This is a genomic window from Pseudomonas sp. SMN5, from assembly GCF_052041925.1.
Taxonomy (GTDB): domain Bacteria; phylum Pseudomonadota; class Gammaproteobacteria; order Pseudomonadales; family Pseudomonadaceae; genus Aquipseudomonas.
Map to the genome: position 1 here is coordinate 1 of NZ_JBKGGX010000036.1, position 49,333 is coordinate 49,333.

General features: G+C 60.9%; 50 protein-coding genes. 25 read left to right on the forward strand and 25 right to left on the reverse strand.

What is annotated here, in order from left to right; all coding sequences use genetic code 11:
• Positions 1–275: 275 nt before the first annotated feature.
• A complete protein-coding gene (locus tag ACLEJR_RS24975) occupies positions 276–1,496 on the reverse strand; it encodes a CaiB/BaiF CoA transferase family protein (protein ID WP_440817267.1) in 1,221 nt (406 codons plus the stop codon).
• 13 nt (positions 1,497–1,509) lie between these two features.
• On the reverse strand, positions 1,510–2,691 hold the full coding sequence (locus ACLEJR_RS24980) for an acyl-CoA dehydrogenase (RefSeq protein WP_440817269.1): 1,182 nt from the start codon (positions 2,689–2,691) through the stop codon (positions 1,510–1,512).
• Positions 2,692–2,848: 157 nt separating this feature from the next.
• On the opposite strand from ACLEJR_RS24980, the gene ACLEJR_RS24985 reads away from it, so the two are divergent.
• From ACLEJR_RS24985 to ACLEJR_RS25030, 10 genes are all read left to right on the forward strand, one after another.
• Positions 2,849–3,748 carry a LysR family transcriptional regulator gene (locus ACLEJR_RS24985; RefSeq protein ID WP_440817272.1) on the forward strand — a complete coding sequence of 300 codons (900 nt, stop codon included), beginning with the start codon at positions 2,849–2,851 and terminating at the stop codon, positions 3,746–3,748.
• A gap of 432 nt (positions 3,749–4,180) precedes the next feature.
• Complete coding sequence (locus ACLEJR_RS24990; RefSeq protein ID WP_440817273.1) at positions 4,181–5,302, forward strand: Re/Si-specific NAD(P)(+) transhydrogenase subunit alpha; 1,122 nt, start codon at positions 4,181–4,183, stop codon at positions 5,300–5,302.
• 15 nt (positions 5,303–5,317) lie between these two features.
• Positions 5,318–5,641, forward strand: coding sequence for an NAD(P) transhydrogenase subunit alpha (locus ACLEJR_RS24995; protein ID WP_003187010.1), 324 nt, complete (start codon positions 5,318–5,320; stop codon positions 5,639–5,641).
• The gene (locus ACLEJR_RS25000) at positions 5,641–7,077 is read left to right on the forward strand and encodes an NAD(P)(+) transhydrogenase (Re/Si-specific) subunit beta (RefSeq protein ID WP_440817276.1); all 1,437 of its coding nucleotides are present in this window, start codon (positions 5,641–5,643) and stop codon (positions 7,075–7,077) included. Before ACLEJR_RS24995 ends, ACLEJR_RS25000 begins: the two co-directional genes overlap by 1 nt.
• A gap of 196 nt (positions 7,078–7,273) precedes the next feature.
• The gene (locus tag ACLEJR_RS25005) at positions 7,274–8,767 is read left to right on the forward strand and encodes an acetyl-CoA hydrolase/transferase family protein (RefSeq protein WP_440817279.1); all 1,494 of its coding nucleotides are present in this window, start codon (positions 7,274–7,276) and stop codon (positions 8,765–8,767) included.
• Between the two features lie 317 nt (positions 8,768–9,084).
• Positions 9,085–9,300, forward strand: a complete 216-nt coding sequence (locus tag ACLEJR_RS25010) for a DUF1127 domain-containing protein (RefSeq protein ID WP_003187014.1) — start codon at positions 9,085–9,087, stop codon at positions 9,298–9,300.
• Positions 9,301–9,621: 321 nt separating this feature from the next.
• Positions 9,622–9,939 (forward strand): DUF2388 domain-containing protein, encoded by a 318-nt coding sequence (locus tag ACLEJR_RS25015; protein ID WP_440817281.1) that lies wholly within the window; start codon positions 9,622–9,624, stop codon positions 9,937–9,939.
• Between the two features lie 105 nt (positions 9,940–10,044).
• A complete protein-coding gene (locus ACLEJR_RS25020) occupies positions 10,045–10,347 on the forward strand; it encodes a DUF2388 domain-containing protein (RefSeq protein ID WP_440817283.1) in 303 nt (100 codons plus the stop codon).
• 26 nt (positions 10,348–10,373) lie between these two features.
• A complete protein-coding gene (locus ACLEJR_RS25025; protein ID WP_003187020.1) occupies positions 10,374–10,694 on the forward strand; it encodes a DUF2388 domain-containing protein in 321 nt (106 codons plus the stop codon).
• The gene (locus ACLEJR_RS25030) at positions 10,691–12,652 is read left to right on the forward strand and encodes a DUF7844 domain-containing protein (protein WP_440817285.1); all 1,962 of its coding nucleotides are present in this window, start codon (positions 10,691–10,693) and stop codon (positions 12,650–12,652) included. Before ACLEJR_RS25025 ends, ACLEJR_RS25030 begins: the two co-directional genes overlap by 4 nt.
• Before the next feature lie 243 nt (positions 12,653–12,895).
• Here ACLEJR_RS25030 and trpA read toward each other — a convergent pair whose 3' ends face one another.
• Together trpA and trpB are read right to left on the reverse strand one after the other, a co-directional pair.
• Entirely contained in the window at positions 12,896–13,705 is an 810-nt protein-coding gene (gene trpA / locus ACLEJR_RS25035) for a tryptophan synthase subunit alpha (protein WP_440817287.1), read from the reverse strand.
• On the reverse strand, positions 13,705–14,937 hold the full coding sequence (gene trpB, locus ACLEJR_RS25040) for a tryptophan synthase subunit beta (RefSeq protein WP_440817289.1): 1,233 nt from the start codon (positions 14,935–14,937) through the stop codon (positions 13,705–13,707). The genes trpA and trpB overlap by 1 nt, the downstream gene beginning before the upstream one ends.
• Before the next feature lie 113 nt (positions 14,938–15,050).
• On the opposite strand from trpB, the gene ACLEJR_RS25045 reads away from it, so the two are divergent.
• On the forward strand, positions 15,051–15,968 hold the full coding sequence (locus ACLEJR_RS25045; protein ID WP_440817291.1) for a LysR family transcriptional regulator: 918 nt from the start codon (positions 15,051–15,053) through the stop codon (positions 15,966–15,968).
• Here the strand turns inward: ACLEJR_RS25045 and ACLEJR_RS25050 are convergent.
• The gene (locus ACLEJR_RS25050) at positions 15,941–16,267 is read right to left on the reverse strand and encodes a DUF883 family protein (protein ID WP_440798868.1); all 327 of its coding nucleotides are present in this window, start codon (positions 16,265–16,267) and stop codon (positions 15,941–15,943) included. The genes ACLEJR_RS25045 and ACLEJR_RS25050 overlap by 28 nt on opposite strands.
• 155 nt (positions 16,268–16,422) lie before the next feature.
• Here ACLEJR_RS25050 and ACLEJR_RS25055 point away from each other — a divergent pair, with 155 nt between their 5' ends.
• Both ACLEJR_RS25055 and ACLEJR_RS25060 read left to right on the forward strand, forming a co-directional pair.
• The gene (locus tag ACLEJR_RS25055; RefSeq protein WP_003177209.1) at positions 16,423–16,638 is read left to right on the forward strand and encodes a dodecin; all 216 of its coding nucleotides are present in this window, start codon (positions 16,423–16,425) and stop codon (positions 16,636–16,638) included.
• Positions 16,639–16,751: 113 nt separating this feature from the next.
• Positions 16,752–16,973: a DUF1161 domain-containing protein gene (locus tag ACLEJR_RS25060; protein WP_440798870.1), complete on the forward strand. Its 222-nt coding sequence runs from the start codon at positions 16,752–16,754 to the stop codon at positions 16,971–16,973.
• Between the two features lie 52 nt (positions 16,974–17,025).
• Here the strand turns inward: ACLEJR_RS25060 and ACLEJR_RS25065 are convergent, their stop codons facing one another.
• Positions 17,026–18,027, reverse strand: a complete 1,002-nt coding sequence (locus tag ACLEJR_RS25065; RefSeq protein WP_440798872.1) for an LLM class flavin-dependent oxidoreductase — start codon at positions 18,025–18,027, stop codon at positions 17,026–17,028.
• A 239-nt stretch (positions 18,028–18,266) separates the two neighbouring features.
• Here ACLEJR_RS25065 and ACLEJR_RS25070 point away from each other — a divergent pair, with 239 nt between their 5' ends.
• Together ACLEJR_RS25070 and ACLEJR_RS25075 are read left to right on the forward strand one after the other, a co-directional pair.
• Positions 18,267–18,698 carry an OsmC family protein gene (locus ACLEJR_RS25070; RefSeq protein WP_440798874.1) on the forward strand — a complete coding sequence of 144 codons (432 nt, stop codon included), beginning with the start codon at positions 18,267–18,269 and terminating at the stop codon, positions 18,696–18,698.
• Between the two features lie 131 nt (positions 18,699–18,829).
• Positions 18,830–19,063: a DUF1161 domain-containing protein gene (locus ACLEJR_RS25075; protein WP_440798876.1), complete on the forward strand. Its 234-nt coding sequence runs from the start codon at positions 18,830–18,832 to the stop codon at positions 19,061–19,063.
• Positions 19,064–19,069: 6 nt separating this feature from the next.
• On the opposite strand, the gene ACLEJR_RS25080 is transcribed toward ACLEJR_RS25075, so the two are convergent.
• Complete coding sequence (locus ACLEJR_RS25080) at positions 19,070–19,495, reverse strand: PA0061/PA0062 family lipoprotein (protein ID WP_440817294.1); 426 nt, start codon at positions 19,493–19,495, stop codon at positions 19,070–19,072.
• 42 nt (positions 19,496–19,537) lie between these two features.
• The gene (locus ACLEJR_RS25085) at positions 19,538–19,951 is read right to left on the reverse strand and encodes a PA0061/PA0062 family lipoprotein (protein WP_440817296.1); all 414 of its coding nucleotides are present in this window, start codon (positions 19,949–19,951) and stop codon (positions 19,538–19,540) included.
• Positions 19,952–20,011: 60 nt separating this feature from the next.
• Here ACLEJR_RS25085 and ACLEJR_RS25090 point away from each other — a divergent pair, with 60 nt between their 5' ends.
• On the forward strand, positions 20,012–21,103 hold the full coding sequence (locus ACLEJR_RS25090; RefSeq protein WP_440817298.1) for an aminopeptidase: 1,092 nt from the start codon (positions 20,012–20,014) through the stop codon (positions 21,101–21,103).
• A 339-nt stretch (positions 21,104–21,442) separates the two neighbouring features.
• On the opposite strand, the gene ACLEJR_RS25095 is transcribed toward ACLEJR_RS25090, so the two are convergent.
• The 3 genes from ACLEJR_RS25095 to ACLEJR_RS25105 all read right to left on the reverse strand — a co-directional run bounded on the left by ACLEJR_RS25095 (position 21,443) and on the right by ACLEJR_RS25105 (position 23,250).
• Positions 21,443–21,718, reverse strand: a complete 276-nt coding sequence (locus tag ACLEJR_RS25095) for an HU family DNA-binding protein (RefSeq protein WP_440798884.1) — start codon at positions 21,716–21,718, stop codon at positions 21,443–21,445.
• Between the two features lie 192 nt (positions 21,719–21,910).
• Entirely contained in the window at positions 21,911–23,059 is a 1,149-nt protein-coding gene (locus tag ACLEJR_RS25100; RefSeq protein WP_440817300.1) for an NAD(P)/FAD-dependent oxidoreductase, read from the reverse strand.
• Between the two features lie 23 nt (positions 23,060–23,082).
• Positions 23,083–23,250: a rubredoxin gene (locus tag ACLEJR_RS25105; RefSeq protein WP_440798888.1), complete on the reverse strand. Its 168-nt coding sequence runs from the start codon at positions 23,248–23,250 to the stop codon at positions 23,083–23,085.
• Positions 23,251–23,446: 196 nt separating this feature from the next.
• Here ACLEJR_RS25105 and ACLEJR_RS25110 point away from each other — a divergent pair, with 196 nt between their 5' ends.
• Positions 23,447–24,010 (forward strand): chorismate--pyruvate lyase family protein, encoded by a 564-nt coding sequence (locus ACLEJR_RS25110; protein WP_440798890.1) that lies wholly within the window; start codon positions 23,447–23,449, stop codon positions 24,008–24,010.
• Positions 24,010–24,900, forward strand: a complete 891-nt coding sequence (gene ubiA / locus ACLEJR_RS25115) for a 4-hydroxybenzoate octaprenyltransferase (protein ID WP_440817303.1) — start codon at positions 24,010–24,012, stop codon at positions 24,898–24,900. The genes ACLEJR_RS25110 and ubiA overlap by 1 nt, the downstream gene beginning before the upstream one ends.
• A gap of 120 nt (positions 24,901–25,020) precedes the next feature.
• Here ubiA and ACLEJR_RS25120 read toward each other — a convergent pair whose 3' ends face one another.
• Positions 25,021–25,404: a COG4315 family predicted lipoprotein gene (locus ACLEJR_RS25120; RefSeq protein WP_440798894.1), complete on the reverse strand. Its 384-nt coding sequence runs from the start codon at positions 25,402–25,404 to the stop codon at positions 25,021–25,023.
• Positions 25,405–25,555: 151 nt separating this feature from the next.
• On the opposite strand from ACLEJR_RS25120, the gene phoB reads away from it, so the two are divergent.
• From phoB to ACLEJR_RS25135, 3 genes are all read left to right on the forward strand, one after another.
• Positions 25,556–26,245, forward strand: coding sequence for a phosphate regulon transcriptional regulator PhoB (gene phoB, locus ACLEJR_RS25125; protein WP_440817304.1), 690 nt, complete (start codon positions 25,556–25,558; stop codon positions 26,243–26,245).
• Positions 26,246–26,399: 154 nt separating this feature from the next.
• On the forward strand, positions 26,400–27,686 hold the full coding sequence (gene phoR, locus ACLEJR_RS25130; RefSeq protein WP_440798950.1) for a phosphate regulon sensor histidine kinase PhoR: 1,287 nt from the start codon (positions 26,400–26,402) through the stop codon (positions 27,684–27,686).
• Between the two features lie 123 nt (positions 27,687–27,809).
• On the forward strand, positions 27,810–29,150 hold the full coding sequence (locus ACLEJR_RS25135) for a hemolysin family protein (protein ID WP_440798896.1): 1,341 nt from the start codon (positions 27,810–27,812) through the stop codon (positions 29,148–29,150).
• A gap of 211 nt (positions 29,151–29,361) precedes the next feature.
• On the opposite strand, the gene ACLEJR_RS25140 is transcribed toward ACLEJR_RS25135, so the two are convergent.
• From ACLEJR_RS25140 to ACLEJR_RS25175, 8 genes are all read right to left on the reverse strand, one after another.
• On the reverse strand, positions 29,362–30,258 hold the full coding sequence (locus tag ACLEJR_RS25140; RefSeq protein ID WP_440817306.1) for a peptidoglycan DD-metalloendopeptidase family protein: 897 nt from the start codon (positions 30,256–30,258) through the stop codon (positions 29,362–29,364).
• 217 nt (positions 30,259–30,475) lie between these two features.
• The gene (locus tag ACLEJR_RS25145; RefSeq protein WP_440817309.1) at positions 30,476–31,408 is read right to left on the reverse strand and encodes a response regulator; all 933 of its coding nucleotides are present in this window, start codon (positions 31,406–31,408) and stop codon (positions 30,476–30,478) included.
• 167 nt (positions 31,409–31,575) lie between these two features.
• Positions 31,576–32,337 (reverse strand): phosphate signaling complex protein PhoU, encoded by a 762-nt coding sequence (phoU, locus tag ACLEJR_RS25150; RefSeq protein WP_440798903.1) that lies wholly within the window; start codon positions 32,335–32,337, stop codon positions 31,576–31,578.
• A gap of 112 nt (positions 32,338–32,449) precedes the next feature.
• Positions 32,450–33,283 (reverse strand): phosphate ABC transporter ATP-binding protein PstB, encoded by an 834-nt coding sequence (gene pstB / locus ACLEJR_RS25155; protein WP_440798905.1) that lies wholly within the window; start codon positions 33,281–33,283, stop codon positions 32,450–32,452.
• A gap of 93 nt (positions 33,284–33,376) precedes the next feature.
• Complete coding sequence (gene pstA / locus ACLEJR_RS25160; protein ID WP_440798907.1) at positions 33,377–35,047, reverse strand: phosphate ABC transporter permease PstA; 1,671 nt, start codon at positions 35,045–35,047, stop codon at positions 33,377–33,379.
• Positions 35,048–35,062: 15 nt separating this feature from the next.
• Positions 35,063–37,096 carry an ABC transporter permease subunit gene (locus ACLEJR_RS25165; RefSeq protein ID WP_440817324.1) on the reverse strand — a complete coding sequence of 678 codons (2,034 nt, stop codon included), beginning with the start codon at positions 37,094–37,096 and terminating at the stop codon, positions 35,063–35,065.
• 407 nt (positions 37,097–37,503) lie between these two features.
• Positions 37,504–38,502: a phosphate ABC transporter substrate-binding protein PstS gene (locus ACLEJR_RS25170; RefSeq protein ID WP_440817311.1), complete on the reverse strand. Its 999-nt coding sequence runs from the start codon at positions 38,500–38,502 to the stop codon at positions 37,504–37,506.
• A 240-nt stretch (positions 38,503–38,742) separates the two neighbouring features.
• Positions 38,743–40,041, reverse strand: coding sequence for an MFS transporter (locus ACLEJR_RS25175; protein ID WP_440798911.1), 1,299 nt, complete (start codon positions 40,039–40,041; stop codon positions 38,743–38,745).
• A 373-nt stretch (positions 40,042–40,414) separates the two neighbouring features.
• On the opposite strand from ACLEJR_RS25175, the gene ACLEJR_RS25180 reads away from it, so the two are divergent.
• Positions 40,415–40,819: an acyl-CoA thioesterase gene (locus ACLEJR_RS25180; RefSeq protein WP_003177184.1), complete on the forward strand. Its 405-nt coding sequence runs from the start codon at positions 40,415–40,417 to the stop codon at positions 40,817–40,819.
• 56 nt (positions 40,820–40,875) lie between these two features.
• Positions 40,876–41,775 (forward strand): D-hexose-6-phosphate mutarotase, encoded by a 900-nt coding sequence (locus ACLEJR_RS25185; RefSeq protein WP_440817314.1) that lies wholly within the window; start codon positions 40,876–40,878, stop codon positions 41,773–41,775.
• Between the two features lie 132 nt (positions 41,776–41,907).
• Here the strand turns inward: ACLEJR_RS25185 and ACLEJR_RS25190 are convergent, their stop codons facing one another.
• The 5 genes from ACLEJR_RS25190 to ACLEJR_RS25210 all read right to left on the reverse strand — a co-directional run bounded on the left by ACLEJR_RS25190 (position 41,908) and on the right by ACLEJR_RS25210 (position 45,728).
• Positions 41,908–42,444 carry a DUF3299 domain-containing protein gene (locus ACLEJR_RS25190; RefSeq protein ID WP_440817319.1) on the reverse strand — a complete coding sequence of 179 codons (537 nt, stop codon included), beginning with the start codon at positions 42,442–42,444 and terminating at the stop codon, positions 41,908–41,910.
• An 89-nt stretch (positions 42,445–42,533) separates the two neighbouring features.
• On the reverse strand, positions 42,534–42,779 hold the full coding sequence (locus ACLEJR_RS25195) for a GlsB/YeaQ/YmgE family stress response membrane protein (RefSeq protein WP_003187057.1): 246 nt from the start codon (positions 42,777–42,779) through the stop codon (positions 42,534–42,536).
• Between the two features lie 105 nt (positions 42,780–42,884).
• Entirely contained in the window at positions 42,885–43,970 is a 1,086-nt protein-coding gene (locus tag ACLEJR_RS25200; protein ID WP_440798916.1) for a 5-(carboxyamino)imidazole ribonucleotide synthase, read from the reverse strand.
• 12 nt (positions 43,971–43,982) lie between these two features.
• A complete protein-coding gene (gene purE / locus ACLEJR_RS25205; protein WP_003196369.1) occupies positions 43,983–44,474 on the reverse strand; it encodes a 5-(carboxyamino)imidazole ribonucleotide mutase in 492 nt (163 codons plus the stop codon).
• 336 nt (positions 44,475–44,810) lie between these two features.
• Positions 44,811–45,728 carry a LysR substrate-binding domain-containing protein gene (locus ACLEJR_RS25210; protein WP_440817322.1) on the reverse strand — a complete coding sequence of 306 codons (918 nt, stop codon included), beginning with the start codon at positions 45,726–45,728 and terminating at the stop codon, positions 44,811–44,813.
• 176 nt (positions 45,729–45,904) lie between these two features.
• Here ACLEJR_RS25210 and aspA point away from each other — a divergent pair, with 176 nt between their 5' ends.
• Positions 45,905–47,329 (forward strand): aspartate ammonia-lyase, encoded by a 1,425-nt coding sequence (gene aspA / locus ACLEJR_RS25215; RefSeq protein WP_440798920.1) that lies wholly within the window; start codon positions 45,905–45,907, stop codon positions 47,327–47,329.
• Positions 47,330–47,822: 493 nt separating this feature from the next.
• Entirely contained in the window at positions 47,823–49,271 is a 1,449-nt protein-coding gene (locus ACLEJR_RS25220) for an alanine/glycine:cation symporter family protein (protein ID WP_053150391.1), read from the forward strand.
• Positions 49,272–49,333: the final 62 nt, after the last annotated feature.

Here is a 49,333-nt window from a genome sequence, read left to right on the forward strand (position 1 = left end):
TCACCGCTTTCGACCGAGAAGATCGAACCGTCAACGAGCACTACAACACTACCCTGTTGACTCCTTCCAGGCTTCGATGAACTGAAGCAGGCTGCCATCGAAACCAAGTAACTCATTGAATCTCAAGGAGTTTTCCGTTTCGACTGCGCCGGAAGTGGGGCGAATTATAGACACCTGAAATCTGCCGTCAACCCTTAATTTCGTTTTTTATCAATACGTTGCGCAAACCCAGTCAAATCGCTGTTCACTCACTTCAACTCACCTACAGCAGCGGACTACAAAACCCCCGCCTCTCTAAGGCTGGTCACTGCAACTTCATCCATATTCAACACTCGCTGAAGCACCTCCAGCGTATGCTCGCCTAATAAGGGAGGCGCGTTGCGATATTCCACCGGTGTCTCCGACAGGCGAATCGGACTCGCCACTTGCGGGACTTTTCCGGCGAGCGCGTGAGGCAGCTCTATCGCCAGTCCGCGTGATTGAACTTGAGGATCGGCGAACATCTGGGCCAAGTCATTGATCGGCCCACACGGGACACCTGCCTGCTCCAACTGAGCCACCCATTCGGCGGTGGTCTTGAATACAGTCACTTGGCGAATCAACGGGATCAACACTCCCCGGTTCGCCACTCGCGCCTTGTTCGTGGCAAAACGAGGATCGTCAGCCCACTGAGGCTGACCGGCGACCTCAGCGAATTTTCGAAATTGGCCGTCATTCCCAACTGTCAGAATGAAATCACCGTCCGCCGTAGGAAAATCCTGATAAGGCACGATATTCGGATGAGCATTGCCCAACCGCTTCGGCGCATTGCCGGTGGTCAGGTAATTCATTGCCTGGTTGGCCAGGCATGCCACTTGGACGTCCAGCAATGCCATATCAATGTGCTGCCCACCGCCGGCGTGATCGCGATGGGCCAGCGCGGCCAAAATGGCAACGGTCGAGTACAAACCGGTAAGAATATCCGTCAGCGCGACCCCAACTTTGACCGGCCCCGCGCCTTCATCGCCTTCGGGCCGGCCGGTGAGGCTCATCAAGCCCCCAAGCCCCTGAATCATGAAGTCATACCCGGCGCGCTTGGCATACGGGCCGGTCTGCCCAAAGCCGGTGATCGAACAATAAATCAGTCGAGGATTGATCGCCTTCAGGGATGGATAGTCCAGGCCATAGGCAGCCAGACCGCCCACCTTGAAGTTTTCGATCAGGATGTCGGATTTCGCCGCAAGCTCCCGCACCAGCCGCTGCCCCTCCGGACGCGTGAAATCGATGGTCACCGACTGCTTGTTGCGATTGGCCGACAGGTAATAAGCCGCCTCGGTCGTATTCTCGCCGCGACCGTCCTTGAGGAAGGGAGGACCCCAGGCACGCGTATCGTCACCATTGCCGGGCCGCTCGACCTTAATGACCTCGGCTCCCAGGTCCGCCAGGATCTGCCCGGCCCACGGCCCTGCCAATACTCTCGATAAGTCCAATACCCGCAAATGCGAAAGCGCGCCCATGAGCGTTCTCCTATTAATAGAACGCCTGGATACCGGTTTGCGCACGCCCCAGGATCAATGCATGAACATCATGCGTGCCTTCGTAGGTGTTCACGACTTCCAGGTTCACCAAGTGGCGAGCAATGCCAAACTCATCGGAGATACCATTGCCGCCCAGCATGTCCCGCGCCATACGCGCGATATCCAATGACTTGCCGCAGGAATTGCGCTTCATGATCGAGGTGATCTCAACCGCGGCCGAGCCCTCATCCTTCATGCGACCCAGGCGCAAGCATCCCTGCAAGGCGAGAGTGATTTCAGTCTGCATGTCGGCCAGCTTCTTCTGGATCAATTGATTAGCCGCCAGAGGACGACCGAACTGCTGACGATCCAAGGTGTATTGCCGAGCGGTATGCCAACAGAATTCGGCGGCCCCCAAGGCACCCCAGGAGATGCCATAACGCGCCGAGTTCAGACACGTAAACGGCCCTTTCAGCCCGCGCACGTCCGGGAAGATGTTTTCTTCCGGCACGAACACATTGTCCATGACAATCTCGCCAGTGACGGACGCCCGCAGCCCGACCTTGCCATGGATGGCCGGCGCGCTCAGCCCTTTCCAGCCTTTCTCGAGAACGAAGCCACGGATATCACCGGCATCGTCCTTACCCCAGACAACAAAGACGTCGGCAATCGGACTGTTGGTGATCCACATCTTGCTACCCGTCAGGCTGTAGCCGCCTTCCACTTTGCGCGCACGGGTAATCATCGCGCCTGGGTCAGACCCATGGTTAGGCTCGGTCAGACCAAAGCAGCCGATCCATTCACCAGACGCCAACTTCGGTAGATATTTCTGCTTTTGCGCCTCGGTACCGAACTCGTTGATCGGCACCATGACCAGGGACGACTGCACACTCATCATCGAACGGTAGCCGGAATCGACGCGCTCCACCTCACGGGCGATCAGGCCGTAGCTGACGTAGTTGAGTCCACTGCCGCCGTACTGCTCGGGAATGGTTGCGCCCAAAAGACCAACCTCGCCCATTTCGCGGAAAATCGCCGGGTCGGTTTTTTCATGACGGAACGCTTCCAGTACCCTTGGCGCAAGCTTCTGTTGGGCGAATTGCTCAGCACTATCGCGAATCATGCGTTCTTCTTCGGTGAGCTGCTGATCCAGCAACAATGGATCGATCCAGTTGAAGCTTGCTTTACCGGCCATGAAAGAGTCCTCGCCAAATCAAATGAAATTCGTGAATTGATCCTAGGCGCCGTTTCCTACAAGGGCAAACGAGGATTCCGCATACTCTTGTGCTAATTTCTCACTCCGTAGCCGTTATGGCCCGCTCTCACGCCGCCAATGAGTGAGGTAGATGTACATGCGTCGTAAAATTCCCAGTACCGCCGCGCTGATCAGTTTCGAGGCCGCGGCCCGGCATGAAAGTTTCACCAAGGCCGCCCAAGAGCTTTCCCTGACCCAAGGCGCCATCTGCCGACAGATCGCCAGCCTGGAGGACTTTTTGAGCGTCGAGCTTTTCCGACGCTCAAGACGTGGCGTCAAGTTGACCGAAGCAGGCCTTTCCTACAGCCGTCGCGTCGCGGCCCAACTAGACGCCGTAGAACGCGACACGCTTTCAGTCATGGGTCATACCGGCGCGAATGTGATCGAACTGGCCGTGGTCCCGACGTTCGGCACTCAATGGCTGCTGCCCCGTCTCAAGGATTTCCAACTTCAACATCCAGAAGTCACGGTCAACCTGACCAACCGCACACGCCCCTTTCTTTTCGCGGACACAGAGTTTGATGCCGCTATCTATTTTGGCGATGCAGATTGGTCCGGGACCGAATCCCACAAACTGATGGGCGAAAATCCGATGCCGGTTTGCAGCCCTTCCTTATTGGGTGAACACGAAAGCCTGACGGCGCAGGCCATTGCCGAGATGCCGCTGCTTCAACAAACCACCCGCCCTTATGCCTGGCGCCAATGGTTCAACTCGCAGAACCTGAACATCGCGCACGACCTGACAGGCCCACGTTATGAACTATTCTCCATGCTCGCCCAAGCAGCGATGCATGACATGGGGGTTGCTCTGATACCGCCCTTCTTGATCCAACGTGAACTGGCGGAAAAAAGACTGGTCATCGCTAACCGCAAGGCGCTGTCGAGCATCAAGGCTTACTACCTGATGATTCCCGAGCGCAAAGTCGAATCTGCGTCGCTTCGCGCTTTTCGCGACTGGTTGATTCAGCAAGCCAGCACCTATGATCTTGATTCATAAGGAAATTTCTATAACCGACTCTGGTAGTAAGCTAATCAAAAGCGCTACAGATATAAGTTTTTGTCGCTTACAGTCAATCTGTAAAAAAATTAGTACCGTAGTCTCACAAGCGTTCAAATACGTGGCTTTGCGCCATATCACCCGATTCATAGCGGCTTATTCATTACGCCGATGGGAAGCTTTATCGAATTGCATTCGAAACCCTTGGAAGGCAAGGCCTGCAAGGGCTCATAGGCTAGTGTTGCGACATTCGGTCACAGGGTGACTTGTAGTTAATTTTTCGTCACCAGTCATAATCCCTTGAAGGGCTGGATTTTCGCCTGCAAAATGCCGCGCCCCGTCTGATTCGGCGGGATCGTGCTGATCGGCCGCCCCAGCCGCACCATCCGAAGTGCCTGGGTTTACTCAATAAGATCACGCAGGAGATTTGACGTGCACATTGGTGTTCCTCTCGAAACCCAGATGGGTGAAACAAGGGTTGCTGCTACCCCGGAAACCATCAAGAAGCTGATCGGCCAAGGCCATAAAGTCACTGTTCAAAGCGGCGCCGGTCTCAAGGCGAGCGTCACCGACAGTGCTTATGAAGCAGCGGGCGCAACTATTGGCAGTGCCAATGATGCGTTCGGTGCCGAGCTGATTCTCAAGGTGATCGCCCCCAACGACAGCGAACTGACGCTGATCAAGCGCGGTACAGTCCTGGTGGGCATGCTCAACCCGTTCAATAACGAAACCATCGCCAAGCTGGCCGAACACGGAATTACCGCGTTCGCTCTCGAGGCCGCACCTCGGACCTCGCGTGCCCAGAGCCTGGACGTGCTGTCGTCCCAAGCGAACATCGCCGGCTACAAAGCTGTCCTGTTGGCCGCGCACTACTACCCACGTTTCATGCCGATGCTGATGACTGCCGCAGGCACTGTGAAAGCGGCACGGGTGCTGATCCTCGGCGCTGGTGTGGCCGGGTTGCAGGCGATTGCGACGGCCAAGCGACTGGGGGCGGTGATCGAGGCTTCGGATGTGCGTCCGGCAGTGAAGGAACAAATCGAATCCCTCGGCGCCAAGTTCGTCGATGTGCCCTACGAAACCGATGAAGAGCGCGAATGCGCCGTCGGTGTCGGCGGTTACGCCCGGCCGATGCCTGCCAGCTGGATGCAGCGCCAGGCCCAGGCCGTGCACGAACGCGCCAAACAGGCGGACATTGTCATCACCACTGCGTTGATTCCGGGCCGCAAGGCACCGACCTTGCTGAGCGCCGAGACCGTCGCGCAGATGAAGCCGGGCTCGGTGGTCATCGACCTCGCCGCTGCCCAGGGGGGCAACTGCCCGCTGACCGTGGCCGATCAAGTGGTCGTGGAGAACGGCGTGACCATCGTCGGCCCGACCAACCTGGCCGGTGAAGTCGCCGCCGACGCTTCGGCGCTGTATGCCCGCAACCTGCTGGACTTCCTGAAGCTGGTCTTCACCAAGGAAGGTCAGTTCGACGTGAACCTGGAAGACGACATCGTCGCCGCGTGCCTGATGTGCCGCGACGGCCAGGTCATCCGCAAAAACGCCTAAGCAGGGATTCAGACAATGGAAGAGCTCATCTCCCCCGGTATCTACAACCTGATCATCTTCGTGCTGGCGATTTATGTCGGTTACCACGTGGTCTGGAACGTAACGCCTGCACTGCACACACCGCTGATGGCGGTGACCAACGCCATCTCGGCCATCGTGATCGTCGGCGCCATGCTCGCCGCCGCGCTGACCGTGACGCCACTGGGCAAAACCATGGGTACCCTCGCCGTGGCCCTGGCCGCGGTGAACGTATTCGGTGGCTTCCTGGTGACGCGCCGCATGCTCGAGATGTTCAAGAAAAAAGCCCCGAAAGCCGTAAAAGAAGAGGCGCCCAAGTAATGAGCATGAATCTGGTAACGACGCTCTACCTGATCGCGTCCATCTGCTTCATTCAGGCTCTGAAGGGCCTGTCGCACCCCACTACTTCACGTCGTGGCAACCTGTTCGGCATGCTCGGCATGGCACTGGCGGTGCTCACCACCATTGGCCTCATCTATAAGCTGGGTGCCGAGCTTGCCACTGCGGGCATCGGTTATGTCATCGTCGGCCTGCTGATCGGAGGCACCGCCGGCTCGATCATGGCCAAACGCGTCGAGATGACCAAGATGCCGGAACTGGTGGCGTTCATGCACAGCATGATCGGCCTGGCCGCAGTGTTCATTGCCATCGCTGCGGTGGTTGAGCCGCAGTCCCTGGGTATCGTCAAGCAACTGGGCGATTCGATTCCGGCCGGCAACCGCCTGGAACTGTTCCTCGGCGCGGCCATTGGTGCCATCACCTTCTCCGGTTCGGTGATCGCTTTCGGCAAATTGTCGGGCAAGTACAAGTTCCGCCTGTTCCAAGGCGCACCCGTACAGTTTGGCGGGCAACACAAGCTCAACCTGATCCTGGGCCTGGCGACGCTGGGCCTGGGCGTGACGTTCATGGCCACGGGCAACTTCGGCGCTTTCGCCCTGATGCTGGCCCTGGCGTTCGTGCTGGGCGTGTTGATCATCATCCCGATTGGCGGTGCCGACATGCCGGTAGTGGTGTCGATGCTCAACAGCTATTCGGGTTGGGCCGCGGCCGGTATCGGTTTTTCGCTGAACAACTCGATGCTGATCATCGCCGGCTCGCTGGTGGGGTCCAGTGGTGCGATTCTGTCGTACATCATGTGCAAAGCCATGAACCGCTCGTTCTTCAACGTGCTGCTCGGTGGCTTCGGCAACAGTGCCGATGCGGCTGGTCCGGCGGGGGCGCAAGAAGCTCGTCCGGTGAAATCCGGCTCGGCTGACGACGCGACCTTCCTGCTGACCAACGCTGACACGGTGATCATCGTCCCAGGTTATGGCCTGGCTGTAGCGCGCGCCCAACACGCGTTGAAAGAACTGACCGAGAAGCTGACTCACCACGGCGTGACCGTGAAGTATGCCATCCACCCCGTAGCCGGACGCATGCCCGGCCACATGAACGTGCTGCTGGCCGAGGCCGAAGTGCCTTACGACCAGGTGTTCGAGATGGAGGACATCAACTCCGAGTTTGGTCAGGCCGACGTGGTGCTGGTGCTCGGCGCCAACGACGTGGTCAACCCGGCGGCGAAGAACGATCCGAAATCGCCGATTGCCGGCATGCCGATCCTCGAAGCGTTCAAGGCCAAGACCATCATCGTCAATAAGCGCTCGATGGCCAGCGGCTATGCCGGCCTGGATAACGAGCTGTTCTACCTGGACAAGACCATGATGGTGTTCGGTGATGCCAAGAAAGTGATCGAGGACATGGTCAAGGCGGTGGAATAACAATCCCGGTCGACCATAGCGCCCCGACTCGTCGGGGCGTTTTGATTTGTATCAAGGCAAAACGTTACCGATCCGGTAATGATGTTTTGCCTGAAACGCCCGTAATAGAAGCCTTAATTGCGACTTTTGTAGCGGGTCGGGCACGGCGCGAATTCACTAGACTGCGCATCTTGCTTTTAGCCCGAGATAACAAACCATGTACCGTGAACGTATCCGCCTGCCTTCGTTGTTGAATAAAGTGATGAGCGCTGCCGAAGCCGCTTTGTTGATCGAAGATGGCATGACCGTCGGCATGAGCGGGTTCACCCGCGCCGGTGAGGCAAAAGCGGTGCCCCACGCACTGGCCGAACGCGCCAAGGTCACCCCGCTGCAAATCAGCCTGATGACCGGCGCGAGCCTGGGTAACGACCTTGACAAGGAGCTCACCGAGGCCGGCGTGCTGGCACGGCGCATGCCCTTCCAGGTCGACAGCACGTTGCGCAAGGCAATCAACGCGGGCAAGGTCATGTTCATCGACCAGCACCTTTCGGAAACGGTCGAGCAACTGCGCAACGGCCAGCTCAAGCTGCCCGACATTGCAGTGATCGAAGCGGTGGCCATTACCGAACAAGGCCACATTGTGCCGACCACCTCGGTGGGCAACTCGGCCAGCTTTGCGATCTTCGCCCGGCAAGTGATCGTCGAGATCAACCTGGCCCACAATCCGAATCTGGAAGGGCTGCACGACATCTATATCCCTACCTACCGCCCAACCCGCACGCCGATTCCCCTGGTGAAGGTCGACGACCGTATCGGCAGTACCGCAATACCGATACCGCCGGAAAAAATTGCCGCCATCGTCATCACCAACCAAGGTGACTCGCCGTCGACCGTCACGCCGCCAGACAGCGAAACCCAGGCCATCGCCGACCACCTGATCGGCTTCTTCAAAGCAGAGGTAGCGGCAGGACGAATGGCCAACAAACTCGGCCCGTTACAAGCCGGAATCGGCAACATTGCCAATGCCGTGATGTGCGGGCTGATCGACTCGCCGTTCGAACAGCTGACGATGTATTCCGAGGTCCTGCAGGACTCTACCTTCGATTTGATCGACGCCGGCAAACTGAGCTTCGCCTCGGGCAGCTCCATCACGTTGTCGAGCCGACGCAATGCCGACGTCTTCACAAACCTGGAAAAGTACAAGGACAAGCTGGTCCTGCGCCCGCAGGAAATTTCCAACCACCCCGAAGTCGTCCGCCGCTTGGGCATCATTGGCATCAATACCGCCCTGGAGTTCGACCTGTACGGTAATGTCAACTCCACACACGTGTGTGGCACGCGGATGATGAATGGCATCGGCGGGTCGGGGGATTTCGCGCGCAATGCGCACCTCGCGATCTTCGTAACGAAGTCGATTGCCAAGGGCGGGGCGATCTCCAGCGTCGTGCCGATGGTCAGCCATGTGGATCACACCGAGCACGACGTCGACATCCTGGTTACCGAGATCGGCCTGGCCGACCTGCGTGGCCTGGCGCCCAGGGAGCGGGCGCGGGTAATCATCGACAATTGTGTGCACCCATCCTATCGCCAAGCGCTGAATGACTACTTTAAGGCGGCATGCGCCTTGGGAGGACATACACCTCATATCCTTCGCGACGCACTGAGCTGGCACCTGAACCTTGAAGAGACCGGGCGGATGTTGGCGGTCTGATACAGCTGGTCCATCAGTACAGCAGAAACAGTTTTGTGCGCTCTTCCCAAACGACGCCGACTGACAAAAACTGTACTGCTGTACCGGTGTTTTCCTACAGTTATTTCCCACACATACTGATCATCTGTCAGAAAATGCACCATTATGGTTCATACAGGTACAGTTGCGCCAATATCGACCAGTACACCACTGTTTAACAGTTAACTGCTCGATCACATTACAGTTGAACTGTATCTAGAGAGACTGGCCAAACGAGAGGATCATGGGCACCAGTTAAACCACTACCTAATCCCGCCACAAGCGGAAGGATGTCAACCATGGAACGTACACTCAGTTCCGAGCTGTTTTTCGAAGACAAAGCTGAAAAAAACCAGGCTTCCCTGCCTCTTCGCGTTATCGCTAACCTGATGTTGTGGCAGCGCCGCATCGCCAGCCGTCACCAACTGGCTCGTCTGGATTCGCGCCTGCTGGCCGACGCCGGTATCAGCGAAGCACAACGCTACGAAGAGCTGAGCAAGCCGTTCTGGCGCTAACCCAGCGCCGCTGGCCCTGACCCACCGGGTCCACCGCCAGCACCGAATTGAACAAACAAGACCCGTCGCGGGAAACCGCGACGGGTCTTGTCGTTTCAGAGACAACTAGCCGTCGATCTATCCAGGAATAGAACAGTTGTCGATAAATCAACGATTCATAGGTACAGTTTTAGCCACGCGACGAAGCAGCGCCCTCAAGGTCGCAGCTGTCATCCGAGCGGATCTGCCTTAATATCCGAGCGAACGTGGCGAAGCGAGCCGAGCATTCGCTCCTCTTCAGCTGCACGTATCGCCTTGCCTCATTACCCAAGGAGTCTCATCATGACCCGTCTTCGTCTGCTCAGCGCGGTGGCCTTGCTGGCCGTAGCCGCCCAATCCCATGCCAGTAGCTTCATCGTCACCACTGACTCGATCGTCGGTGCACTCAAGGCCACGTCCGACGCCACCTCTGACGCAACCTCCTCGCTGCGGGACAACAAGATCGTCCAGGCCGCCCGTGACGACGCCGCCAGCTTCGTAGCGAGCGAAGGGGCAATCCGCGGGGTGAAACTTGAAAGCGCCCTGGATTACATCCGCCAGCAGGCCCCGCAACTGAACGCCACTGATGCGCAACTGGCCCAGGCGATCCTGGTGATCTGATACACATGAAACATCGGGCGCCAAATGGTGTTCCGATGTTTCAACGCTGGCTCTGGGCCGGCGGTTTGCGCTAGCCTTTCGGCTCGCCATCAACTGTCGAGCCCCATGCGTTCCGATTCCTATCTGTATATTGCGCTCCTCTTTGCAGCCTGCTGGTCTGTCCCTGCCCAGGCCTTTGATGTGTCCACCCAGCAGGTCGTCGTCAGCGGTTATGCAACGAGCATGGTGACCTCTGCGCCCTTCGATCATAAACTTGTCGCCGCCCGCGACGACGCTGCGGCATTCGTCGCCAGTGACGGACAGTTGCGAGGTGGACAGCTGGAGTCAGCCCTGGATTACCTGCGGCGTACCCAGCCAAAACTTCATGCCAGCGACCTTGAACTGGCACAGGCAATTCTCGTCCAATAGTTATCTTCATTTCTCGGAGTCGTTCCATGCGTAGCCCGCTGATTGCTGCCGCCCTAGGCCTGCTGGTATTGGCCGATGTGGCCCAGGCCCATACCCTGGTAGCCACCAGTAACATCATCGTTCGCGCTTCCCAGCGCACGATTGATTTCACTTCCGATACCACCACATCCATCCGTGATTCGAAAATCGTCCGCGAAGCCCATGACGATGCGGCCAGCTTTGTCGCCAGCAATGGCGAGATTCGTGGCGCTCATCTCGAAGCCGCCTTCGATACGTTGCGCACCCGTGTACCGGAAGCGCGTGATGCCAGCGACCAGGTTCTCGCCGAAGCCATCCTCGCATTGTGAGGCGCTTTGCCGCCTGGCTGACGGCCTGGACGTTGCTGCTGGTCGGCAACAGCGCCCAGGCCGGTTTGCAACTGCACCTCAACACCGAAGGCCTGAGTCTGGCGCAGCAGCAGGCCAGCCAGGCTTTGCTTGATGAGGCGATGCAAGCATTGCCGCCACGTTTCATCGAGCGCCTGGACCGGCGCATCGATGTCGGCTGGACCGACCAGATGCCGGCCAACGCCTATGGCCAGGCTTCACTGGTGTCGCAGCTGGATCTCAACAGCAATCTGCTCGACAGTCTGACCGATGGCAGCGCCGCGACGCAGAAGACCCAACGCCCCCACGGCACGGTACGGCGGGAAATGCTCGCCACGGTTCTCCATGAACTCACCCATATCTACGATCGCTCGCGTCTTTGGCCGGAGCCCGAGCGCGCGCTGATCCAGCGTTGTACCCGCCGTAATGGCAGTTCCGGGCTGATTGGCTTGCCCGATGAATGCCGCGGCCAGAATGACCGTCGCTTTACTCTCAGTGATGATCCACGCTTGCTGGATCTGGCCGGTTGGCCGCAGTACGTCGGTCGTCGCGGGGAGCGCGAGCAGCACAACCGACAGGTCGCCCGTAGTCCGGATCTTTACGAGACAAGCAGCCCCAAGGAGTTCGTCGCGGTCAACATGGAGTACTTTCTCCTGGACCCCAGCTACGCCTGCCGCCGGCCTGCACTGTATCGCTATTACCAGGAACATTTTGGTTGGGCACCCGCCGCCAAGGAAACCTGCGCCCAATCGTTCGCCTTCCTCAATGCCGGGAATGACTTCGCCAGGACGCCGCTGGGCAAGGTCGATCCCGAACGGGTCTATGCCATCGACTATCTCCTGGCCGAAGCCAACCAGAATTGGGTCAGCCGCTGGGGCCACAGCATGCTTCGCCTGGTGATCTGCGCACCGGGCCGGCCCCGTGGGCCGGACTGCCGACTGGACCTGGACCAGCACCTGGTGCTGTCCTATCGCGCTTTCGTGGGCGATGTGCAGTTGTCGAGCTGGGACGGGCTGGTCGGCAAATATCCGTCGCGCCTGTTCGTGTTGCCGCTGGCCCAAGTCATCGATGAATACACCAAGACCGAACTGCGCAGCCTGGCCTCAGTACCACTGAACCTGTCGCGCGCCGAGATCGAGGAAACGGTCGAGCACGCCGCCGAAATGCACTGGAGCTACGACGGCAACTATTACTTCCTGTCCAACAACTGTGCGGTGGAAAGCCTGAAGCTGCTGCGCAGCGGCAGCAATAACGCCCAGCTCAAGGGCCTGGACAGCATCATGCCCAACGGCTTGCTGGAAGTGCTCAAGGGCCGGGGGCTGGCCGACACCAGCGTGCTGGATGATCCCAAGGAAGCCTTGCGCCTGGGCTATCGTTTCGACTCGTTCCGCGAGCGGTACCAGGCGATGTTCAATGTGCTGAAGAAGTACCTGCCCATCAAACAGGAATCGGTGGAAGACTGGCTGGCCCTGGACGCCGCCGAACGCCGCGTCTGGTTCGAACAGGCGGACCTGCGTACCAGCGCAGCGTTGCTGCTGCTTGAACAGGCCAGTTACCGCCGCCAGTTGTTACTGGCCCAGGACGAAGTCAAGCAACGCTACCTCGGCGCCCGGGAATTGCAGAACGGCGGTATGGAAAGGGCCAACGCGACGTTGCAGCAAATCCTCGCCAACAGCGGCTTCCTCAGCCGTCCCGCCGAGCTGCTCGGCAGCAGTGGATATGGATTGCCGCAACCCAGCGAGTGGCAACGACTGGAATCGGAAAGCAGCTTGCGCCAGAAACAATTGCAAACCCTGACCGGCGATCTGGACAAGGAAGTCCGGGCACTGCTTGAACCCAGTCGCGCCGCTGAAATTGCGGCCAGTGAAGCCAACGTCAAAGAGATCGGCGAACACCTGCGCAAACTGCACAAGGCCGGCGGCGGACTGGAGCTACCTTAATAGCGCCGCCGCACCCTGTGGCGAGGGAGCTTGCTCCCGCTGGGACGGTCCGACGCCTCGGGCGAAGCGGCCCCAAACAGGCGGATGCGACTTTTCAGGTAGAGCGCGTCGCCCGGTTCTACGACTGCTTCGCAGCCGAGCGGGAGCAAGCTCCCTCGCCACAAGGGCAACCCTCAAGCATTCCTAGGACAGCAAAAAGGGGTTCAGAAACTGGTTCTGAACCCCTTATTTATGCAACGTGATTCAGGCGCGGGCTTTTCGCACCCCGTCGGCCAGCGCGGCGCAGAGGCTCAGTACGCCGTCGATAGCCTGTTCTGAGTTGTCCGCGCTGGCGATATGGTCGATCAATGCCGACCCCACCACCACCCCATCCGCCAACCGCGCAATGGCAGCGGCCTGTTCCGGCGTGCGAATACCGAAACCAATGCTGATCGGCAGATCGGTGTGGCGACGCAGGCGCGCCACGGCTTCTTCCACATGCTCCAGCGTCGCGGCGCCAGCGCCGGTGACCCCAGCCACCGAGACGTAGTACACGAAGCCCGAACTGCCGTTGAGCACGGTAGGCAAACGTACATCGTCGGTGGTCGGCGTGGTCAGGCGGATGAAGTCCAGGCCCGCGGCCTGGGCCGGCTCGCACAGTTCACTGTTGTGCTCAGGCGGCATGTCGACCACGATCAGGCCATCAACGCCCGAATCCAGCGCCTCGCCAATGAAACGCTGCACACCGTAACGGTGGATCGGGTTGAAGTAGCCCATCAGTACCAGCGGCGTTTCGGTGTTGCCTTCACGGAACTCGCGAACCATCTGCAGGGTTTTCGCCAGGTTTTGCTGAGCGCCCAAGGCGCGGATATTCGCCAACTGGATCGCCGGGCCATCGGCCATTGGGTCAGTGAAGGGCATGCCTAACTCGATCACATCGGCACCGGCCGCCGGCAGGCCTTTGAGGATCGCCAGCGAGGTGTCGTAGTTCGGGTCGCCAGCGGTGACAAAGGTCACGAGGGCGGCGCGGTTCTGTTCCTTGAGTTCGGCAAAGCGGGTTTGCAGGCGGCTCATCAGTGTTTCTCCTGCTGGGACTGTTCCATGTGGTGCATCACGGTTTGCATGTCTTTGTCGCCACGACCGGACAGGTTGACCACCATCAGGTGATCCTTCGGCAGGTTGGGTGCGCGTTTGAATACTTCAGCCAAGGCGTGGGAGCTTTCCAGCGCAGGAATGATCCCTTCCAGACGGCAGCACTTATGGAAGGCATCCAGGGCTTCGGCGTCAGTGATCGAGGTGTACTGGACGCGACCGATATCGTGCAACCAGGCGTGTTCCGGGCCGATACCGGGATAATCGAGGCCGGCGGAAATCGAATGGGCGTCGATGATCTGGCCGTCTTCGTCCTGCAACAGGAACGTGCGGTTGCCATGCAGTACACCCGGCACGCCACCGTTCAGGCTCGCCGCGTGTTTGCCGGTCTCGATGCCATAGCCTGCGGCTTCCACACCGATGATCTCGACACTCTTGTCGTCCAGGAACGGGTGGAACAGGCCCATGGCATTGGAACCGCCGCCGATGCACGCCACCAGGCTATCGGGCAGACGACCTTCCTGAGCTTGCAACTGATCGCGGGTTTCCTTGCCGATCACCGCCTGGAAGTCACGGACCATGGCCGGATAAGGGTGCGGGCCTGCCACCGTGCCGATCAGGTAAAACGTGCTGTCGACGTTGGTCACCCAGTCGCGCAGGGCTTCGTTCATGGCGTCCTTGAGGGTGCCGGTGCCGGCGACCACCGGAATCACCTCGGCACCCAGCAACTTCATGCGAAACACGTTCGCCTGCTGGCGCTCGATGTCGGTCGTGCCCATGTAGATCACGCATTCCAGGCCGAAACGCGCGGCCACGGTGGCAGTGGCCACGCCATGCATACCGGCGCCGGTCTCGGCGATGATGCGCTTCTTGCCCATGCGCCGCGCCAGCAGGATCTGGCCGATGCAGTTGTTGATCTTGTGCGCGCCGGTGTGGTTCAGCTCTTCGCGCTTGAGATAGATCTTGGCGCCGCCGCAGTACTCAGTCAGGCGCTCGGCGAAATACAGCGGGCTCGGACGACCGACGTAATCGCGCTGGAAGTACGCCAGTTCCTCGATAAATGCCGGATCCTGCTTCGCCACTTCGTATTCACGGGCCAGGTCGAGGATCAGCGGCATCAGCGTTTCCGCCACATAGCGGCCGCCGAACGCACCGAACAGGCCATTGGCGTCAGGGCCGCTGCGCAGGTTGAAAGGGGTCGTAGGCAGGGTCATCGGGGCGCTCCAGGCAGATGCGTAGTAAGACAATGAGGCTCACTCTACCCCTGACATCCTTCACTGAAAACCGATAAGATCGCCGCATCCTGTCAGGAAAACTCACAGATAAAATGCGCCACGATCTTCCGCCTCTCAACGCCCTGCGCGCCTTCGAAGCCACTGCCCGCCTGAACAGCGTAAGCCAGGCGGCCGAACAGCTGCATGTTACCCACGGAGCGGTCAGTCGACAGCTGAAAGTGCTGGAAGAGCACCTGGGGGTCAGCCTGTTCGTCAAGGACGGACGCGGCCTGAAACTCACAGATGCGGGCGTACGCCTGCGCGATGCCAGCGCCGAGGCGTTCGAGCGTTTGCGCAGCGTCTGCGCGGAGCTGACGCAAAGCACGGCGGACGCGCCCTTCGTGCTGGGTTGCTCGGGCAGCCTGCTGGCGCGCTGGTTCATTCCTCGGCTAGGCAGGCTCAACGCCGACTTACCCGACTTGCGCTTGCATTTATCTGCTGGCGAGGGAGATCTGGACCCAAGGCGACCGGGTCTCGATGCCCTCCTGGTATTCGCCGAACCGCCATGGCCGGCGGACATGCAAGTGTATGAACTGACCGACGAGCGAATCGGCCCGGTGATGAGCCCGCATTACGCCGGGTTTGCCCGTTTACAGACCGCACCCGCCGGCGCGCTGCTGGATGAGCCCCTGCTGCATACCACGTCCCGGCCGCAAGCCTGGCCAACCTGGGCACGGCAAAACGACCTGGAGCCCCAGGCATTGAAGTTCGGCCAGGGATTCGAACATTTGTATTATTTGCTGGAGGCCGCCGTAGCGGGGCTGGGCGTGGCGATTGCCCCCGAGCCACTGGTGGCCGAGGACGTGCGCGCCGGGCGCCTGGTCGCGCCGTGGGGCTTCGGTGAAACCCCGGCGCGACTGGCGCTGTGGTTACCCAAGCGCGCCGCGGACGGGCGCGCTCGCCAATTGGCCCAGTGGCTCAGGCACGAGTTGGGCCAGTCGGTTCAGTCACCGCGCTTGCACAGCAGATAGGCAGCCAGCAAACCGATGGCGCCGACCGCGACGCCGGCCGTGGTCCATGGGTGCTCCTGCGCATAATCGCGAGTGGCAAGCCCGGTTTCACGTGTCTTGACCTTCACCTCTTCATACGCATCGCTGAGCAGATGCCGAGAGTGCTTCAGCGCGTTTTCGGCGTTCGCCTTCAGCGACTTGAGGGTCTTGCGCGACTCGTCCGAAGCGTCTTCCTTGAGGCTTTCCAACGACTTGAGCAGACTTTCGATCTCCGCTTCCATGCTTTGCAACGAAGCCTTGCGTAACGAATTGCTAGCCATGGTGGTGCTCTCCTGCAGTGGTTGAACGTGTGTGAGTTGGGACTCCAGCCGTTTCTGAAAGTGCAGTAAATCTGAACTTTAGAAGCGTCAACGGCGACACATGTAAGGCACACAATCGCTGCTAGGCTGACTAGGACAACCCAAGGAGACTTCCCATGAGTGATCATCACACGTACAAAAAGGTCGAGCTGGTCGGCTCGTCTCCCACCAGTATCGAAGACGCCATCAACAACGCGTTGGCCGAGGCCAGCAAAAGCCTCAAGCATCTGGAATGGTTTGAAGTCACCGAGACTCGCGGACACATCGAGAACGGTCGGGCCGCGCATTTCCAGGTGACCATCAAGGTCGGCTTCCGGATCGCCAATAGCTGATCGCCGATGAACTTGCTCGCTGGCGCAGTGCCATAGGAATGGCGATGCGCTATGGTATGCGCATCACGATTTACCCATACCTGCCTTATTGATCCGACCAAGGAGTGCGAGCGATGAAGAAGTTGATGGTAGCCCTGGGCTTGCTGAGCCTTGCGGGCAGTGCGTTTGCGGCCGGCAAGCCTTGCGAAGAGTTGAAAAGCGAAATCGCAGCGAAACTTGATGCCAAGGGTGTGTCAAGTTATACGCTGGAAATCGTCGACAAAGGCGCGGCGGCTGACGGAAAAGTCGTCGGCACCTGTGAAGGCGATACAAAGGAAATCGTTTATAAGAAGTGATTCTTGAAACGGCAAAGCCGACGCAGTGCGTCGGCTTTTTTGCGCCCCCGATTCAGCCCTTCATGACCTGCGCCAGCAGCTCATAAGAGTGTAGGCGGTCGGCGTGCTCATACAGGTCGCTGGTAAAAATCAGCTCGTCGGCCTGGGTCTGCTCGATCAGTACCTGCAACCTGGCGCGGATCTTCTCTGGCCCGCCAATCATGGCCAGGCCCAGGAAATCGCCCACCGCTTCCTTCTCATGGGGCAACCACAGGCCGTTCATGGACTCCACCGGTGGCCGCTGCACCAGGCTCTGGCCGCGCATTAACGCCAGGATCCGCTGATACACCGATGTCGCCAGATAGTCGGCCTGTTCGTCCGTGTCCGCCGCCACCAGGGGCACCCCGAGCATGACGTAAGGCTTGTCGAGCACCTCGGACGGCTTGAAGTGATTGCGATAGACACGGATCGCCTCATGCATGAAACGTGGAGCGAAATGGGAGGCGAAGGCGTAGGGTAAACCGCGCTCACCGGCCAATTGCGCGCTGAACAGGCTCGAACCCAACAGCCACACCGGCACATTGGTTCCAGTGCCGGGCATGGCAATAATCCGCTGATCCGGCGTGCGTGGACCCAGGTAGCGCATCAGCTCAGTCACGTCTTCGGGGAAATCGTCCGCACTGCCGGAGCGCTCGCGGCGCAAAGCGCGGGCAGTCATCTGGTCGGAGCCGGGTGCGCGGCCCAACCCCAGGTCGATTCGACCGGGGAACAGACTTTCCAGGGTGCCGAACTGTTCGGCGATGACCAACGGCGCATGGTTGGGCAGCATCACCCCGCCGGAGCCGACCCGAATGGTCGAAGTGCCACCCGCCAGATAGCCCAGCAGCACCGCCGTCGCGGAACTGGCGATGCCATCCATGTTGTGGTGTTCGGCGACCCAGAAGCGGGTATAGCCGTATTTTTCCACGTGCTGCGCCAGGTCCAGGGAATTGCGCAGGGACTGGGCGGCATTGCCGTCAGCGCGAACGGGCACGAGGTCGAGGGTCGAGAACTTCACTTCGGACAGCTGTTTCATCGGCTGGGATCTCCAACGGCGTTCCGGGCTTTCCTACGGGCGAAAGCCTGCCGTTTTCTATAGGTGTGTTCCATGCAATGTGGGCATATACCCGAGTTTCAATAGCGGCAAACGAATTTTCCTACTAAATTAGTCGACTAATCGACCGGGTGAACTTTATCAGTCCGTCTATCCTCACAATCCTGGCAATCAAAAAACACCGGGCGCGAACCCTCGCGCCGGATCCTGAGGAGGCAGACATGGCTATCATCAAGAAAGCATCGGCACACTGGGAAGGCGATCTGAAGACCGGAATCGGCTCCATTTCCACGGAAACAGGCGTCCTGCGCGAAGCGCCCTACGGTTTCAAGGCACGCTTCGAAGGCGGCCGGGGCACCAACCCCGAAGAGCTGATAGGCGCGGCCCACGCGGGCTGTTTCTCCATGGCATTTTCCATGATCCTGGGCGATGCCGGGCTCAAGGCCGAGCGCATCGACACCAACGCCGAAGTGACCCTCGACCAGGTTGATGGCGGGTTCGCAATCACGGCGGTGAAACTGATCCTGAAGGCGAAGATCCCCGGCGCCAGCCAGCAGCAGTTCGAAGAACTGAGCAAAAAGGCCAAGGAGGGTTGCCCGGTTTCCAAAGTGTTGAATGCCAACATCACCCTGGAAGCGACGCTGGAGGGTTGAGGCACTGAAAGGATCGTAGTCTCTTGGAGGCCGCGATCCTTACACCTGTTATCACGGCGCAGATCTATGGTCGAATGAGGGCCAGCAGTTTCAGCGCACAGGCAGTGCGCGCTGCACTGAGGACGTCGAGCATGAAACGATTTGCCCTGTTGGTCGGCAGTTGCGCTTTGGCTACATCAGCCCTGGCGGCACCTAAACCTTGCGAAGAACTCAAGGCAGAGATCGAAGCCAAGATCCAGGCTCAGAATGTGGCTTCCTACACGCTGGAAATAGTCACCAACAACGAAGTCAAAGACCAGAACATGGTGGTGGGCTCTTGCGAAAACGGTACGAAAAAAATCGTCTACCAGAGGAACGACAACTAGACGCTCCTAGGGAATGCAGCGCACTTGTCGATCCTCGGCGACGATTTCCCGCTTGGCGTCATAGAGCCGGGCGCTAGGGGTGAACGCCAGGTTGCGCGCCTCCAGGCGATAACGCTGGCCGGCTTCGAAATGATCGTATCGCACGCTCAGGTAGCACAAACGCTCCTGCGGCTCGGTCAGCACTCCGAACCCGCCACCGCCAAACACTTCGAAGTCGAAGCGAACTTCCAGTTCATGGCTACCCGGCGAGACCTGGAAAAAGCGTCCGTCCCGCAGGCGCTGACCGTCCAGTTTTTCCGCCATCAGCACCTTGCCACCCGGCGTAGGCGTCGCGAAATCGACCCAGGCCATGGCCGGATCGACCGAGGGCAACGGGCTCGTTGCGCATCCGCCCATCGCGATGGCGGCCATTGTCAGCAAGTAAAGGCGCATGGAGTGCATCCCTGGATAATCAGCGGCTGAGCATAGCGCCGATCAGCTTTGCTGACAGCCCGCCGGCGTGCCTTGCCCCACGACATTGCGCTGTTGGTCGTACAGCTTGGCCCATGGCCGGAAGCCGATACTGCCCGCCTGCAACTGGTAACGCTGGCCGGCGTTGAAATCCTTGAATTTCACGTTCAAGCGACAATCACGCCACAGCGGTTCGGCGTCCGGACCGATGTTGCCCGGTTCCACAGCGAATTGATAACGCACCGTCAGCTCATGGCTGCCGGGTTGTACCTCGAAATAACGACGGTCGAGCGACGTCTTGTCATCGACCTTGAGCGCTTGCAACGCAGTGTCCTGGTGGCTTCCAAGGTCAATCCACGCCTGGGAAGGATCGGGGTCAGGCAAACCGGCGCAACCGGTCAGCAGCAACAGGCCACTCGTCAGCATCAACACGCGCATAGCGAAGCTCCGGGCAGGCGGGATAGTCTTGTGGGCAGACTTTTTCCCAGGTAATTGCAATTGATCAGGCCGCATTCAAGCCATCGGTTACTCGACCGTGTTTTCCGGTTTTTGTTTCCAGGCCTCTTGCTTTTGTTACTCAACGGTTGTGCCAGCGTCGGTTACTACGGCCAGCTCGTCAGCGGGCAGTTGCGGTTGTTGCAGGCACGAGAGCCCATCGACCAGGTGATTGCCGACCCCACTCGCGATCCGCAGCTTCGCGCGCACCTGGCCCAAGCCCGCGAGGCACGAGCGTTCGCCAGCGCCCGGTTACACCTGCCGGAGAATAAGAGCTATCGCCTGTACGCGGACATCGGTCGTCCGTTCGTGGTCTGGAATGTCTTCGCCACGCCTGAATTCTCGCTGACACCGCAAAACCATTGTTTCCCGATTGCCGGCTGCGTCGCATATCGCGGCTACTACAGCCAGGGCGCGGCCCGTGGCGAGGCGGCATTGCAGCGCTTGCAAGGCATGGACGTGGCGATCGGCGGGGTAGAGGCTTACTCGACGCTCGGCTGGTTCAACGACCCGATCCTGAGTTCGATGATGCATTGGGGCGACGAACGCCTGGCAACGCTGATTTTTCATGAACTGGCGCACCAGCGCGTTTATGTAAAGGACGACACTCAGTTCAATGAGTCCTTCGCCACCTTCGTCGAACAGGAAGGCACCCGGCAATGGCGCGCCAGTCGTGGGTTGGGGCCGGATACCGGCAAGCGCATGCAGCAGCGCGAACAGTTTATCCAACGGGTCCTCGACACGCGCCAGCGGCTGGAACAGCTGTACGCCCAACCATTGCCGGCCGAGCAGATGCGCCAGCGAAAGGCCGAGGAGTTCCAGCGCCTGCGGGCCGACTATGAACACCTGCGCGATAGCCAATGGGCGGGCGATAAATACTTCGACGCCTGGGTTTATGCGCCATTGAACAACGCGCGGCTATTGCCGTTCGGGCTGTATAGCCAGTGGGTGCCGGCGTTTGCGGCGCTGTATCGGCGTGAGGGCGGTGATTGGGTGGCGTTCTATGAGGCGGTGGAAAAGCTTGGGAAGTTGTCGGCTGCTGAACGCAGAGCGGCGTTGGAGGCATTGGCAGGACCGAAAGATCCCACCGATTGACTGCAATGCCGTTCACTTAAGATTTATCACTTGTCGTGGCGAGGGAGCTTGCTCCCGCTGGGCTGCATAGCAGCCCCAGAAGCTTGGGACCGCTGCGCGCTCCAGCGGGAGCAAGCTACCTCGCCACGGGGCGGTGATGTCTTGAAGTGAACAGTATTGCACCGATACCGATTGACCTGGCTTTATCGCGAGCAGGCTCGCTCCCACATGGGAGCGGGATAGCACCGGGAGAATAGGTCGGCTATCAGGCCGCCTCGCGAGCACGCAAAAAAGGGCACCCGAGCCAATCGGCGTGCCCTTTCTGTTGCCATTGCAGCCTGGTCCCGACGAACTCAGTGCTTACGGGTTCACCTGATCCTTCAGATTCTTGCCCGGCTTGAAGGCAACGGTGTTGCTGGCCTTGATTTTCACCGGCTCACCGGTCTGCGGGTTCTTACCGGTGCGGGCGCCACGGTGGCGTTGCAGGAAAGTGCCGAAGCCGACTAGGGTGACGCTGTCCTTGCGATGCAGGGCGCCGGTGATTTCTTCGAGAACGGCGTTGAGGACGCGGTTGGCTTGTTCTTTGGTGAGGTCTGCCTTTTCCGCGATGGCGGCGGCGAGTTCTGGTTTACGCATGAATGAAGCCCCTTTTGACGGTTTTTTTGTTGTTATGTCTGGACGGCTCTCATGGGAACCGCCCCTAAGGCGCCGCAGGCTCTACTCTGCGGCAGACGGGAGTGAGGATGGCACGGGGCCGAAAACGGCGCCAGTGTCGGGGCGACCTTTCTGGGACCAAAAGTAGGGTTTTTGCGACAGAACGACCAGTATTTACGCCAGCAGGGCCGGAAGCTCCTTGTTCAGGGCCAGTTTTTCCATCACGGCCGCCCCCGTCAGGGCATAGCCCAGCAGGTTGCCTCGGGCGTCGCGGCACAAGGCTTTGATGTCGGCGCCCTGCCCTTCGACGCTCCACACACCTTCGCTGCCCCTGGGCGGCGGCGAGACCACCAGCGGGCAGACTGGGGTTTTCACGGTAATCGGCATGGCGCCATAGCTGACGGTCGTGGGGTTGCCGGCCAGCGTCTGGGCCAGGGCACGGGCGCAGCTCATCAGCGGCATGACATACAGCAGATTCAGACCGTCGACCTCGGCGCAGTCGCCCAGCGCGTAGATATTGGCGTGGGAAGTTTTCAGGTGACGGTCGACCACCACGCCACGATTGACCACCAGACCGGCAGCCGCTGCCAGATCGATCCGCGGGCGCAGGCCGATGGCCGAGACCACCAGATCGCAGACAATGACCTGACCGTCGGACAGGTGCGCCTCCAGCCCGTCGGCCACCCGCTGCAGCCGGTTGAGCACCGGGCCCAGATGGAAACGCGCACCGAGGCTTTCCAGGCCGGCCTGCACCGCTGCGGCCGCCGCCGGGTGCAGCAGCGTCGGCATCACCTGCTCACAAGGCGCCACCAGTTGCACCTCGTAGCCACCCAGGATCAGGTCATTGGCGAATTCGCAGCCGATCAGGCCGGCACCGAGCAGCAGCACCCGACGCTTGCCGGCGGCGGCAGCGCGAAAACGCGCGTAGTCTTCCAGGTCATTGATGGGAAAGATCAGGTCGCCAGCGTCGCCCTGCACCGGCACTCGCACGGTTTCCGCGCCCCAGGCGAGGATCAGGTCGCGGTAACTTACCGCCTCTTCGCCGATCCACAGGCGTTTGTGCCCCGGGTCGATGCCGCTGATGCGCGTATGGGTGCGCACCTCGGCCCTCAGCTGTTCGGCCATGGCCCCGGGTTCGGCCATGCTCAGGCCGTCGGCATCCTTGTTCTTACCGAAACCGGTGGAGAGCATTGGCTTGGAATAGGAGCGCCCATCGTCCGCAGTGATCAGCAGCAGCGGGGTTTCGCTGTCGAGTTTGCGAAACTCCCGGGCCAGGTTGTACCCGGCTAGCCCCGTACCGACGATGACGACAGGTGCGCTCATACTGTTCTCCCTTTGAGAAACAATCAGTCGATTTCGATCATTTCGAAATCCATCTTACCCACGCCGCAGTCCGGGCAAAGCCAGTCTGCCGGGACGTCTTGCCAGCGGGTGCCGGCGGCGATGCCATCATCCGGCCAACCATCGGCTTCGTTGTAGATCAGGCCGCAGACGACACATTGCCACTTCTTCATTCAGATACTTCCTCAGGTGTCAGGCGTTTGCCGGCATGGTTGGGTCGATATGAAGCTGCCCTTCCGGCTCAGGGCGTTTTGTACTGATCGTTCGCGACAGATGCAAGCATGATCGGAACGACGCGGGCTGAATCGGGCAAAACCTTCGACCGACATGGTAAGCTCGCCGCCTCATTTGCTGCCATTCAAGACCTCTGTGCCGCATACAAATTCGCTTTTTCCTACACTTCAATGGCGGCCCCGGCACCTGCTGGCGCCGCGTCCCGATGCCGGGGTACTCGATTGGCTGTTCGACGAAGGCTCCCTGACGCGGCGCCTGACCGCTCTATCGCTCGACCACTTCAGCGTGACACCGCTGTTCGAAGGTTGGCAGCCGTTGCGCAGCGATGAATGCACCGCGCTGGACCTGCCGGAAGGCAGCGAAGGCTGGGTCCGCGAAGTGTATCTGCGCGGTCATGGCGAGCCGTGGGTATTCGCCCGCAGTGTAGCGGCGCGTAGTGCGTTGCAGGGCGACGGGTTGCAGATGGATGAACTGGGCAGCCGCTCCCTGGGGGAGCTGCTGTTTTGCGATCAGGCGTTCCAGCGCGGCGACATCGAGGTTTGCCACTATCCCGAGCCGTGGCTGCCGCTCGAGGTACGCGCCCCTGAACTCTGGGGCCGCCGTTCGCGCTTCGATCGCGGCGCGTTGAGCGTGCTGGTGGCGGAAATTTTCCTGCCACGCCTGTGGAACGTCGCCCGTGCCTATTCGGAGGCTGACTGATGTACTTGCAACTGCTCAAATCCCTGAACCGCCTGAACCCCCGGGCCTGGGACTTCGTGCAACTGACCCGCATGGACAAGCCCATCGGCATTTACCTGCTGCTGTGGCCGACGCTCTGGGCCCTGTGGATTGCCGGCAACGGTTCACCCTCCCTCGCCAACATCGTGATCTTCGTCCTCGGCGTGGTGCTGACCCGAGCCGGTGGCTGCGTGATCAATGACTGGGCCGACCGCAAGGTGGACGGCCACGTCAAGCGCACCGAGCAACGCCCGCTGGTGAGCGGCAAGATCAGCTCGAAAGAAGCGCTGGTGTTCTTCGCCCTGCTGATGAGTGTCAGTTTCCTGCTGGTGCTGTGCACCAATGCGCCGACCATCCTGTTGTCCCTCGGCGGGCTGGCACTGGCCTGTACCTACCCGTTCATGAAGCGCTACACCTATTACCCGCAAGTGGTGCTGGGCGCGGCATTCTCCTGGGGCATGCCGATGGCGTTCACTGCTGAAACCGGTCATTTGCCGGCGGCGGCGTGGCTGCTGTACATCGCCAACTTGCTGTGGACGGTGGGCTACGACACGTACTACGCGATGACCGACCGTGACGATGACTTACGGATCGGTGTGAAGTCCACGGCGATCCTGTTCGGCGATGCCGACCGGGTAATCATCCTGACCCTGCAAGGCCTGGCCCTGTGTTGCCTGCTGCTGGCCGGCTCACAGTTCAAGCTCGGTGGCTGGTTCCACCTGGGCCTGGTGGCCGCTGCCGCGTGCTTTGCTTGGGAGTTCTGGTACACCCGCGGCAAGGACCGCATGCGCTGCTTCAAGGCGTTCTTGCACAACCACTGGGCCGGGTTGGCGATTTTCGTGGGGATTGTGCTGGATTATGCGTTGCGCTGAGGCGCAGATTGAACCGTGGCGAGGGAGCTTGCTCCCGCTGGAGTGCGAAGCGCTCCCAAAAAGAGGGGGCCGCTTCGCAGCCCAGCGGGAGCAAGCTCCCTCGCCACAAACAGCGTTTTGTCAGTCAGGCTTGGCAACCTTCCAGGCGCCGTCCATTTTGCCGTCTCCGGTCATATCCCCGGCCTTCTTGTCCATGACGAAGGTGTACAGCGGCTTGCCATCGTAGGCCCACTGCTTCTTGCCATCGTCACGGGTGATCACGGTCCATTCGCCCATGGACTTGGCATCGCTGTCAGCCATAAGCGGCGGCCAATTGGCCGCGCATTTGTCGTTGCAGGCCGACTTGCCGGCCGCGTCCTTGGCAAACGTGTACAACGTCATGCCTTTGTGATCCGTCAACATCCCGTCTTTTTCCATCGCCGGCTCAGCCGCGAACGCCATGGCCGGCAGTGCCAGGGCAGCCATCAACGCCAGGGCCTTGGTGGTTTGGGTGAAGTAAGTCATGGAAACCTTCTTTTGTGGTTGTCAGGATTCGGACTCAAAGCTTAGTCCAGGATCCCCCACGCTGCCGGCCGATGAAATTACTGTCACACGACTGCAATAATTCCGTTATCTAATGCGGCGCAAGACAGTTAAATGACAAGAGGATTACCCCATGGTTGGCAGGAGCATTCTGATCGTCGACGACGAGGCGCCCATCCGCGAGATGATCGCCGTTGCGTTGGAGATGGCCGGCTATGACTGCATGGAAGCAGAGAACTCCCAACAGGCCCACGCCATCATCGTCGACCGCAAGCCCGACCTGATCCTGCTGGACTGGATGCTACCCGGTACGTCCGGCATCGAACTGGCGCGGCGTCTCAAGCGTGACGAGCTGACCGGTGACATCCCAATCATCATGCTCACCGCCAAGGGCGAAGAGGACAACAAGATCCAGGGCCTGGAAGTCGGTGCCGACGATTACATCACCAAGCCGTTCTCTCCTCGGGAGCTGGTGGCGCGCCTGAAGGCCGTGCTGCGCCGCGCCGGGCCGACCGATGGCGAAGCGCCGATCGAAGTCGGCGGCCTGCTGCTGGACCCCATCAGCCATCGCGTGACCATCGACGGCAGACCCGCCGAGATGGGCCCGACCGAATACCGCCTGCTGCAATTTTTCATGACTCACCAGGAACGCGCCTACACCCGCGGCCAACTGCTGGACCAGGTCTGGGGCGGCAACGTGTATGTCGAGGAACGCACCGTGGACGTACACATCCGCCGCCTGCGCAAGGCCCTCGGCGATGCCTATGAGAATCTGGTACAAACCGTGCGCGGCACCGGCTATCGTTTCTCCACCAAGGCCTGAGAAAAGCAGCAGCGAGTTTCAAGCTACAAGCTGCAAGTAAGAGCAAGATCCACCACCGACCCGTTTCAAACTTGCAGCTTAAAGCTTGCAGCTTTTAGCTGCTTCCAAAGGAAGCCCCGTGAACCAAAACTGGCATGGCACCCTGATTCGCCACATGTTGTTGCTGGTGACCGGCTGTTTGCTGATCGGCCTGATCAGTGGTTATTACGGCTGGAGCCTGGCCGCGGGGCTGGGGCTCTACCTGGCCTGGACCCTCAAGCAGTTGCTGCGCCTGCATGAATGGCTGCGCCTGCATCAACCCGACGAAGCCCCACCCGACGGCTACGGCCTGTGGGGCGACGTGTTCGACAGCATCTATCACCTGCAACGCCGCGACCAGCGCGTTCGCGGGCGCCTGCAAGCGGTGATCGACCGGGTCCAGGAATCCACCGCCGCGCTGAAAGACGCCGTGATCATGCTCGACAGCGATGGCAACCTGGAATGGTGGAACCGTGCCGCCGAAACCCTGCTCGGGCTCAAGACGCCCCAGGACAGCGGTCAGCCGGTGACCAACCTGGTGCGTCATCCGCGCTTCAAGGAATATTTCGAGCAGGACAGCTACGCCGAGCCGCTGGAAATTCCTTCGCCCACCAATGATCGGCTGCGAATCCAGCTGTACATCACCCGCTACGGCAACAACGAGCACTTGATGCTGGTGCGGGATGTGACTCGCATCCATCAGTTGGAACAGATGCGCAAGGACTTCATCGCCAACGTGTCCCACGAACTGCGCACACCGCTGACGGTGATCTGCGGTTACCTGGAGACCCTGCTCGACAACGTCGAGGAAGTGAACCCACGCTGGAGCCGTGCCTTGCAGCAGATGCACCAGCAAAGCGGGCGCATGCAGACGCTGCTCAACGATTTGCTGCTGCTGGCAAAGCTGGAAGCCACCGATTACCCGTCGGACAATCAGCCGGTGCTCATCGACGATCTGTTGCAGATCATCCGCGAAGACGCCCAGGAACTGTCCGGCACCAAGCAACAGACCATCACCCTGGAAGCCGACCCGGCGGTGCAGCTCAAAGGCAGCGAGGCGGAACTGCGCAGCGCGTTTTCCAACCTGGTGTTCAACGCGGTCAAATACACGCCAGAGCAAGGCCGGATCCACGTGCGCTGGTGGGGTGACGAGCAAGGCGCGCACCTGAGCGTGCGCGATTCAGGCATCGGCATCGATGCCAAACACTTGCCGCGCCTGACCGAACGCTTCTACCGCGTCGATTCCAGCCGCAACTCCAACACCGGCGGCACCGGGCTGGGCCTGGCGATCGTCAAGCATGTGCTGCTGCGGCATCGCGGGCGCATGGAGATCAGCAGCGTGCCCGGCCACGGCAGCACGTTCACCTGCCATTTCGCCCCGGCCCAAGTGGTTCGCGCCCGTCTTGCCAGCTCCGCCGATTGATACCGACCCGCATTCACCTCTAGGCAACTGCGGAGTCAGCCGCTACATTGGCTGACTTGCGCCTGCCTTTTCAGGTGCTCATTTTCTAACCTTACGACTCTACGGAACCCGCAAAACCCCATCATGGACCCTTCCCCTGGCTTGTCCCTCGTTTCACTCTTCGCCGAATTCGGCATGATTCTTTTCGCTTTTCTCCTGGTTCTGCTCAACGGTTTCTTCGTTGCGGCCGAATTTGCCATGGTCAAGCTGCGCTCGACCCGGGTCGAGACCATCGCCGAGCAGAACGGCTGGCGCGGACACATCCTGCGTACCGTCCACAGCCAGCTCGACGCTTATCTGTCCGCCTGCCAGCTGGGTATCACCCTGGCCTCCCTCGGCCTGGGCTGGGTCGGCGAGCCCGCCTTTGCGCACATTCTCGAACCGTTGCTGGGCGCGGTGGGCGTGCAGTCACCGGAGGTGATCAAGGCGGTTTCGTTCTTCACGGCGTTCTTCATCATTTCCTACCTGCACATCGTGGTCGGCGAGCTGGCGCCCAAATCCTGGGCGATCCGCAAACCCGAACTGTTGTCGCTATGGACGGCCGTGCCGCTGTACCTGTTCTACTGGACCATGTACCCGGCGATCTACCTACTCAACGCCAGCGCCAATGCCATCCTGCGCATCGCCGGCCAAGGCGAGCCCGGCCCGCATCACGAGCATCATTACAGCCGGGAAGAACTCAAGCTGATCCTACACTCCAGCCGGGGCCAGGACCCCAGCGACCAGGGCATGCGTGTGCTGGCCTCGGCCGTGGAGATGGGTGAGCTGGAAGTGGTGGACTGGGCCAACTCCCGGGAAGATCTGGTGACGCTGGAATTCAACGCGCCGCTCAAGGAAATCCTGGCGATGTTCCGTCGCCACAAATTCAGCCGTTATCCGGTGTACGACAGCGAGCGCCAGGAGTTCGTCGGCCTGTTGCACATCAAGGACCTGCTGCTGGAACTGGCGGCCCTGGACCACATCCCCGAGTCGTTCAACCTCGCCGAACTGACCCGTCCCTTGGAGCGCGTGTCCAGGCACATGCCGCTGTCACAGCTGCTGGAACAGTTCCGCAAGGGTGGCTCGCACTTCGCAGTGGTGGAGGAAGCCGATGGCAACATCATCGGCTACCTGACCATGGAAGACGTGCTGGAGGTGCTGGTGGGCGACATCCAGGATGAACACCGCAAGGCCGAACGCGGCATCCTGGCCTACCAGCCGGGCAAGCTGCTGGTGCGTGGCGACACGCCGTTGTTCAAGGTCGAGCGCTTGCTCGGCATCGACCTGGACCACGTCGAGGCCGAGACCCTGGCCGGGCTGGTCTACGAGACCCTCAAGCGCGTACCGGAAGAGGAAGAAGTGCTGGAAGTCGAAGGCCTGCGGATCATCATCAAGAAGATGAAAGGGCCGAAGATCATCCTGGCGAAGGTGTTGATGCTCGATTGAGTGGTTGACCGAGGGTCGGCGGCGCGGCCATCGCGAGCAGGCTCGCTCCCACAGGGGAACGCTTTTTCAGGCGGGAACACGCAGACCTGTGGCGAGGGAGCTTGCTCCCGCTGGGTCGCGAAGCGGCCCTAAAGCGACGACTGCTTCGCCCGAGGCGTCGGACCGACCGAGCGGGAGCAAGCTCCCTCGCCACAAGAGCCTCGCGATGGCATCACTGCTTGCCCACCGCAAAATTAGGCAACTCCCCCACTGGCTGGTTGAACTGATAGGGAATCGACACCAGCCCCAACCCGGTATTGCGCTGCACCACGAAATGCAGGTGCGGGCCGGAGCTGTTGCCGGTGTTGCCCGACAGCGCCAACGGCGTGCCCACGCCCACCCGCTGTCCTTCACGCACGCTTACTGAACCCTTCTGCAGATGCAGGTAGACGCCCATGGTCCCGTCGTCGTGCAGCACCCGTACGAAATTGCCTGACGGATCGTCGCCCCGACCGGTCTGCCGGTTTTCGGTCTTGATCACCACGCCGCCCCGCGCCGCGATGATCGGTGTGCCCTCGGGCATGGCAATGTCCATGGCATAGCGGTTCTTCGGTCCGTAGTGGCTGTATTGACCGTTCGCCCCCTGACTCAGCCGGAACGGCCCACCGCGCCACGGCAGCGGGTAGCGATAGGCCTGCGCCGTACCGGCAGGGTCGCCCAGGGAATATTCGAACCGTGGGGTATACACCAGCGGCCTACCGGGCTGGGTGGCCGTAAGCAGCGCCAGGCGCAGGTTGCTGCGTGCCGGCAGCACCCTGCGGATCGGCCGGCTCGGTGCCCCACTGACATTACGCAGGTCGGCGAAACTCAGCTCTATTTCCACCGGCGCGTAAAGATCATTGCGCACATATACCGCGTCCGCGCCCTTTTGCTTCTTGATATCGAGAAACACCTGACGCTCCAGATGCTCGACCATGCGATCGCGAAAGACGAAGACCTGGGCGCCCTTGCTGGGACGGTCGCTATAGGAGACGACACCATGGGCATCGGTGGATTTGTAGATGGTCATGGCCATGGCCGAGGTGGAGGCCAGGACAAGACCGCAGGCGAACAACAAGGGCGCGAGCATGGGCAAAGGTTCTGTCGAAAAATGAAGGCCTGCACAGCAGCCTAGCAGCTGGGATGGACCAGCGTAGTCGACAGATGTTTCAAAAGTGAATCAGAACGCGATGTGGAATGTGACGGCCTCATCGCGAGCTGGCTCGCTCCCACACTGATCCCGTCGTAACGAAGACCCCCTGTGGGAGCGAGCCTGCTCGCGATGACGGACCAGCAGGCGCCGCCGATCAGGCACCCGGCACGAAGTGCTTCTGGGCGGTGCCGCGGGCGATCAGGCGGGAGATGTAGTCGAGCTTCTGCGGGTCTTTGTCGACGAAGCGGAACGTCAGTTGCAACCATTCGCTGTCAGGCGTTTGCTCATGGGCGACGACGGCGTGCAGGTAGCCATTGAGACGCGCGGTTTCGGCGTTGTCGCCCTGCTCCATGTCCAGCACCGCGCTTTCGAGCACTTGTGGCAGGGCGTCGCTGCGCTTGACCACCAACAGCGCTTCCTTGAGGCTCAAGGCCTTGATCACGCAGGCCTGGGTCCCGCTGGACAGGCGCAACTGGCCCTGGCCACGATTGCCCGCCGGCGTTGCAGCCGGGGCCTTGACGGGTGGGCTGTTGAGCAAGCCACCCGCCGGCGCGGCGGCCACCGCTGCGGGCCTGGCGACTGGATTCACAGCAGGTGCGGCAGCGGCGACCGGGGCTGCCTTGCCGCCGGTCAGGGCGCTGAGGGAGTCATTGCCGAACGCCGAATTCATCTTGGTCGGGGCGCTGTTCATCAAGGTGTCGAGCTTGCCAACCTTGTGCAGGGCCTGCTTGACCTTGGTCAGCAATTGCTCGTTGGTGAAGGGCTTGCTGACATAGCCGGATACGCCGGCCTGGATCGCCTGGACTACGTTTTCCTTGTCGCCGCGACTGGTAACCATCACGAACGGCATGCCCTTGAGGTTATCCTGCTGGCGGCACCAGGTCAGCAGTTCAAGGCCGGACATTTCCGGCATTTCCCAGTCGCACAGCACCAGGTCGAACGCTTCGCGCGCCAGCAGCGCCTGGGCTTTCTTGCCGTTCACCGCATCTTCGATGCGCACGCCCGGGAAATAATTGCGCAGGCATTTCTTCACCAGGTCACGAATGAACGACGCATCGTCCACGACCAATACACTGACCTTACTCATCCAGATACACCTCTAAAAAATCCCGGCAAGCATACCGCTTTTACTGATGGCACATTGCCAAAAACCTTCAGTCACGCCGGGACTTCTCGTTCACGGGGTGCTGCATTCGGTTAAAAAAAACCCAAAAAAAAGCCCGACCAGAAGGCCGGGCGCTTTTCTTGGCAATCCTACTTATCGTCAGTTTCAACCGGAACATTAGGGGTTTCGGACGGGGTGCCCTCAACTTCTTCCTTCATTCGCTTCAGGCCCATGTGCCGTACGTCGGTGCCACGCACCAGGTAGATCACAAGTTCCGAGATGTTGCGCGCATGATCGCCGATACGCTCCAGCGAACGCAGCACCCAGATGATGCTCAACACCCGGGAGATGGAGCGCGGGTCTTCCATCATGTAGGTCGCCAGCTCGCGCAGGGCGGTCTTGTATTCGCGGTCGATGATCTTGTCGTACTGAGCCACGGAAAGTGCCAGGTCGGCATCGAACCGGGCAAAGGCGTCCAATGCGTCGCGGACCATGTTGCGTACCTGGTCGCCGATGTGACGGACCTCGACGTAACCACGCGGCGCCTCGCCTTCCTCGCACAACTGGATGGCACGACGAGCGATCTTGGTGGCTTCGTCGCCGATTCGCTCAAGGTCGATCACCGACTTGGAAATGCTGATGATCAGACGCAGGTCGGAAGCCGCCGGTTGACGACGGGCCAGGATCCGCAGGCACTCTTCATCGATGTTGCGCTCCATCTGGTTGATCTGGTCATCGATCTCGCGCACCTGCTGGGCCAGGCCGGAGTCGGCCTCGATCAGCGCGGTCACCGCGTCGTTGACCTGCTTTTCCACCAGCCCGCCCATGGCCAGCAGATGGCTGCGCACTTCCTCCAGCTCGGCGTTGAACTGTGCGGAAATGTGATGAGTAAGGCCTTCCTTCGAAATCATGGTTTTGCTCCGCAAAAGCTGTGAGCTGCAAGCTTCAAGCTGCAAGCTGATGTGTGTCGTTACGCTGAACTGCCTTTACTTGCCGCTAGAAGCTTGCGGCTCGCAGCTGCCGCTAGCCGTAGCGGCCGGTGATGTAGTCTTCGGTCTGCTTCTTCGCCGGATTGGTGAACAGGGTGTCGGTGTCGCCGAACTCCACCAGCTTGCCCATGTACATGAACGCGGTGTAGTCCGAAACCCGCGCCGCCTGTTGCATGTTATGGGTCACGATGACGATGGTGAACTTGGACTTGAGCTCGTAGATCAGCTCTTCGACTTTCAGCGTCGAGATCGGGTCCAGGGCCGAGCAGGGTTCGTCGAGCAGCAGCACTTCCGGCTCCACGGCGATGGTGCGGGCGATCACCAGACGTTGTTGTTGACCGCCCGACAGGCCCAGGGCCGAGTCATGCAGGCGGTCCTTGACCTCATCCCACAGCGCCGCGCCCTTGAGCGCCCACTCCACGGCTTCGTCGAGAATGCGCTTCTTGTTGATGCCCTGGATGCGCAGGCCGTAGACCACGTTCTCGTAGATGGTCTTGGGAAACGGGTTGGGCTTCTGGAACACCATGCCGACGCGACGACGCAGCTCGGCCACGTCCTCGCCCTTGCGGTAGATGTTGTTGCCGTAGAGGTTGATCTCGCCTTCGACGCGGCAACCGTCCACCAGGTCGTTCATGCGGTTGAACGTGCGCAGCAAGGTCGACTTGCCGCAACCCGACGGGCCGATGAACGCGGTGACGCGCTGCTTCGGGATGTTCAGGCTGACGTCGTACAGCGCCTGCTTCTGGCCGTAGAACAGGCTCAGGCCCGGCACTTCAATGGCGACGGTTTCCTCGGCCAGGTTCAGGCTCTGCTTGTCGCGACCCAGGGCCGACATGTTGATGCCGTGTGTATGTGCTTCGTGTTGCATGGGCTCACTCCGTTCGTAGCTGCAAGCTTTGAGCTGCAAGCTGCAAGTTTGGGCAAAAGCGGCTTCTAGCTTGCCGCTTGTAGCTATTGGCTGTTAGCTATCCAACGCCTTGTACTTTTCCCGCAGATGGTTACGGATCCACACCGCCGAGAGGTTCAATATGGCGATCACCAGCACCAGCAACAGCGCCGTGGCGTAGACCAGTGGCCGCGCCGCCTCGACGTTCGGGCTCTGGAAGCCGACGTCGTAGATATGGAAGCCCAGGTGCATGATCTTCTGGTCCAGGTGCACGTAGGGATAGTTGCCATCCAGCGGCAGCGACGGCGCCAGTTTCACCACGCCCACCAGCATCAGCGGGGCCACTTCACCGGCGGCGCGGGCCACGGCGAGGATCATGCCGGTCATCATCGCCGGGCTCGCCATCGGCAGGACGATTTTCCACAAGGTCTCGGCCTTGGTCGCACCCAGCGCCAGGGAACCTTCGCGTACGGTTCGCGGGATTCGCGCCAAACCCTCTTCCGTCGCCACGATCACCACCGGCACCGCCAGCAATGCAAGGGTCAACGACGCCCAGAGCAGGCCCGGCGTACCGAAGGTCGGTGCCGGCAGCGCTTCGGGGAAGAACAGCCGGTCCAGCGAGCCACCCAGCACGTACACGAAGAAGCCCAGGCCGAACACGCCGTAGACAATCGCCGGGACACCCGCCAGGTTGTTGACCGCGATCCGGATGACTCGGGTCAAGGTGTTCTGCTTGGCGTATTCACGCAGGTAAACCGCCGCCAGCACGCCGAACGGCGTCACGATCATCGCCATGATCAGGGTCATCATCACTGTGCCGAAAATCGCCGGGAAGATACCGCCTTCGGTGTTGGCTTCACGTGGGTCGTCGCTGAGGAATTCCCAGACCTTGCTGAAATAGAAACCGAGCTTGGTAAAGGTGCCCATGGCGTTCGGCTGGTAGGCGTGCACCACCTTGCCGATGCCGATCTCCACTTCCTTGCCGTTGGCGTCGCGGGCGGTCAGGCTGTCGCGGTTGAACTGAGCGTGCAGCTCGGCCAGGCGCGCTTCAACCTCCTTGTAACGGGCGTTGAGTTCGGCGCGCTCGCTGTCCATGTCGGCTTGGGCGGCGGCATCGAGCTTGCCGTCCAGTTCCAGCTTGCGACCATGCAGACGCACGCGCTCCAGGCCGGCGTTGATCGAACCGATGTCGACTTTTTCCAGGGTCTTGAGCTCGGCAGCCAGCTGGTTGACGCGCTGTACGCGGGCCTGCAGTTCCGGCCAGGCGGCCTCGCCTTCGGCGATGACCTTGCCATCCTGCTTGACGTTGACCAGGTAGCCGTAGAAGTTGCCCCACTCACGACGCTCGATGGCCATCAGCTCCGGCGGCGTGGTCTGGTTGCTCAACCAGTCACCGACGATCCAGGTGAAGTCAGTGCCGTTGAGGTCACGGTTGCCGACCTTGACCAGTTCGCGGGTCATGAACTCAGGGCCTTCGTCCGGCACCGGCAGGCCGGCGCTTTTGAGACGTTCACGTGGCACTTCTTCCTTCTGCACCACTTCGCCCACCACCAAATGCGCGGGCATGCCCGGCACGTTGTAGTTGGCGTGGATCAGGTCCGCCGGCCAGAAGTGGCCCAGGCCGCGCACGGCGATTACCGCCAGCAGGCCAATGGTCATGATCACCGCGATGGACACCGCGCCACCGCTGATCCAGACGCCAGGGGCGCCGCTCTTGAACCATCCTTTCAGGGAGTTCTGTTTCACAGACTTCTACCTTTCTTAAAGCGACGAATATTTCTTGCGCAGACGCTGACGGATCAGCTCGGCGAGGGTGTTCATGACGAAGGTGAACAGCAACAGCACCAGCGCCGAGAGGAACAGCACGCGGTAGTGGCTGCCGCCGACTTCCGACTCGGGCATCTCCACCGCGACGTTGGCCGCCAGGGTGCGCAGGCCTTCGAACAGGTTCATTTCCATGACCGGCGTGTTGCCGGTGGCCATCAGCACGATCATGGTTTCGCCCACCGCACGGCCCATGCCGATCATCAGCGCCGAGAAAATACCCGGGCTGGCGGTGAGGATCACCACGCGGGTCATGGTCTGCCACGGCGTGGCACCGAGGGCCAGGGAGCCCAGGGTCAGGCCGCGGGGCACGCTGAACACGGCGTCTTCGGCGATGGAATAGATGTTCGGGATGACCGCGAAGCCCATCGCCAGGCCGACCACCAGGGCGTTGCGCTGGTCGTAGGTGATGCCCAGGTCATGGGAGATCCACATGCGCATGTCGCCGCCGAAGAACCAGGCTTCCATGTACGGGCTCATGTACAGTGAGAGCCAGCCGACGAACAGGATCACCGGGATCAGCAGCGCGCTTTCCCAACCATCCGGCACTTTCAGGCGTACGGATTCAGGCAAGCGGCTGAAGACGAAACCGGCCACCAGGATGCCGATCGGCAGCAACATCAGCAGGCTGAAGATGCCCGGCAAGTGACCTTCGACATACGGCGCCAGGAACAGGCCGGCGAAGAAGCCGAGGATCACCGTCGGCATCGCTTCCATCAGCTCAATCACCGGTTTGACCTTGCGGCGCATGCCCGGGGCCATGAAGTAGGCGGTGTAGATCGCGGCCGCAACTGCCAGCGGCGCCGCCAGCAACATCGCGTAGAACGCAGCCTTCAGCGTACCGAAAGTCAGCGGCGAAAGGCTCAGCTTGGGTTCGAAGTCGGTGTTGGCGGCGGTCGATTGCCAGACGTATTTAGGCTCGTCATAGTTTTCGTACCAGACCTTGCTCCACAACGCGCTCCAGGAGACTTCCGGATGCGGGTTGTCCAGCAGCAGCGGTTGCAACTTGCCGCCCTGCTCGACGATCAGCCGGTTGGCCCGCGGCGACATGCCGAACACACCCTGGCCATCGACCACCTGGTCCACCAGCAAGGTGCGGTGGGCAGTGCTGTGGAATACGCCGAGCTTACCGGCCGCATCGAGGGCGACGAAGCCTTTGCGGCGTTCTTCGGCGGTGATTTCCACGATCGGCGTGGTGCCCATCTGGAAGGTGCGGATCTGCTTCAGGCGCTGGTCGCCGTCAGGATCGCGGGCCATGAACCATTGGGACAGGCCACCCTTGGAGTCGCCGACGATCAGCGAAATGCCGCCCACCAGCTGGGCCGCGGCGGTGACTTGGGCGTCGGCGTTTTCCAACAGCTTGTAACGGCCGTTGAGGCTCTTGTCGCGCAGGCTGAACACGTCGGCCTGGGCACGCCCGTTGACTACATACAGCCACTGTTGGCGCGGGTCGACGAAGATGTTCTTCACCGGCTCCGTCATCTGCGGCAGCTCGATGCGGGTCTGCTCGCTGGTGACCTCGCCGGTCATCATGTTTTCTTCGCTGGTCAGCGACAGGACGTGCAGTTGGGCACCGCTGGACCCGGCCAGCAGCAGGGTCGAATCGGTGGCGTTGAGGCTGACGTGCTCCAGCGGCGCGCCTTGCTCGTTCAGCGTGATCGGCGACTCGCCGTAGGGGTATTCAACGGCCGGCGTGATGGTCTTCTTGCCGTCCGGGTAGCTGACTTTGTAGGTGTGACGGAACACCACCGCCTGGCCGTTGGACAGACCGATTGCCACCAGCGGGCTGCCGGGCTGGTCTTCACCGATGGACACCACGTTGGTGCCGGCCGGAATCGGCAGGTCGACACGACGCAGTTCGGCACCGCTGTCGAGGTTGTAGAACAACGCCTGGCCTTTGTCGGAAACCCGCATGGCGACCTGGTTCTGCTCTTCGATGGCTACCATCAGGGGCTTGCCGGCGTCCTGCATCCAGGCCGGGGTGATCGAGTCCTTGCGGGTCAGCTCAGCGCCCTGGAAGAGCGGAAGCACCACGTAGGCCAGGAAGAAAAAAATCAGGGTGATGGCCGCCAGGACGGCGAGGCCGCCCACCAGCACGTACCAGCGGGTCAGGCGATCCTTGAGCGCACGGATGCGGCGCTTGCGTTGCAGCTCAGGCGTATTGAAGTCAATGCGCTTGGGAGGGGAAGTCGTAGTCATTGGGGAATTGGCCAGATCATTCATGCGCACACCCTAGCGATCCTGTATGACAGAAAGATGACAATGCAGTGACGCAACAAATCCGCCGCCCGTGGAAACCGGCAGCGGACAGGAAATTAGTGTCTGTGGGAGTAACCTCACTCCCACAGAAAGCCCGGGCATTGGCCCGGGCTCAGGTGTTACTTCTTGGCGACGCTGCCGCCTTCGGACAGGCCCAGATCAGCCAGGGCCTTGGCGGCTACCTTGGCTGGCAGTGGGATGTAGCCGTCCTTGACCACGACTTCCTGGCCTTGCTTAGACAGGATCAGCTTCACGAACTCGGCTTCCAGCGGGGCCAGCGGCTTGTTCGGCGCCTTGTTGACGTACACGTAGAGGAAACGCGACAGCGGGTATTTGCCGTTCAGTGCGTTTTCTTCGGTGTCTTCGATGAACTCGGAACTGCCTTTCTTGGCCAGGGCCACGGTTTTCACGCTGGCGGTCTTGTAGCCGATGCCCGAGTAACCGACGCCGTTCAGCGAGGAGCTGATCGACTGCACGACCGAAGCCGAGCCTGGTTGTTCGTTGACGTTAGGCTTGTAGTCGCCTTTGCACAGGGCTTCTTCCTTGAAGTAGCCGTAGGTGCCGGATACCGAGTTACGACCGAACAGTTGCACCGGCTTGTTGGCCAGGTCGCCGGTCACACCCAGGTCGCCCCAGGTTTTCACATCGGCTTTACCACCGCACAGGCGAGTGGACGAGAAGATCGCATCGACCTGTTCCATGGTCAGGTGCTGGATCGGGTTGTCCTTGTGCACGAAGACGGCCAGGGCGTCCACGGCCACCGGGATAGCGGTTGGCTTGTAGCCGTACTTCTGCTCGAAGGCTTGCAGTTCGTTGTCCTTCATCTTGCGGCTCATCGGGCCCAGGTTGGCGGTGCCTTCGGTGAGGGCGGGCGGCGCGGTGGAGGAACCGGCGGCTTGAATCTGGATGTTTACGTTCGGGTATTCTTTCTTGTAGTTCTCGGCCCACAAGGTCATCAGGTTGGCCAGGGTATCGGAGCCGACGCTGGACAGGTTGCCCGATACACCAGTGGTCTTGGTGTAGCTCGGGATCGCAGGGTCAACAGCGGCAACCGCGTGGGCAGTCGCGACGCCAGCAGCGACAAACGTCATTGCCGCCATCAAACGCTTCAGTTTCATGCCTTACTCCTAGCAGATAGGGTGTGTTAAGTCGGCCAAGTATCGGTAAGCCGTGTGAACACTCTATGGCTGAAATATGACAATTGGATGAAAGGCCAGCATTGAGTTTTGCAGGATGATTCGTGATGCCCCTAATCGCGAGCAGGCTCGCTCCCACAGGGGTTTGCGGTGTGCGCAGAACCATTGTGGGAGCGAGCCTGCTCGCGATGAGGCCGGTAAAGCCGATGAAAGACTCGGTGCCTAGCGCCCCTTCTTCCAGAGATACGCCCCCACCACAATCCCCATCCCACACAGGATCGCCACGTAATACGCCGGCCCCATCGGACTTTCCTTGAGCAACAGGCTGACGATCATCGGCGTCAGGCCGCCGAAAATGGCGTAGGCAACGTTGTAGGAAAACGACAACCCGCTGAAACGCACGACCGGCGGGAAGGCCTTGACCATGACATACGGGACTGCACCGATGGTACCCACCAGCAGACCGGTGAGGGCATACATCGGGAACAGCCAGCCGGGGTGGTCGGCCAGGCTGTGGTAGAAGGTCCAGGAACTGGCCAGCAACGCCGCGCAACCAAACACGAAGACGCGTCCGGCGCCGAAGCGATCCGCCAGCACACCGGCGAGGATGCAGCCAACGCTCAAGAGCACGATCGCCACGCTGTTGGATTGCAACGCGGTGGTCGGCGCAAAGTGATAAACCGTTTGCAACACAGTCGGGGTCATCAGGATCAACACCACGATGGCGGCGGACAGCAGCCAGGTCAGCAGCATCGAAATGGCGATAGCGCCACGATGGTCACGCAGCACCGCCCGCAACGGCACTTCCTCGGCCAGGGCCTTGCGCAATTGCAACTCGGCGAACACCGGGGTCTCGTGCAGCCAGCGACGCAGGTAGACCGAGAACAGGCCGAACACACCGCCCAGCAGGAACGGGATCCGCCAGGCGTAGTCCGCCACTTCCACCGGGGTATAAATGCTGTTGATGGCGGTCGCCACCAGCGAGCCCAACAGGATCCCGGCCGTCAGACCCGAAGTCAGCGTGCCGCAGGCGTAGCCGATGTGCCGCGCCGGAACGTGTTCGGAAACGAATACCCAGGCACCCGGCACTTCGCCGCCGATGGCCGCGCCCTGGATGACCCGCATCAACAGCAGCAACATCGGCGCCCACATGCCGATCTGCGCATAGGTGGGCAGCAGGCCCATGATCAGGGTGGGTACCGCCATCATGAAAATGCTCAGGGTGAACATCTTCTTGCGTCCCAGCAGGTCGCCGAAGTGGGCCATGATGATCCCGCCCAGCGGCCGGGCCAGGTAGCCGGCGGCGAAAATACCGAAGGTCTGCATCAGGCGCAGCCATTCGGGCATGTCGGCGGGGAAGAACAATTTGCCGACCACGGTGGCAAAGAACACGAAAATGATGAAATCGTAGAACTCCAGCGCGCCACCCAAGGCCGACAGCGACAAGGTCTTGTAATCGTTCCGGGTCAACGGTCGTGCGGGTTGGGATGGCGTCGCCGTGCTCGAAGGCGCAAGGGTCATGGCAAGGACTTCTCTTATAGTAGTTTCTGCAACCCTGGCAAACGGGTTGGGGCCTGGGCAGGTCCGGCACGATAGCAAATTGTTCGAAAAAGCACATAGAGGCGCGTGATTGACAGCCGAAATCGGAACCCAATGGTCGTCGCGACGCCTATCGCCCGATATACTCGCAACCTTGCAACACTCTGTAAGGGGTTGCTGTGCGAAAACGCCGTTGGTGGTGTAGTACAAGTCCAGCCGGTTTCGCAGAGTATCCCTTGGCACGCCTTGACGAAAAACGTGAAGAACCTGGCATGTTCGGGATGAATCGTTTTTTTCAAAGACGGCTGTTCACCCTGAAGCACAAGACAGAGTTACGGGTCAGAGGCCCCTCGGCATGATAGAGCTCGAACAAGAAGATCCAATCCCGCAAGGCGACCTGGCCCTGCAAATCACCGCACTCCCGCGTGAGACCAACGGCTTTGGCGATATTTTCGGCGGCTGGCTGGTGTCCCAAATGGACCTGGCCGGCACGGCCATGGCCAGCAAGGTAGCGGGCGGGCGCGTCGCCACCGTGGCGATCGATCGCATGGCGTTCCTGGTGCCGGTGGCGGTGGGTGCGCAGCTTTCCTTTTATACCCAGGCCCTGGAAATCGGCCGCAGCTCGATCCAGATGATGGTCGAGGTCTGGAGCGACGATCCGCTGTCCAGCGAATGGCGCAAAGTGACCGAGGCGGTGTTTGTCTTCGTCGCCATCGACGGCAGCGGTCGCACGCGTTCGGTCCCGCCACGCGCCCGTTAAACACGGCGACCGTTTTGTGGTCCATTGCAGTTCCTGTTCCCGAGCGAGAATGCAACATGCCTACGCCCAACGTCGAAGCCGTCAAACTGGATGAACTGAACGCCTGGCGCATCCGCCACGGCCAGGCCGAGTTGCTGGTGGCCCAGCAAGGCGCGCATATCCTCAGCTATCAGGTCGACGGCCAGCCGCCGCTGATCTGGCTTAACGACCAGGCCACGTTCAAAGCCGGCAAAAGCATCCGTGCCGGTGTACCGGTCTGCTGGCCGTGGTTCGGTAACCTGACCCGCAACCCCGAGAGCGTCCAGGCCATGCGGGTGAGCAACGACCCGGCCACCGCCCACGGACTGGTGCGAGCGATGGACTGGGAACTCAAAGGCATCCAGACCCAAGGCGAAAGCCTGGCAGTGGAATTCGTCCTGCCCTACCCCGAAAACGGCCTCTCGGGCTGGCCGCATCAGGTGGACCTGAGCCTGACCATCGTGATGGACGAGCAGCTGCACATCCGCCTCACCAGCCATAACCGGGGCAGCGAAACCGTCACCTTGAGCCAGGCGCTGCACAGTTATTTCGCCGTGAGCGACGTACGCAACGTGCATGTCGAAGGGGTGGATGGCCTGCGCTATATCGAAACCCTGGACGACTGGAAAACCGTCGCTCAAACAGGCCACCTGCACTTTGCCGGCGAGACCGACCGTATTTACCTCGAAACTCCGCCCGTCCTGAGCATCGTTGACCCGCAGTGGGGGCGCCGGATTGAACTGACCAGCAGTGGCTCGCGTTCGGCGGTGATCTGGAATCCCTGGATCGAACGCGCCAAGGCGTTCAGTGACATGGCCGATGATGGCTGGCAACGGATGCTGTGCATCGAGACGGCGAATGTGATGGAGGATGTGGTAACGCTGTTGCCTGAGGCCAGCCACACCCTTGGCGTGAGTATCGGTAGCAAGCCGCTCTAAGCCACACTGACAAACCTGTGGGAGCGAGCTTGCTCGCGATGGCGGAATGTCAGCCACATGATTGTGACTGATACACCGCCATCGCGAGCAAGCTCGCTCCCACAGGGGATCTGTGTCGGGCAAATCCCGCGCTTACAAATCCGCTTCCTGCACCACCCTCACCTTCTCTGCATCCAGCGCATACGCCGCGCTCGCCAAGTCGTTGTCGACCTTTTCGATCTTCAGCGTGCCGGTCACCCACAGCGGCGTGTAGATGTCGTCCAGCTTCAGCCCCTTGGGATAGCGCACCAGCACCAGTTGGTTGGGCGGCGGTGGCGGGACGTGGATGCAGGCGCCGGGGTATGGCACCAGGAAGAACAGGGTGCTGCGGCCCTTGGCGTCGGTCTCCAGGGGCACCGGGTAGCCGCCGATGCGGATGTGCTTGTCGTTCATCGACGCCACGGTCTTGGTCGAATACATCACCGCCGGCAAGCCTTTGCTCTGCTTCAGGCCACCTTTATTAGTGAATGTGCCGTCGGCCTCGGGGGAGTTGTGGTCGATCTCGGGCATGGCTTCGAGAGCTTTCTGGTCCGATTTGGGCATCAGTTCGAGCCAATCGGTTTCCGGCAGTTCGGCGGCGTGGACCAGGCCACCGCTCAACAGAAGAAGGGTCAACACTAGACGGCGCATGAGAGGGCTCGGCAATGAGTGAAAAGTGAAACGCCGGGCATTCTAGCCCCCTGCACGCGCCGCGAGCAGAGGGCTTTGTCGCAATTGAATCAGTTTCTTTTGATCAGGCCGTAGATCACCAGCAGCACGATCGCGCCCACCAGGGCACCGATGAAGCCCGCGCCCTGGCCAGCCTGGTAGATGCCCAGGGCCTGGCCGCCGTAGGTGGCTGCCAGCGAACCGCCGATACCCAGCAGGATGGTCATGATCCAACCCATGCTGTCATCGCCCGGTTTAAGGAAGCGCGCCAGCAGGCCGACGATCAGGCCGATGAAGATGGTTCCAATGATTCCCATGGCAATTCCCCGTTCGTTTGAGAAGCTTATGCCAAAGCCTAGTCGGGCTTTGGCACCTTGCCATGAGAGAATTCGACCGACGAATGGTTCCAACCATGTTGCAGATTATTGCTCGGCGATCAGCGTCTCGACCTTGATGATCTGCTGGGCCAGGGTCGCCCGGTCAGCACAGCGCAGGTTGGCGTGACCCACCTTGCGCCCGGCCTTGAACGCCTTGCCGTAATGGTGCAGATGGCAGTCGGCGATTGTCAGGACCTTCTCGGTGTCCGGCACCTTGCCGATGAAGTTCAGCATCGCGCTTTCACCGACCTTGGCGGTCGAGCCCAGCGGCAGCCCGGCCACCGCCCGCAGGTGGTTTTCGAACTGGCTGCATTCGGCACCTTCGGTGGTCCAGTGTCCGGAGTTGTGTACCCGTGGCGCGATTTCGTTGGCCTTGAGGCCCCCGTCCACTTCAAAGAACTCGAACGCCATGACGCCGACATAATCGAGCTGCTTGAGCACCCGGCTCGAATAGTCCTCGGCCAGGGCCTGCAGCGGATGGTCGGTGCTGACGACGGACAGCTTGAGGATGCCGTCCTTATGGGTGTTGTGCACCAGCGGGTAGAAACGGATTTCACCGTCACGAGCGCGCACGGCAATCAGCGAGACCTCCCCGGTGAACGGCACGAAGCCTTCCAGCAGGCAACCCACGCTGCCCAGTTCGGCGAACGTACCGACCACGTCTTCAGGGTTGCGCAGGACTTTCTGGCCCTTGCCGTCATAACCCAGGGTCCGGGTCTTCAGCACCGCCGGCAAGCCGATCGCGGCGACGGCGGCGTCCAGGTCGGCCTGGGACTGGATGTCGGCGAAAGCAGGCGTGGGGATGCCCAGGTCCTTGAACATGTTCTTTTCGAACCAGCGGTCACGGGCGATGCGCAAGGCTTCGGCGCTGGGGTAGACCGGGACGAATTGCGACAGGAAGGCCACGGTTTCGGCCGGGACGCTTTCGAACTCGAAGGTCACCAGATCGACTTCATCGGCCAACTGACGCAAGTGATCCTGGTCACCGTAGTCGGCTCGCAGGTGTTCACCCAGCGCGGCAGCGCAGGCGTCCGGCGCCGGGTCCAGGAAAGCGAAGTTCATCCCCAGCGGCGTACCTGCCAGGGCCAACATGCGACCCAACTGGCCGCCACCGATTACACCGATCTTCATTCGTCAACCACCTCAGGCAATGCGTGGGTCTGGATTGTCCAGGACGCTGTCTGTCTGCTCAGCGCGGAATTTTTTCAGCACGGTATGGAACTGTGGGTGCTTGGCGCCCAGGATGCTTGCCGACAACAGGGCTGCGTTGATCGCACCGGCCTTGCCGATGGCCAGGGTCGCGACCGGGATACCGGCCGGCATCTGTACGATCGACAGCAGCGAATCGACGCCCGAGAGCATCGACGACTGCACCGGCACGCCCAATACTGGCAGGTGGGTCTTGGCCGCACACATGCCAGGCAGGTGAGCCGCGCCACCGGCACCGGCGATGATCACCTCGATGCCACGGGCCTCGGCTTCCTCGGCGTACTGGAACAGCAGGTCCGGGGTGCGGTGGGCAGACACCACTTTCACCTCGTAGGGAATGCCGAGCTTTTCCAGCATATCGGCGGTGTGGCTAAGGGTGGACCAGTCGGACTTGGAGCCCATGATCACGCCAACCAATGCACTCATCAACGTGCCTCTTCTCTCTGGGCGCCCGCAGGCGCGTCAAAAAACAACAAGCCACGCGGGAAACCGGCGTGGCTTGTTGTACGAATAATGGCCGATCTGGACCGGCCGAAGGCCGCGCAGTATACCGCAATGAAGCAGATAAACAGCCCCTGTCGCGACCATCTGTCATTTGCGGTTAAACGGCGATTTTATTGACCCGAAGGTCAGCGGCAGCACACCGCAATTCCCTTTGTGGGAGCGAGCTTGCTCGCGATGGCGTCGGATCAGCAACATCGATGCAGGCTGACCCACCGCTATCGCGAGCAGGCTCGCTCCCACAGGGGGTATGTGTCGTTATCAAGAATGGGAGACACCCTGTGCCACCCCACCCTCCAACTTGCGCCACAGCAGCCGCACATTGGCCTTGCGCACCAAGGCGCAGCGATACAGGCGGATCTCCAGCGGCACGTGCCATTGCGCCCCGCCGCAGATTACCAGCTCGCCCCTGGCCAGTTCGGCGCGCACGCTCAGGTGCGGCACCCAGGCGATGCCCAGGCCTTCCAGGGCCATGCTCTTGAGGCTGTCGGCCATGGCCGTCTCGTAGACCGTGGTGAACCGCAGCGCTCGCTGGCGCAACAACTGGTTGACCGAACGCCCGAGGAACGCCCCAGCGCTGTAGGCCAGCAATGGCACGCTGGTTTCACCTTCGAGGTCGAACAACGGTTTGCCACCGGCATCGGCGGCGCAGACCGGGAGCATTTCGGTCTGTCCCAGGTGCAGGGATGGGAAAATCTCAGGATCCATCTGCATCGCCGAATCCGGATCGTAGAAGGCCAGCATCAGGTCGCAGCCGCCCTCGCGCAGGGCGTGCACGGCATCGCCGACGTTGGTCGCCACCAGCCGCGTGGCGATGTTCATCCCGTCGTTGCGCAACTGCGCGATCCAGCGTGGGAAAAAACCCAGCGCCAGGGAATGCGCGGCTGCCACCTGGATCACCTCGCCCTGTCCGCCTTCCAGGTGATGCAAGTGACGCAACACCTCGCCCAACTGCTCCACCACCGTGCGCGCCGTCACCAGGAACAACTGCCCCGCTGCCGTCAGCTCGACGGGCGTGCGGGAACGGTTGACCAGCGTCAGGCCCAGCGCCGCTTCAAGGCTGCGGATGCGTCGGCTGAACGCCGGCTGCGTCACGAAGCGCCGTTCAGCCGCTTGGGAGAAACTCCGGGTCGCGGCCAGGGCACTGAAGTCCTCGAGCCACTTGCTTTCAAGATTCATACAACCTCCCGACGCACCAAAACAGGTCACACGTTCGCCGCACCGTCGGCGTCACACCGGCATTATGCCGAATCTGCATAGGCCAGTGTTTAACAGCATTGGCCCAAATTTCTATCCAGGCCTAGGATTCGCAGCGTTCCGGCTCAGACCGGGTCCTTATCGAGATGATTTCTATCATGTCCTCCGCTGCATCTTTCCGCACAGAAAAAGACCTGCTTGGCGTACTCGAAGTACCGGCGCAAGCGTACTACGGCATCCAGACCCTACGAGCGGTAAACAACTTCCGTCTCTCCGGCGTCCCGATCTCGCATTACCCCAAGCTGGTGGTCGGCCTGGCCATGGTCAAGCAAGCCGCCGCTGACGCCAACCGCGAGCTGGGCCAGCTCAGCGAAGCCAAGCACGCAGCCATCAGCGAAGCCTGTGCACGATTGATCCGCGGCGATTTCCATGAAGAGTTCGTGGTGGACATGATCCAGGGCGGCGCCGGCACGTCGACCAACATGAATGCCAACGAAGTCATCGCCAACATCGCGCTGGAGGCCATGGGCCACCAGAAAGGCGAATATCAGTACCTGCACCCCAACAACGACGTGAACATGGCGCAGTCCACCAACGACGCCTACCCGACCGCGATCCGCCTGGGTCTGCTGCTGGGTCACGATGCGTTGCTGGCCAGTCTCGACAGCCTGATCCAGGCGTTCGCCGCCAAGGGTGAGGAATTCAGCCACGTCCTGAAAATGGGACGTACCCAACTGCAAGACGCCGTGCCGATGACCCTCGGCCAGGAATTCCGCGCCTTCGCCACCACCCTGAGCGAAGACCTGGCGCGCCTGAAGTCCCTGGCGCCTGAACTGCTGACCGAAGTGAACCTGGGCGGTACCGCCATCGGCACCGGCATCAACGCCGACCCACGCTACCAGGCCCTGGCCGTGCAGCGCCTGGCAACCATCAGCGGCCAGCCACTGGTCCCGGCTGCCGACCTGATCGAAGCCACCTCCGACATGGGCGCCTTCGTGCTGTTCTCCGGCATGCTCAAGCGCACCGCGGTCAAGCTGTCGAAGATCTGCAACGACCTGCGCCTGCTGTCCAGCGGGCCGCGTACCGGCATCAATGAAATCAACCTGCCGGCTCGCCAGCCAGGTAGCTCGATCATGCCCGGCAAGGTCAATCCGGTGATCCCGGAAGCGGTCAACCAGGTGGCGTTCCAGATCATCGGCAACGACCTGGCCCTGACCATGGCGGCCGAAGGCGGCCAACTGCAGCTGAACGTGATGGAGCCGCTGATCGCCTTCAAGATCTTCGACTCGATCCGCCTGCTGCAACGGGCCATGGACATGCTGCGCGAACACTGCATCGTCGGCATCACCGCCAACGAAGCGCGCTGCCGCGAACTGGTCGAACACTCCATCGGCCTGGTCACTGCCCTGAACCCGTACATCGGCTATGAAAACGCCACCCGCATCGCCCGTGTTGCCCTGGAAAGCGGCCGCGGCGTGCTGGAACTGGTGCGCGAAGAAGGTCTGCTCGACGACGCCATGCTCGACGACATCCTGCGCCCGGAAAACATGATCGCTCCGCGTCTGGTCCCGCTCAAAGCGTGATCGACGCGACCATTGCTCACCAGGTCGAGGGACTAGACACCTCTCACCTTTTGAGGGCTTGGGGACCTTCCCCAAGCCCTTTTTTTTAATTGAAAGCTGTCAATCGAGGATGCCTGAACCTGTGGGAGCGAGCCTGCTCGCGATGAACGATGACGCGCTGCCGTTGGAAAAAACCGTGTCGCCAGCCATCGCGAGCAGGCTCGCTCCCACAAGAACCTGACCGAAAGGCCAGGTGTTGCAAAAGGTCCGTTTCGTCGGACGCACCACAACCGTGCAGACGGGCACCGCACTGATCGGTATAGTGCCGCCCCTCTTCGCGTGAGCGGTCGTCGGTAACGAGGCCCAACACATGCGAAACCCGAACTAATAACAAACCCGCGAAGTGGTCCGGGACGAAACATCGCCTCGCCTGTTGTGTCGCTCGCCGACCAATGTAACGCGATGTTTCCAAATGGCCAGTATTTGCTTAAACAAAAAACAGCGAGGAATACTCATGCTCGAAGTCATCAACGACTTCCTCTCAGGGAAAGTGCTGATCCTGCTTATTGTGGGACTCGGTAGCTACTTCACGATCCGCTCGCGCTTCGTCCAGTTCCGCCATTTCGGCCACATGTTCAGTGTCTTCAAAGAGTCCCTTCACGGCCAGGCAGGCCAGCTGAGCTCGTTCCAGGCCCTGATGCTGAGCCTCGCCGGTCGCGTCGGCGCCGGTAACATCGCCGGTGTCGGCATCGCCGTGACCCTCGGCGGCCCGGGCGCTGTGTTCTGGATGTGGGTCACCGCACTGGTGGGCATGTCCAGCAGCTTCTTCGAATGCACCCTGGCCCAGGTCTACAAGCGCGCCGACGGCGACGGCCTGTACCGCGGCGGTCCGGCCTACTACATCCAGCACGGCCTGAAGCTGAAAGGCATGGCGGTGGTGTTCTCCATCCTGCTGCTGGTCACCTACGGCTTCGCCTTCATCGGCCTGCAGTCCTACACCGTGACTCACTCGCTGCAGAACGCCTTTGCCTTCGATCCACGCCACACCGGTATCGTCCTGGCGGTGCTGCTGGCCATCACCTTCATCGGCGGCATCAAACGCATCGCCGCAGTGTCCGACCTACTGGTACCGATCAAGACCCTGGCCTATATCGGCGTGACCCTGTACGTGATCGGCACCCAGATCGAACACGTGCCAGCCATGCTGGAAACCATCTTCAAGAGCGCCTTCGGCCTCGACCCAGCCTTCGGCGGCCTGCTCGGCAGCGCCATCGTGATGGGCGTGAAGCGTGGCGTGTTCGCCAACGAAGCGGGCCTGGGCAGTGCGCCGAACGTCGCCGCCGTGGCCGCCGTGAAGCACCCGGGCGCCCAGGGCGTGGTCCAGGCCTTCAGCGTGTTCCTCGACACCTTCGTGATCTGCACCTGCACCGCGCTGCTGATCCTGCTGTCGGGCTTCTACACCCCGGGCTTCGAAGGTGACGGCATCGTCCTGACCCAGAACTCGCTGGCCGCCGTGGTCGGTGACTGGGGACGCGTGTTCGTCAGCGTCGCGCTGTCGCTGTTCGTCTTCACCTGCATCCTCTATAACTACTACCTGGGCGAGAACAGCCTGCAGTTCCTCAGCCGCAACCGCGTCGTGCTGATGGTTTTCCGCGGCCTGGTTCTGGCGCTGGTGGTATGGGGTTCGATGCAGGATCTTTCGACCGTGTTCGCCTTCGCCGACATCACCATGACCTGCCTGGCCTTCGTCAACTTGATGGCCCTGGCCATGTTGTTCAAGGTCGGCCTGCGCGTGATGCGCGACTACGACGAGCAGCGCCGCGCCGGCGTCAAGCAACCAGTGTTCGATTCCAGCAAATTCACCGATCTGGACCTGGACCTGAAGGCCTGGCCGACCAGCCCAAGCCAATCGGCTCCACGCGAGCAAGGCGCAGCCCAGGGCACGCCTGCCACGCAACGCTGATCGCCCTGGGGGGGGGGTTCCCACAACCCCCCCCCAAAAAACACAACAAGGGGGGTCCTGCC

What these genes read in the sequence shown, in the direction of transcription:
- ACLEJR_RS25015 (WP_440817281.1), top strand. Translation starts at nt 9,622, where the DNA reads ATGACCCGTCTTCGTCTGCTCAGCGCGGTGGCCTTGCTGGCCGTAGCC.
- ACLEJR_RS25025 (WP_003187020.1), top strand. Translation starts at nt 10,374, where the DNA reads ATGCGTAGCCCGCTGATTGCTGCCGCCCTAGGCCTGCTGGTATTGGCC.
- ACLEJR_RS25140 (WP_440817306.1), bottom strand. Translation starts at nt 30,258, where the DNA reads ATGCTCGCGCCCTTGTTGTTCGCCTGCGGTCTTGTCCTGGCCTCCACC.
- ACLEJR_RS24980 (WP_440817269.1), bottom strand. Translation starts at nt 2,691, where the DNA reads ATGGCCGGTAAAGCAAGCTTCAACTGGATCGATCCATTGTTGCTGGAT.
- ACLEJR_RS25065 (WP_440798872.1), bottom strand. Translation starts at nt 18,027, where the DNA reads ATGAAACAGCTGTCCGAAGTGAAGTTCTCGACCCTCGACCTCGTGCCC.
- trpB (WP_440817289.1), bottom strand. Translation starts at nt 14,937, where the DNA reads ATGACCCTGCCTACGACCCCTTTCAACCTGCGCAGCGGCCCTGACGCC.
- ACLEJR_RS25020 (WP_440817283.1), top strand. Translation starts at nt 10,045, where the DNA reads ATGCGTTCCGATTCCTATCTGTATATTGCGCTCCTCTTTGCAGCCTGC.
- ubiA (WP_440817303.1), top strand. Translation starts at nt 24,010, where the DNA reads ATGTACTTGCAACTGCTCAAATCCCTGAACCGCCTGAACCCCCGGGCC.
- ACLEJR_RS25190 (WP_440817319.1), bottom strand. Translation starts at nt 42,444, where the DNA reads ATGCGCCGTCTAGTGTTGACCCTTCTTCTGTTGAGCGGTGGCCTGGTC.
- ACLEJR_RS25045 (WP_440817291.1), top strand. Translation starts at nt 15,051, where the DNA reads ATGCGCCACGATCTTCCGCCTCTCAACGCCCTGCGCGCCTTCGAAGCC.
- ACLEJR_RS25055 (WP_003177209.1), top strand. Translation starts at nt 16,423, where the DNA reads ATGAGTGATCATCACACGTACAAAAAGGTCGAGCTGGTCGGCTCGTCT.
- ACLEJR_RS25070 (WP_440798874.1), top strand. Translation starts at nt 18,267, where the DNA reads ATGGCTATCATCAAGAAAGCATCGGCACACTGGGAAGGCGATCTGAAG.
- ACLEJR_RS25145 (WP_440817309.1), bottom strand. Translation starts at nt 31,408, where the DNA reads ATGAGTAAGGTCAGTGTATTGGTCGTGGACGATGCGTCGTTCATTCGT.
- ACLEJR_RS24995 (WP_003187010.1), top strand. Translation starts at nt 5,318, where the DNA reads ATGGAAGAGCTCATCTCCCCCGGTATCTACAACCTGATCATCTTCGTG.
- ACLEJR_RS25220 (WP_053150391.1), top strand. Translation starts at nt 47,823, where the DNA reads ATGCTCGAAGTCATCAACGACTTCCTCTCAGGGAAAGTGCTGATCCTG.
- ACLEJR_RS25010 (WP_003187014.1), top strand. Translation starts at nt 9,085, where the DNA reads ATGGAACGTACACTCAGTTCCGAGCTGTTTTTCGAAGACAAAGCTGAA.
- ACLEJR_RS25170 (WP_440817311.1), bottom strand. Translation starts at nt 38,502, where the DNA reads ATGAAACTGAAGCGTTTGATGGCGGCAATGACGTTTGTCGCTGCTGGC.
- trpA (WP_440817287.1), bottom strand. Translation starts at nt 13,705, where the DNA reads ATGAGCCGCCTGCAAACCCGCTTTGCCGAACTCAAGGAACAGAACCGC.
- ACLEJR_RS25075 (WP_440798876.1), top strand. Translation starts at nt 18,830, where the DNA reads ATGAAACGATTTGCCCTGTTGGTCGGCAGTTGCGCTTTGGCTACATCA.
- ACLEJR_RS24985 (WP_440817272.1), top strand. Translation starts at nt 2,849, where the DNA reads ATGCGTCGTAAAATTCCCAGTACCGCCGCGCTGATCAGTTTCGAGGCC.
- ACLEJR_RS25210 (WP_440817322.1), bottom strand. Translation starts at nt 45,728, where the DNA reads ATGAATCTTGAAAGCAAGTGGCTCGAGGACTTCAGTGCCCTGGCCGCG.
- ACLEJR_RS25105 (WP_440798888.1), bottom strand. Translation starts at nt 23,250, where the DNA reads ATGAAGAAGTGGCAATGTGTCGTCTGCGGCCTGATCTACAACGAAGCC.
- phoU (WP_440798903.1), bottom strand. Translation starts at nt 32,337, where the DNA reads ATGATTTCGAAGGAAGGCCTTACTCATCACATTTCCGCACAGTTCAAC.
- ACLEJR_RS25005 (WP_440817279.1), top strand. Translation starts at nt 7,274, where the DNA reads ATGTACCGTGAACGTATCCGCCTGCCTTCGTTGTTGAATAAAGTGATG.
- ACLEJR_RS25165 (WP_440817324.1), bottom strand. Translation starts at nt 37,096, where the DNA reads ATGCAGGACGCCGGCAAGCCCCTGATGGTAGCCATCGAAGAGCAGAAC.
- ACLEJR_RS25200 (WP_440798916.1), bottom strand. Translation starts at nt 43,970, where the DNA reads ATGAAGATCGGTGTAATCGGTGGCGGCCAGTTGGGTCGCATGTTGGCC.
- ACLEJR_RS25060 (WP_440798870.1), top strand. Translation starts at nt 16,752, where the DNA reads ATGAAGAAGTTGATGGTAGCCCTGGGCTTGCTGAGCCTTGCGGGCAGT.
- ACLEJR_RS25080 (WP_440817294.1), bottom strand. Translation starts at nt 19,495, where the DNA reads ATGCGCCTTTACTTGCTGACAATGGCCGCCATCGCGATGGGCGGATGC.
- ACLEJR_RS25100 (WP_440817300.1), bottom strand. Translation starts at nt 23,059, where the DNA reads ATGAGCGCACCTGTCGTCATCGTCGGTACGGGGCTAGCCGGGTACAAC.
- ACLEJR_RS25000 (WP_440817276.1), top strand. Translation starts at nt 5,641, where the DNA reads ATGAGCATGAATCTGGTAACGACGCTCTACCTGATCGCGTCCATCTGC.
- ACLEJR_RS25135 (WP_440798896.1), top strand. Translation starts at nt 27,810, where the DNA reads ATGGACCCTTCCCCTGGCTTGTCCCTCGTTTCACTCTTCGCCGAATTC.
- ACLEJR_RS25195 (WP_003187057.1), bottom strand. Translation starts at nt 42,779, where the DNA reads ATGGGAATCATTGGAACCATCTTCATCGGCCTGATCGTCGGCCTGCTG.
- aspA (WP_440798920.1), top strand. Translation starts at nt 45,905, where the DNA reads ATGTCCTCCGCTGCATCTTTCCGCACAGAAAAAGACCTGCTTGGCGTA.
- ACLEJR_RS25120 (WP_440798894.1), bottom strand. Translation starts at nt 25,404, where the DNA reads ATGACTTACTTCACCCAAACCACCAAGGCCCTGGCGTTGATGGCTGCC.
- ACLEJR_RS25175 (WP_440798911.1), bottom strand. Translation starts at nt 40,041, where the DNA reads ATGACCCTTGCGCCTTCGAGCACGGCGACGCCATCCCAACCCGCACGA.
- ACLEJR_RS24975 (WP_440817267.1), bottom strand. Translation starts at nt 1,496, where the DNA reads ATGGGCGCGCTTTCGCATTTGCGGGTATTGGACTTATCGAGAGTATTG.
- phoR (WP_440798950.1), top strand. Translation starts at nt 26,400, where the DNA reads ATGTTGTTGCTGGTGACCGGCTGTTTGCTGATCGGCCTGATCAGTGGT.
- ACLEJR_RS25185 (WP_440817314.1), top strand. Translation starts at nt 40,876, where the DNA reads ATGCCTACGCCCAACGTCGAAGCCGTCAAACTGGATGAACTGAACGCC.
- ACLEJR_RS25085 (WP_440817296.1), bottom strand. Translation starts at nt 19,951, where the DNA reads ATGCGCGTGTTGATGCTGACGAGTGGCCTGTTGCTGCTGACCGGTTGC.
- purE (WP_003196369.1), bottom strand. Translation starts at nt 44,474, where the DNA reads ATGAGTGCATTGGTTGGCGTGATCATGGGCTCCAAGTCCGACTGGTCC.
- ACLEJR_RS25050 (WP_440798868.1), bottom strand. Translation starts at nt 16,267, where the DNA reads ATGGCTAGCAATTCGTTACGCAAGGCTTCGTTGCAAAGCATGGAAGCG.
- ACLEJR_RS25180 (WP_003177184.1), top strand. Translation starts at nt 40,415, where the DNA reads ATGATAGAGCTCGAACAAGAAGATCCAATCCCGCAAGGCGACCTGGCC.
- ACLEJR_RS25095 (WP_440798884.1), bottom strand. Translation starts at nt 21,718, where the DNA reads ATGCGTAAACCAGAACTCGCCGCCGCCATCGCGGAAAAGGCAGACCTC.
- phoB (WP_440817304.1), top strand. Translation starts at nt 25,556, where the DNA reads ATGGTTGGCAGGAGCATTCTGATCGTCGACGACGAGGCGCCCATCCGC.
- pstB (WP_440798905.1), bottom strand. Translation starts at nt 33,283, where the DNA reads ATGCAACACGAAGCACATACACACGGCATCAACATGTCGGCCCTGGGT.